Below are 56983 nucleotides of genomic sequence, written 5' to 3'. Positions count from 1 at the left end.
GCCTGCTGCTCGGTGCCGGTCTGCCCGCGCTGTTCGCGGTGGGGCTGCGTTGGTACGCCGATGGTTCGGGAACCGTGCACGAGGACGGCACCGTTTCCGCACCCAACCCAATTCTCAAGTATCTCGGCATGGTGCTCTTCGCCATCGTCGCGCTGGTCATCGTGACTGGCATCCTGTGGATCACCCGTCAGACGATCTACTACTACACCGACGTCAAGATCTTCCCGTTCGGCTACAAATAACCGAAAGCGAGACGCGCACCATGACCAACCAGTCAACATTCGAGTCCATCGTTTCGTGGGTTCGCAAGGGATATCCCGAAGGCATCGACCCGACCGAGTTTCCCCCGCTGCTCGCATTGCTGACCCGCGTCCTCGATGAGCAGGAGGTCACCACGGTGGCGCTAACTCTCGCTCGCGAATACGGCACTGACACCCCGTTGACCGAAGAACAGATCCATGACGCGATCACCCGGGTGACCGCGCAAGAGCCAAACGCCGAAGAAATCAACCAGGTGGCCAGCCGCCTCGCCGCAGCCGGTTGGCCTCTTACCACCGAGGTCACCGTCGGCTGACGCTTCGCACTTCCCCACCAGGAATCCCGTAGCGAAATCGCTGCGGGATTCCTGGTTTCTATACTCTTGCGATAAAGGAGGTACCGCATGGATCGCCCAACGTTCTTGAAGAGTGTCATCGACTGGCTGCGTGCCGGGTACCCCAACGGTGTGCCGCAGGGCGACTACATCCCCTTGGTCGCACTCCTACGACGTCAGCTCACCGAAGACGAGGTTCAGGACGTAGCCGTCTCGCTGATCAAGGAAGCGCGCCTGCCGTCCGATGAGATCTCCAAGATCGATGCCGGCGTCGAGATCACCAAGGTCACCGAGGATTTGCCGAACGATACCGATCTCAACCGGGTGCGCAAGGTTCTCGAAGGTGCCGGTTGGCCATTCGACGACCATCCGCTGGGACCACCGCCGAGTGAGTGACACTCACGCGCGTCGGTTAACCCCACTATCCATGCCGGCGGGCCCCGCGGTCCTCGACGTCGCCGACGAGCTCATCGCACTACTCGACGGCACCGCCGCCTACCTGCCGCTACCGCCCGAAACCGGCGATCCGACCGCCCTTCTCCTCAAAGAAGCACTCGGCGCCGACCAACCGATCGCCGACGATGCCGCACTTGTGATCGCGACGTCGGGCACCACCGGAGTTCCCAAAGGAGCGGTGCATACCGCCGCGACCCTGCGGGCGTCGGCGCGGGCAACGGCCAGGCGGCTCGGCGGGCCCGGCAACTGGCTGCTGGCGCTGCCGGCCCATCACATCGCGGGCTTGCAAGTACTGTTGCGCGCGTTGGCGGCGGGTCACCTGCCCGGGGTCCTCGACGTGTCAGCCGGATTCGATGTTGAAGAATTCATCGCGGCCGCTGATACTCTTCGGGGTCCGCGGCGGTATACCTCGTTAGTACCGACGCAACTATTAAAGGTCCTCGAATCACCCTCGGCGACAAAGGTTCTCAGCGAATTCGATGCGGTCCTCATCGGCGGTGCGGCGACTCCGCCGTCGCTGCGCCTACGAGCCGAGCAGGCAGGGGTACGCATCGTCGCGACCTATGGGATGAGCGAGACCGCGGGCGGCTGCGTCTACGACGGCATGCCGCTCGATGGGGTCAGAGTGCGGATCACTGAGTCTGGACGAGTCGCCCTCGGCGGGCCGACTGTCGCCCACGGCTACCGCAATCTGCCCGATCATCCGTCATTCGCGGAGACCGGCTGGTTTCTTACCGACGATCTCGGACGCGTCGACGACGGTGTGCTGTCGATCATCGGCCGAGCCGACGAGGCCATCAGCACCGGCGGGCTGACGGTCGTGCCGCAGGTGATCGAGGCCGTGCTCCTTGAAGACGCCGCCGTCGCACAATGCGCCGTCGTCGGAGTTCACGACGAACGGCTGGGTCAGCGGGTGGTCGCCGTGGTGGTCGCCGCTGGCGATGTCGAGCCGACACTCGATGCCCTGGCCGGTCGTGTCTCCGAGCAGTGTGATCGCTTCGCCGCACCGCGTGAGTTGTTTATCGTCGATGCGTTGCCGATGCGCGGTCCCGGCAAGGTCGATCGGCGGGCCCTGCGCGCTCAGCTGGAGGGCTGAGGTTCTGGCCGTACTCGCGCATGGAAGGATCGACGCGTGGCTTCGGTGAAACAGTGGATCGACGGTGCGCGACCCCGCACGCTCCCCAACGCGATAGCTCCGGTGGTGGCCGGAACAGGTGCGGCATTGCATCTTGCGGCCGACAGCGTCGGCGATCGTTTCATCGGCATCGAATGGTGGAAAGCTGCTCTGGCCCTTGCTGTTTCGCTCTCGCTGATCGTCGGCGTCAACTACGCCAACGACTACTCCGACGGCGTTCGCGGCACCGACGACGACCGCGTCGGGCCGATGCGACTCGTCGGCTCCGGTGCGGCGAGTCCGGGCGCGGTAAAAGCCGCGGCATTCGGATGCCTCGGCGTCGGCGCGGTGTGCGGGCTCGTGCTGGCGTTGGTCACCGCGTGGTGGTTGGTGTTGATCGGCGCGATCTGCATCGCGGGCGCGTGGTTCTACACCGGCGGCAAGAAGCCCTACGGCTACCTGGGATTCGGCGAGGTCGCGGTATTCCTGTTCTTCGGCCTGGTGGCTGTATGCGGAACGCAATATGTGCTCGTCGAGCGAGTCGACTGGGTTGGGGTGCTTACCGCGATCGCGGTGGGGTCGCTGTCGTCGGCGGTGTTGGTGGTCAATAACCTCCGCGACATCCCGACCGACACCGAGTCTGGCAAGATCACCGTCGCGGTACGACTCGGCGATGCCAAGACTCGGGTCTTGTTCACGACGCTGACGGTTGTGCCGTTTGTCGTATCGCTCGCGCTCGTCGCGGCGACGCCATGGGCACTGATCGGCTTGGTGGCCGCTCCCCTGGTCTACATCGCGAACAAGCCAGTTATCGGCGGAGCGAACGGTATGGGTTTAATCCCAACGTTGGGTGCGACCGGACAGGCGATGCTGGCGTGGTCGGTGTTGACTGCGGTTGGGCTGGCGGTCGGGTAGGGGGCGATAATGCTCTGAATTACCCTGACTTATAGGCATTGTGAAACACAATCGAACGTAATGACGGTTTGAGGCCATGAACTCAGGTGGTCGCCAAATGCGGGAAGCATTGTTGATCAGGCGCGTTGGCGTCGTGATGCCTGTTGTCGTGTTGTGTTCTCAAATTTCGGAGTCGTGTGATGGCACTTCTTCTGACCAACCACCGCAGTCGACGCGGTCACGGCACGCGTGGGCCAGTGCCGATCCCGCCACAGCGCTTGGCGCCTTCAAGTTCGGTGTGCGCGTTCCAGAGTGATCCCGTACGTCGGTGGGTGTTGCCAGGCCGGTGAGAGTGCCGTCTCGCGATCAGTTGGGTGGCCCACCTCCAGAGAGAACGCACCAAGCGCGCCGCCCTGCGACGCTCACCGCGATCTTCGTTGTCGCAAAAAGTGGGGACTGTGCAAATACGGAAAACATGCTTTACTTGCCTTACTTGATTCAATATTCGACATCCACATCTGGCTGCCGGATAAGCGCATGGGGGGTTCACAATGTTTCATCGGTTTGGGGGGATCGCTGCCACCATGGCAGCGGCGCTTCTCCTAGCGTCAGGGTTAGCGGCGACCGCGTCAGCCACTCCCGCACCGTTAGCATCGAAGCATGACCATCTGGTCACCGATGACGGGTGGAAGATTGATCTGCGTGCGTCGGAGTTGGTGGTCAACCCGATGTCGAATGTGGCCAACAGTTTCGCCTCCCGCGAAGGGTGGGTGTCCTCCCGGGTGAAAGGCACCATCACCGGCGCCGGTCGCGAAGACGTCCAATCAGCAATCCTCGAACAGGTTCTAGTGATCGGCTGCCAAGTCGACGTGTCCGACGGCGCCACCCTCGGCTTGGCGACCTCGATTGGGCCAAATGCCAGCGTCAACATCAGCGGCATACCCAGCCTCAGCGTCGGCGGAAGCGCCTCAGTCTCGCCCAGCGTCACCTCCAAACTCGCCCCCGGCAAGATCAGCGAATTCAGCCTCGGCAAAAAGACCCTCCAAACCGACCACGCCTCCATCAGAGCCAAACGCATCCGCGTCTCCGTCGACGGATGTGTAGGACCGACCACCGTGCGGGTAATCGCCCGATTCTCGGTGTCCACCAAAACCTCTGACGACACCACCACCGTCTACTCAGCCCGCATGTGGCTCTAAACCAAACCAGGGGGACAACAGAAAATGACACACTCAAGAGTCAGTAGACGCCGCCTAACTGGGCTGATCGCCCGTACGATTGCCGTCCTCGCCCTTGGCATTGCACTTGTTGCAGCCGTCGTGGCGCTACCCACCGCATCAGCGGAAACACCCGCCGAACGCTGCGCGCGGGAAACGAACACCTACAACTCCGCATGGAAACAATCATGGGTAGCCGCACACCCAGGCAAAACCATCTCCGATGCGCCCGCACCACCAGTGCCCTACACCTGCCACGACCCACAAACCACCACACCCACCACCCCCAGCACCGCACCACCCGCAACACTGCCTGGCACTACATCAGCAACACCCGGCCCCGGACCCAACATGGGAGTCCACGCCCCCACCGACATCCCCACCCCAGGCAAAACACCCATCGTCCGGGCACCTGGACGGGGTCCCTCAGTGCCGCCTGCTTCCTCGTCAGCAGCACTCACTCACCCCACATCGAAAAACGGCCGCGCCGCGATGCGACCGGATGGCGCGGCATTGATTCGCGACAAGCAAAGCACTCGGGGCAATACCTTGAGCCCAAATGGTGGCGACTGCCAAATACCGAATGGAAGGATGACGCCCGTTAGTCCGGGCATAACCAATCGCGCTCTAACCAACGCGTACGATATTAAGCAAGGTCAAGTGGGTGATTGCTGGCTCGTTTCTGCAATAAAAGGATTCGAACTCAGCCCCGCCGGTAGAGCTGGGTTGAAGAAGATGGTGACCCCCTCGGGGAACGGGTACGATGTCCGTCTTTCAGTGAATGGCGAGTGCCGCAAGATTCATGTCGATAAGGTCATCTCCGAAGGCGTCCGCAGTAACAATGGAGATCAGAATATAGCCTCAGTCATCGAGGCTGCAATGCTACAGTATAAAGGAGAGCGAATTTCTTGCGGCGATTTCGCCTTCAACTCCCAGTACGACATTACCAATCATAAAAGTAAGACAGTTAAGGGTTGGGAAATGATGAACGAACTTACCAGCGATCCAAATCGGACTAACGCTTCAATTGCTAACGGAACATCCATAGTCATCGAAACCACCGACAAGAAAGATTACAATCCAATCACCACTGCCATATCGACCCCAAGTGGAATCAGTCGCGGTCTCGACTTTCAGATCGTTCCACATCACGCATACACAGTGACCAACGTCCAGGCCGATGGAATATGGGTAGCAAATCCTTGGGGTAACGGAAGTTACACACACAACGGATCGATTGTTGATACTGGTGACCAATTCTGGATACCCAAAGACAAGATCCCCCTTTACTTCAATGATGCAGCGATCTCTGCACCAATTGGCGAGATGACATGCGTAAAATGAAATTCGGCCGCGTCTCGGCAATCCTCGCTGTTACAGCATTCTTATTAGTGGAAATATCCGCATGCGGAAACACCGATGATAGTGCACGTTCCTTCGATTTAGATACCGTGAAGTACCAGGTATCAAGATTAAAAATCGGCGATAAGCTCACGCTTTCCTCGGGATCAGCTAAAGGCGGCACGTTACACGTCAATAGTCTGTCAGCAGACGGTCGCGGTGCCGTAATTAGCGTGTCGTATCCCGGCGGGGACTTTATCTCAGCTCCGGTATATTCGGGGGAACCTTCGGGCTCAATACGCGGAGTAACCCTCGCGCTACAGTCACCGCCAGACGGCTCAGGTATCCTAAAGCTAGGAATTAATTTGACCATCTCCCCACCGCGTCTCTCGTTGGGAACTTCCAGGGCACCCATGATCAAAAAGGTTGTCAAGGTAAACATCGGTAATTCCGGAGCGCTAGAAGTGGGCCCGACTTCAATCCAAGCAACGAGATCCAACATCGCCAACGCGGTGGGGATCAGCTTGATAACAAAAACACGCGGCGCACCCTTGGAATGGTCCGGCCCGGCTCGAGTGGGTGACTCAATTTCTTTCAATAATGACTATAGAATTTCAATCAAAGACATTCATATCGTGAATTCTGAGCAAGACAAAGTCGGTGTCGTATATGGAACCACCAGTATCGCGTTCAGCTAACTATGGCCACGATTGCACGTCTTGGACCACTAATCGAGACCGGCGACCGCGGTTGGCCCGACGACATGACCACCGATAACAGCGGCTAAACCAAGTAGAAACGCCCCCCGCCAGCCGAGCCGGGTGTGTCGAGACCACGCAACCCGACGACGAAATGCTCGGCCGGCTAGTACCGGGCCGAGCATTTCGTCTACTGGGGCTATGCGGTCTGCGACAAAGATGTCTCGACGGCTGCCTTTAGCTCTTCGACGCTGGCAGTACCTGACTGCAACACAGCCAACGACGCCGGGTCTTCGATGGCGATAATGCCGAGCAGCAGATGCTCCGGACGGAGCCGATCATCGTCGGCCTCGCGAGCGATCTGAACCGCCGCCGCGAGCGCATCGCGTGCCGGCACGCTGAACCGCGGTCGATTGCCTCGACCACGCGGCCCCCGACGTCCACGACCCTGCGCCCAGGGCCCCTCGGGACCAAATGGACCTTCCGGGCCGAAGGGGCCGTCGGCTCCAAAAGGACCTTCGGGTCCGAATGGCCCCTCCGGACCAAATCGGCCTTCCGGACCTCCTGGATGTCCCGGGTGACCTGGATGTCCGCGATGTCCCCGACCGCGGCCACGGGGACCCCAGTCGCCGTCACCGCGCGGGCCGCAGTCCCGACCTCGGCCACGACCTCGGCCGCGTCCGCCACGGTCGCCGCGTTCTCCCCAGCCGAAGGCCAGGTCGTCGCCGAAGCGATCACTGACCGCTTCGCGAATCTTGTCGAGGTCAATGCCAATGCCGCGCAAGGCATTTCGATCTTCCTCATATCGCTCCTCGGCAGTCTTGTCCGCGGAGTCGTCGGGATGCCCGTCGTGATAGGTCTTTACGACCTCGCGGGCACCAGCCAATGTCAGGCCGTTCTCGCCAAGCAGGGCGAATAGCGGACTGCGGGCATTGCACAGCATGCCCAGTACGAGATGGTCTGCGCCGAGTCGTGGGTGCGACAGGTCGGCGGCTTCTTGTGTTGCGAAGGTCAGGATCATCTTGCCTTCGCGAGTGAGTCGGCCAAGCATGGTCGTTCTCCTGTTCTGCCCGGGGGTTAGCCCTGGGCGTCGCGTTGTGAATGTTTTTGGTGCACGGCCTGCCGACTGACTTGCAATACGTCGGCGATCGCCTGCCAACTCCAACCCTCAGCGCGGGCGCTGGCGACATGTACGTCTTCGAGTCGGTCGGCAAGTGTTCGCAGGGCGCGTACCGCGGCCAACCCCTCGTCGGGATCTTGGCTGGCGGCTGCGTTCTCGGTTTCATGCACAACGTCAGGTTATGTTGACACCGACAGTATGTCAAGAATAATTGACGAAGTTCCTCTAGCCGTGGCCAATCACGTCGTCGAGCAGGCGCAACGCGGGTACGGCCGCAGCGATCTCGGCCTGTCGCTCGGGCGGAAGTTTCGCCAGATACTCACCGACACCCCGGGCGTAGTCCGCACGACGTCGGGCAATGAACTCGTGGCCCTGCTCGGTGAGTTCGATGAGTGCCGCTCGCCCGTCGTCAGGATCGGGGCGCCGGGACACCAGTCCGTCGCGCTCCAACGTTCCGATCAACACCGTCATCGACGGCTGAGTAACCTTCTGCGCCGCGGCAAGCGCGGTGATCCGTCGCGGACCGCTATGCCGCAGCGTCGACAAAGTCGAGGTGGCGGTCATGCTGATCTCGCGCGGTTGATGACGCAACAGATTCGACAACAACGAATACAGTGCTTCGGCAACAGCTTCGGTGTCGAGATCGGCGGCGTCGAGCGGTTTGGCGGACATGCGCCGAGTGTATTCGCCCCGCGCCAGTGCCCCCTACTCCCAAAATTCTGGACATAACCCGGTGCGCAAGGGCAAGTTGCCCTCGGCCCAGAACTAAAATCCAGAATTTTGGGAGGGCGCGACGCCGGGCCGCTGACGACGACCTAACGCCGACGTCGGTCCGCCCCTAACGCCAACGACGCTAGAGCAGCGCCAAGATCTGTTTAACGATCTCGTCGATGTCGGCACCGGTTGTATCGACTGCCAAGTCCGGGTTCTGCGGCGTCTCGTACGGCGCATCCCACCCGGTGAGCCCGGTGAGCTCACCCGCTTTCGCTTTGGCATAGAGGCCCTTGGGATCTCGGCGCGCGCATTCCTCGACGGGAGTCGAGATGTGAATCTCGATGAACGGCAGCTCGGCGGCCTTGTTGAGAGTCCGGGCGATCTCCCGATCCGATTCCAGTGGCGAGACAAGCGATGCGATCGCGACAAGGCCGGAGTCGGCGAATAGCCGGGTCAGGTGACCAACGCGTCGCACGTTCTCGGCACGATCCCCCGGGGAGAACCCCAGGTCGTCGGAGAGCCCGTGCCGCACGTTATCGCCGTCGAGAAGGTAAGCGGCACGGCCGGATTCGACCAGAGCTCGCTCCAGCGCGACGGCAACCGTCGACTTTCCCGACGCCGGCAGCCCGGTGAGCCAGACCGTGGCACCACGCTGACCGACCGACGTCCACCGATGCCCGCGATCGAGCGACGACGGATGCCAGCGGATATCGGTGCGAACCCGTTCACCTGCCTTGACCACTCGCGCGGTGAGAATCGTTCCGGCACCGACGGTTTCATTCGAGTTCTCGTCGATGAGAATGAATGAACCGCCATCGCGATTGTCTCCGTAGGGATCGGCGACGACCACCGAACTGGTCCGCAGCGTCACAACGCCAATGTCGTTGAGCGCCAATTCAACTGGGTACTCATCGGAGTTCAGGGTTTCCGGGTCCAGTTTCGAAACCAACTCGCCGACGGTGCCGCGCACGGTGCGAGTCGTGTGTTTGACCGCGATCCGATCACCCGCCCGCAACGGAGTATCGGCGAACCAGCAGATCGTCGCCTCCAATTCGCGGGCCAGTACCGGGTGATGATCGAGCGAATCCTCACCCTCGGACGCCGCTCCACTGACCAGCACGTCCCCTCGTGCGACGTCGATGTCGTCGGCGAGTTCCACCGAAACCGACAGCGGCGCAACGGCTATGTCCCGTTCGGGATCCAGGGTGTCGAGTGCGGTGATCGTCGACGTTGAACCCGACGGCAGCGCGGTCACCGTGTCGCCGACACGCAACGTGCCAGCCGACAATCGCCCCGTGTAGCGCCGCCGTGTCGATGCATCCGGCCGCGACACCCACTGGATCGGCAATCGCAGATCCTCGGGAGTCGCTGCGGGAGCGGATAATTCGATACTCTCCAGATACTCCAGCAAAGTCGGTCCGGTGTACCACGGCGTATTCGGCGACCTGTGCACCACATTGTCGCCATCCTTGGCGGCTAGCGGAACGACCACCAGATCTTTAACGCCGAGCCGCTCGGCCAAGACCACTAGCTCCTGCTCGACTTCGCGTAGGCGATTCTCGTCATAATCGACCAGATCGATCTTATTGACCGCTGCCACAAGGTGTTTCACCCCGAGCAAAGACGCGATCCGGGTATGGCGGCGCGTCTGGCGCACCACCCCGGCCCGGGCGTCAACCAGCAAGACGGCCACATGCGCGTTCGACGCGCCGGTGAACATGTTGCGCGTGTACCGCTCATGGCCCGGGGTGTCGGCGAGAATATAGCTCCGCGTCGGGGTGGAAAAGAAGCGATAGGCGACGTCAATCGTGATGCCCTGCTCACGCTCGGCGCGTAATCCGTCCGACAGCGCGGCGAGATCAGGTACGCCCGCGGCATCGACCACCGACTCCAGGTGATCCGACGGCAGACTGTCGGTGTCGAACAGCAGGCGGCCAATGAGCGTGCTTTTGCCGTCGTCGACCGACCCGGCTGTCGCCAGCCGAAGGAGTTGGCGCGTCATCAGAAGTATCCTTCACGTTTGCGGTCTTCCATCGCGGCAGCCGACGTCCGGTCGTCGGCGCGAGTAGCCCCGCGCTCGGAAACCGTTGCCGCAGAAACTTCTTCAATCACTCCGGCCAGATCGGTCGCGCGCGACCGGACCGCTCCGGTGATTGTGAGATCACCGACGGTGCGGTACCGAATCCATTCACGTGCGACAAGCTCGTCGTCGCCGGGCGAGGTAAATTCCGAAGGGGTAAGCAGGATTCCGTCGCGTTCGAACACGTCGCGCTCGTGTGCGAAATAGATCGGCGGCAGTTCAAGCCCTTCGAGTTCGACATAGCGCCAGATATCCAGCTCGGTCCAATTCGACAGCGGGAATACCCGGACCTGCTCACCTCGACGGATCCGCCCGTTGTAGAGCGACCACGGTTCGGGTCGCTGCGCACGAGGATCCCACTGACCGAATTCGTCGCGGAAGCTCAGCACGCGTTCCTTGGCGCGGGCACGTTCCTCATCCCGTCGAGCACCACCGAACGCCGCGTCGAAGCCTCCCGCGTCCAGCGCGTCGAGCAATGTCCTGGTCTGCAACCGATTTCGCGACGCGTTGGGACCTCCTTCTTCGACAACGCGCCCATCGTCGATCGCGTCCTGCACCTTAGCGACGATCAGCTGGTGGCCGTGCGACGTGGTCCGACGATCACGGAACTCGATGACTTCGGGAAAGTTGTGCCCGGTATCGACATGCAGCACCGGGAAGGGAAGTTTCTGCCCGTCCCCAAAGGCCTTCTCCGCCAAGCGAAGCAGGACTATCGAGTCCTTGCCGGCGGAGAACAGCAGCACGGGCCGTTCCAATTCGGCGACTACTTCCCGGATGATGTGCACTGCCTCGGCTTCGAGGATACGCAACTCATCGACGTGAAACGGATCGGTGTGCGCATTAGCTGGCGCGGTCATACGAGTAACTCCTGCCCGTCGGCACTTTCTCGGAAACGCTCGACCCATTCGTCCGACCGCCGGTCCGCCTGCCGCTTCAGTGCCGGTGGTGGCACCTCGGTGTCCAGACCGATAGCGTCGAGAACCCGACCGAGAACGGCGGACGTATTGGCCGCCAGGTCGGCATAGGTCACCTCGACCGGCACGATCCCGTGGTCGGCGAAATAGGTTCGCCAGCCACGTTCCTGCTCCTGCAGCAGCCGCACCAGATGCGCGATGCCGCCCTGGTGGTACTGCGCGACGGCGTCGCCCGCGTGCGCTTTACCCTGCCAGGTATTGGTCTGTACCGCTCGCCAAAACGAAACCGCCTGTGAGACAACGTCTTCCCGCGTCACTTTGATGTAGAGCACATCGCCCACGATGTCGCCGAGCGCCGAATGGACATCACTCCCCCGACGATCGGTCAGCCCGGCGGCGCGGTCAACGATCAGCGGGATCTGATTCCACATGATCTTCCCGCCCCATACCCCGTTCTCGGTGCTGCCGTCACGCAAGATCCGGGCACGCCACTCATCGGCGGTCTCGGTAGTCGGCACCCCGGGCCGGTCGGGCGCGAGCAGGCCCAAAATCGATTTGTCATCGACGCCCACGAACCAATCACTCGGCTGCGGCGCGAGCGACGTCTCCGGTAAGTATTGGAAGAATTCTTGCGGATGGCCGGCGACGCCGGTGGACCGCAACGACTCCACCAGCAAGGTGGAGCCGCTGCGTTGCGAGGCGCAGACAAGATACGAGCGCGGGGACGCCCCAGATGACACTGGCATGGCGAAAATCCTAAGCGCGCCAGCGGTTTATCGCCCAGTTGTGCGGCCTTGGGAATCACACATCGCGTATTTATTGACAGCGCATCAGATCAGCTGTAGTCGTAGAAACCGCGACCACTCTTGCGACCAAGCAGTCCGGCCTCGACCATGCGGCGCAGGCGCGGTGGCGGCGCGTAGTGAGGTTCAGCGAACTCCGCGTAGAGAGATTCGGCCGCTGCCAGTGCGATATCCAGGCCAACGGTGTCGAGTAGCGTCAACGGTCCCATCGGATACCCGCAGCCACCCTTCATCGCCGCATCGATATCTTCCTTCGAGGCATAACCCGAATCGAGCATCCGGACCGCTTGGCACAGATACGGAATCAGCAGCGCGTTGACGATGAAGCCGGACTGATCGCCCGCCTGCACCGGGGTCTTGCCCAGGGTGCCGGCCACGTAGTCGGTCACCGCCGCCGCGGTCTCCGGGGCCGTCAGCAGCGTCGAGATGATCTCGACCAACGGCATCACCGGCACCGGGTTGAAGAAATGCACGCCGACCACCCGAGCCGGATTCTGCGTCGCCCCAGCGACTTTGATCACCGGGATCGACGAGGTATTGGTCGCCAGAATCGCCTCCGGCTTCACGATCGTGTCGAGTTTGCCGAAGATCTCGGCCTTGAGCGATTCAATCTCCGGAGCGGCCTCGATGACCAGGTCGCGGTCGGCGAATTCTTCGATATCCAGCGTCACCCGAACTCGCGCCACGGCGGCATCGGCGTCGGCCTGCGAAATCTTGCCCTTCGCCACACCGCGGGAGATCGACTTCGCGATGCGCTCGCTCGCCGCGTCGGCGAATTCCTGCTTGGTCTCCAGGACCAGCACCTCACTACCGGCCTTAGCGCATACCTCGGCGATACCGGCACCCATCGTGCCGCCACCAATTACTCCGATCAACTTCACAACAAGTCTCCAAACAATCGCCGAAACGCGATGTCTCAGCGGCATCGCGACGATCCCGAGTCTACTGGGCGCTTGTGGTCACACTCGCATCGACGTAGTCGCGGTCCGCCCCACGCGGCGAACGCGGAATCGTGTCGGCGCGCTCGGCCAATTTCGCGCGATAACTCGCCATAAATGCCTCGGCTCGCGCGGTTCCCTGCTCGTCAGAGGCGACAATATCGCCGGTCGCGGTACGCCAGCTATCGAGTCGTCTGGCCAATTCGGCCCGCACCTGGGCGTACACCGGATCGTCGGCGAGATTGTTCTGTTCGTCGGGATCGTCGGCCAGTGCATACAGCTCGACCGCTGGCCGCGGCCGGGTGTGCGCGTCGTCGAGGGCGCGCCCCGACTCGCTGTCAGCGATATCGAGCGGCAACTCCAGCGCGGCACGCGGCGCGAAGTTTTCGATATAGCTGTAGTGCTCGGTGCGCACGGCACGAATCGGATCGTAGGAGTCGTGGTAGTCCTTTTCGGTGAAGACCACCTCACGGACCGGTGTGTTCACTACCTCGCCAATCAGCACCGCGGCGTGCGAGAGGCCCTGAACCTGTGCGGGGATGTCGACGCCCAGCGCGTCGAGAATCGTCGGCACCAGGTCGACCCCGGAGAACAGGCCGTCGTAGGCACCCGGCGCGACGCGCAGGGATGTCGGCGGTCGCACGATGAAGGAGATGCCGGTACCGCGTGCGTACAACGTGGACTTCGCCCCCGGAAAGGCTTCCCCGTGGTCGGTGAAGAACACAATCCAGGTGTTTTCACCGAACCCGGTGGCATCGATGTGATCGACGAGACGTCCGGTCGCGGCATCAGCGACGTTGATCGAACTGTGGAACGACGCCAAATCACCTCGCACTTCGGGGGTATCGGGCAAATAGGACGGGACATCGAACGAATCGGGATCGCCGGGCGGGTAGCGATCAGCCGGATACGGCCGGTGAACCTCGAAGAAGCCGGCGTTGAGCAGGAAGGGCCGACCTTGTCCGGCGGCACGTTCGGCCGCCCGGGCGTCGAGCCATTCGACTGCGCGGTCGACCACGTAGTCGCAGTCCGAATCGGCGACATCGACGTCGTCGTAGCCGAGGGTGCCCGGCGCGGTCGACTCATGCTGCATCCCGATCAGCGAGGTACGCCAGCCGGCATCGCGCAGTATCGCGGGCAAGGTCTGCACACCGTCGCGATAGCCGAAGCCGTGGTGTGCCAGACCGACGATCCCGTTGTCATGCGGGTAGCGACCGGTTAGCAACGCACCGCGCGACGGCGAACACAACGGCGACGCCGCGTGCGCGTTGGCGAATAAAAAGCCTTGCGCGGCAAGTGCTTCCAGGTTAGGACTAACAGCACCCGACGCGCCGTACAGTTCGAGGTGACGTCCCAGATCATGCCAATGAACCAAGACGACGTTGTTGCCTGCGGGTGAACTCATCGGCGCTGGGCACTCCTCAAATAAACGATTACGCGCGAACGTAATACGCCGCGACGACCGCGGCCACGGGTTTTACTCATCACGATTGAAACCGGCCGGTTTCCCACATCGTCGAAAACGCGGCCGACGGTTCGGCCAGATCCAGGCCGGCGTTGGCGAGCCAGGCATCGTCGTAATAGGTGTCCGCGTACCGATCGCCGGAGTCGCATAGCAAAGTGACGACGCTGCCCGGTCGGCGCTGGGCGACCATTTCTCCGACGACGGTGAGGGCGCCCCACATATTGGTGCCCGTCGAGGCTCCGACCCTGCGCCCCAACACATCCGACGCCGCGCGCATCGCCGCTATCGAGGCGGCGTCGGGGACACCGATCATCCGGTCGATGACCTGTGAAACAAAAGAGGGCTCGACGCGCGGCCGGCCGATGCCCTCGATCCGCGAACCTTTGGTCCCGGTGATCTGACCATCGCCGGTCTCGTAGGCGGGTAAGAACACCGAATTCTCCGGATCGACGACGCATAACCACGACGGGTGGCGACGATAACGCAGATACCGGCCGAGAGTCGCCGACGTGCCACCGGTTCCGGCACCGACGACGATCCACGTGGGCACCGGATACTGTTCCTGCTCCAACTGGGCGAAGATCGATTCGGCGATGTTGTTGTTGCCGCGCCAGTCGGTCGCCCGTTCGGCCATCGTGAACTGATCGATGAAATGTCCACCCGTCTGTCGGGCGAGGTCGGCGGCGACAGCGTATACATCAGCGGGATTGTCGACGAAATGGCAACGGCCACCTTGTCTTTCGATCAGCGCCGTCTTAGAACGCGAGGTGCTCGACGACATCACCGCCACAAAGGGCACCCCGATCAGCTTCGCGAAATACGCTTCGGAAACGGCGGTCGATCCCGATGACGCCTCGATAACGGTGGTGCCTTCACTGATCCAGCCGTTGCATAACGCGTACAAGAACAGCGAACGAGCCAGGCGATGCTTCAACGAACCCGTCGGGTGGGTTGACTCGTCTTTCAGATATAGGTCGACGCCGACGGTGCGACCGCCGTCGTCAACCCAATGCGACCAATCCGGCAGCGGAAAACGCAACAGGTGGGTATCGGCGCTGCGCCGGGCATCGGCGTCGATAAGACGCACCGCGTTCTCCGACCAGCCGCGGTCGCGCCGGCGGTCGACGTCGGTCACTTGCTGCCGCGCAGCCGGGACTGCAACTCGTCGCGACGTTTCTGACGATCGGCATCGATGGCGGCCACCTGGGCATTCACGCGCAGACGCAGCGGTTTGAACAAGAACATTCCCAAGGGCAGGGCGATAAGAATGCCGAACATCGCGGCGACGATCACCGGAACTTCGACAAAGATCCTGCCGACAAAGAAGATCACGGTTGCGATGACAATCACCAGGGCGATCCGCGCGAGTGTGTACAGGACGAGCGAACCGATCATCGTCGCAACACTGGGGGCGGGCTCGTCTGAGACAGTTTTCGCGCTACTCACGGGTCCAGTCTACGTGTTCGCGCACGTCAGACCGCTTCGCCTAGGTAACAAGTACGGATCGTCCGTTTTTTACTGTTTCTTTACTTGTTACTGACTGTTCGAGTAACCAGGGGTGCAGCGTGTATTGCTTAATACGGTCGGTTCGGACAACAAGTGACCCACTTGCCGTTCGGACCGAACGGGAACATTAACCATTCACCGACCCAGAAGGGGCCCGCATCGTGACTATCGCCGACGCCGCCATCGCACCTGCCACCATCACACCCAAACTGGCCAGCCAGCACACGCTGACCCCCGGACAGGTCGCCTCGATGTTCAATGTCAATCCGAAGACTGTCGCGCGCTGGGCCAGTTCGGGCCTGCTGGGCTCCATCCGCACCCCCGGTGGACATCGCCGCTTCCGTGAGGCCGACGTCGTCGAACTTCTCAACCGTCGGGTCAACTGACCATTCCGATCGCCGCCTGACACAGCGCGGAACCTCACGCTTCCGGTTCACACTCACGTATCGTGGGTGTCACCGGAGGTCTTCGTATTGTGAAGATCCACGAGGAGGTTGCCGTGTATTTCGCACTGACATTCGTCGGACTCTGCGCCATCGCCTATCTGCTGTGGCGCGCGTTCGGCCCCGTCGCCAACGACGACCACTCGAGCCGATCAGCCGATTCTCGTCGAACCCCGCCCCCGATCGGTCCCGACGACGACCCTCAGTTCCTCTTTGAGCTGGACCGCCGCGAAAAGCGCGGAGACGACTCGGCGTAGAGGTATCCACCTACGAAGTTCGCTGGTGGCGGCATGTGGAAGCAATACACGGAGCGATGTCCGACCACTACGATATCCGCGTCAGTAACCGGCAGATCAGGGCCGTCGCCAACGAATACCGAGAGCCTCGCCGCACTCCCGCCGCCTACAGCCCAGCGTATGAATGCAGGCCCGAGACGACCAGGTTGATCGCGAACAGGTTGAAGACGAGGGTGGCGAAGGCTGCGACGTTGATCCACGCGGCCGCACGGCTGCGCCAACCCGCGGTTGCGCGGGCATGCAGATACGCGGCGTAAATCACCCAGGCGATGAACGACACCGTTTCCTTCGGGTCCCAGCCCCAATACCGGCCCCACGCCGACTCCGCCCAGATGGCACCGCAGATAACACCGAGCCCAAATAGCGGGAAGCCGAAGACCACGGCCTTATAGGCGACCCGGTCGAGGGCCTGCGCCGACGGGATATGGTCGACGATCCGCCTCAGGACGTTGCGGGTCGACGCCGAGTCGCTGCCTCCCCAACGCATCTTCGCCAGATACAGCAGGCTCGCGACGCCGGAAACCAGCAGGACACCCGAACTGATCGAGATGATCGACACGTGGATCGCCAGCCAATACGACTTCAGCGCCGGCACCACCGGAGCAGCCTGTGTGTAGAGCCATTTGCCGCCGATGAACATGAACAGCACCACCGGCAACAACACGAATGACAGCAGCGGACGATAGTCCGGCTTACGCAGCACGACGATGCCGGCGACCACGCAGGCCACACAGGTCAGCGAGATGAACTCGTACATATTGCCCCACGGCGCGCGATCGGTCGCGACACCGCGCAGCACAATCGACGCGATATGGGCCAGCGCGCCGACGATCACGACCGGGTACGCCATATCGCCGAGCCGGTCGCCGAATGTGCGGACCGGCGCCTGCTCGACCCGGCCCGGCGCGCGGTCATCGACTGTCGCCGATCCGCCCGACGCACCAACGCCGACCAGTTTCTTCACCGAGACGCCGGCGTCGACCACCTTGCGACTACGCGCGGTGGCCAGCGATACCAGGAACATGAACATCGCGAGCACGTAGATGGTGATCGCGGTGGTGTACAGCAGATCCGAATATCGGGACAGGTTCTCGTCGATATGCACGGTCACTTCACCCGACGCGATCTGGATCATCTCGGTGTTCATTCGTCCTGCACTCCTACCAGGTCGGCTGCCTGTTTCTCGAATCCCTCGCCCCAGCCGGCCTGATCCGTGCGGGCCAACCCGGCAATCTCTACTACAGTACGTCGTTGTTCGCCGTCGGCGGTAGTCACCGGTACCAGCCGCGCCCAGATCCGCCGACGTCGAATCAACAGCGAGACGACCAGTCCGGCAAGCATCGCGACCGCCGACACCAGTACCCAGGTCTGCGCCGGATCATGGGAAACCTGCACCGACACCCAGCGCCGGTAGCCGTCGAAGCTCACCTTGGTGCCATCGGGCAGTTCCGACGATTGCCCAACGCCCAGGTTCGCTTGAGCCTGCCGTTTCAACTGACCGTTGTGCATCATGATCGGATCCAGCGAGTACACATTCTGTGGTGCGCCGCTATCGAGTCCGGTGTTTCCCTTGTAGATCCGGATCGCGACGTATGGATTCTTGGCGACCGGCGACGACGACATCAGCAGTGTGCCATCGAACGACGCTGTCGGCGCGAACAGTCCTTCGAGCGCGATCTGATTCTGGTTGCGAATCTTCTGGTCGGGGTACATGCCGCCCGGGGTATCGAATCGCACCGCTCCCGACGACAGCATCGTCGTCATCTGATCGGGGATGAAAGGTACTGTCTGCGTTCGTTTCTCGCCGTTGGGAAAGGTCACCGTGAAGGTCGGCGCGTAACCGTTGCCGAGCACGTACACACGATCACCGGCCAGCCGCAGTGGCTCGTTCACTCGTACGGTCGAGTCATTCCACGACGACGGATCCGCGCTGAGGTCTTCGGTGTGCGCGACCTTCGCGGTGTACATATCGGGCTGACCGTTGGGCAGGAAGGTCGCGGTGAAGTCGTCGATGCGAATACAGAAGGGCGCCAAGTCCGTTCCGTCGACCATGCTGCCGCCACGGAAGGAGTCGTATACCGCGGTCGAGGTATTGCACAATCCCTGATCACCATCGGCTACCAGCGAACGCGTCCCCTCGTAGCCGTACAACTTGCCGACCGCGATGGACACCAGCAATGCGAGTAACGCGAAGTGAAATACGAGGTTGCCGAACTCGCGCAGATAGCCCTTCTCGGCAGACACCTCGACCACGCCGTCCGGATGAGCCTTGGTGGCTTCGCGGACCACCACCTCGCGGCGCCAGCCACGCAGATTGACATTGATCCGCTCGGCGATCTGCTCGGGAGCGCCATCGACTTCGAATATGCGATGTCGAGGCATGCGGGACAAATTGCGCGGCGCGGCAACGGGTTTGGCCCGCAGCGCCTGAAAATGTTCGATGAGACGGGGGGTCAGGCAGCCGACGAGTGAGACGAATAGCAACACGTAGATCGCGGTGAACCACGCACTCGCGAAAACATCGAACAGTTGCAGGCGATCCATCAGCTCGCCGAGCCGGCCATGCGCGTCGATATAGCTTTGGGTCTTCTGCTCGTTGAGCGGACGCTGCGGCAACAACGCACCGGGGATCGCGGCCAGTGCCAACAGGAACAGCAGCGCCAGCGCGGTACGCATCGAGGTCAGCGACCGCCAGAGATTACGCAGCGGCCAGAGCACATACCGCTTGCCCCAATGCGGCGCGGTGATATTCGTACTCAAACCGGTAACTCCGTGTCAGTGATGAAAGCGTCACGCACCCACATGATGAACTGGTCCCACATACCGGTGATCAGCGCGACGCCGACCGCCACGAGCATCACTCCGCCGAATACTTGGATGGCACGCGCATGCCGACGCAGCCAGCCAAGCGAACGAAGCGCCCAGGCCGACGAGAAAGCAAGGATCACAAAGGGAATGCCGAGACCAAGGCAGTAGGCCATGATCAGCACGATTCCCTTGGCCGCGGTTGCGCCCTCGGTTCCACTCGCCGTCGCGATGACCGCGGCCAGCGTCGGACCGAGGCACGGCGTCCAGCCGAGCGCGAAAACAGCGCCGAGCAGCGGCGCCCCGACGACGTTGGAGATGCGGCGCGGCGCGAACCGATGCTCGCGCTGCATGATCGGCACCAATCCGACAAAAACGAGGCCCATCAAAATGGTGACCACGCCGCCGATACGTTGCAGCAGTTCACGATTCACGATGAAGGTGGTGGTGATGCCGAGTACGGTCGCGGTCGCCAGCACGAAGACCACGGTGAACCCGAGCACGAAGAGCAGTGCGGCGCCGGCAACCCTGGTCCGCCCCTTGGACTTTGGCTCGTCAACGGTAACGGCGGGCGCCTCGGCGCCAACGACGCCGGCCAGATAGGACAGGTACCCCGGCACCAGCGGCACAACGCATGGCGACGCGAAGGACAGCAGGCCGGCGAGCGCACACGCGGCCATCGCGAGCAGCAATGGTCCCGACGTCACCGTGTTGGCGAAGGTTTCACCAATACTCATGGCGTATCCGGTTCGGCGACAAGCTTATTGACCGCCGCCCGCAGTTCTTCGCCCGACACAGTCCGTAAATACACCACCGCGGGACGGTGTTTCTTGTCCAGCACAACCGTCGTCGGCACCACCGACGTCGGCGTGGTCAGCGCCGCCAGCGTGGCGCCCGGATAGTCGTAGAGCGACGGATAGGTGATTTTCCGGTCGGTGACGAAATCCTTCGCCGACGATCGGTCGTCGCGAAAGTTGATGCCTAAGAACGCGACCCCGGCGTCCTTCGTTTGCGCGTAAACACGCTGGAGAGCGTCGGCCTCGCCGCGGCACGGACCACACCATGATCCCCACACGTTGATCACGACCGCTTTGCCCGCGAAGTCGTCGAGGGTGACCCGCTTGTCGGTGAACAAGTCTTTGCCCGCCACCGGTGCGACCGGCTTGCGGTCGGCGGCATCGTAGGTAATTACGGTCTTGCCCCCCGGCGATACGAACTGGAAAGTATCCCCTTGTGCGACAGCGTCTTTGCCGGTGGAACAGCTAGTAGCGAGCACCACGACGACGGCTGCGAGCGCGACAAGTACCAGCGCACGCATCGCAAGGTGTTTAGGCAAAACCACGAGAAACGATCACGCCCCAACAGATAACGGGTCCGAGGTACCGGCCGGCTCGGAGTAGATGATGTCGATCAACGCGTCGTCGTCGTAGACGAGGCTGGTCAACGACGCAAGCGAGCACTGCCGACGACGCGGGTCATGCCACAGTCGTTTTCCTTCGAGGAATCGGCGCAGCGTGTACACCGGCAATTGATGCGATACGCATACCACTTCGTGGCCGCGCGCGGCGTCGCGCGCTTTCGTCGCCGCCGCGAGCATTCGGTGTGCGAGCTGGATATACGGCTCACCCCATGACGGTGTGAACGGGTCGCGCAGTTTGCCCCAGTGCCGCGGTTTGGAGAGCGCGCCGTCGCCGACCGACACACGCAGGCCCTCGAAGACATTGTCGGCCTCGATGAGGTCGTCGTTGGTCACGATCTCCAGACCGTGTGCCGACGCGATCGGAGTCGCCGTCTCCTGTGCCCGCTGCAGCGGTGATGCGAAAACCGCGGCGATGTCGTGGTCGGCAAGCAGATCGGCAACGCTCTGCGCCTGCCCGCGCCCGAGGTCGGAGAGGCGGAATCCAGGCAGTCGCCCGTAGAGGATTTGGTCCGGATTGAACACTTCGCCGTGCCGCATCATGTGCACAATGGTCGTCGTCACTGGTCATCCCCCTGGTTGGCGGCGGCCGCGGCCCGCGCTGCGACCGGTAAAGCGGTGGCGAGTGTCTCGAATGCGGCGTCGTCGAGTGCGGCCGAGACGAACCATGCCTCGAAAGCACTCGGCGGCGGGTACACCCCGGCATCGAGCAATGCGTGGAAGAACGGTGCGAAACGCCAGGTCTGCGTTGCTTTAACGCCGGCATAGTCACGAATCTGCTGCTCGGGCTCGTCGGTGAAGAAGACGCTGAACAGGTTCCCGGCGTACTGCACGCGATGGCTGACGCCGACGGTGGTCAGCGCTTCGCCGATCATCGACCCGATCCGCTCGGCGTTGCGGTCGAGGGTCAGGTAGGTATCGGCGTCGGCGTGGCGCAACGTCGCCAGTCCGGCGGCGACCGCGACCGGGTTGCCCGAGAGCGTGCCGGCCTGATAGACCGGACCGGTTGGAGCTAACGACGCCATCACATCGGCCCGGCCACCGAAAGCCGCGGCGGGCAATCCGCCACTCATCACCTTGCCGAAGGTATAAAGGTCGCCGCTGACTCCTTCGAGGCCGAACCAGCCGGCCGGGCTCACCCGGAAGCCGGTCATCACTTCGTCGATGATTAACAGCGAACCGTCCCGGGCGGTTACCTCGCGCAGCGCGGCATTGAAGCCGACGTCGGGCGCGATGGCACCCATATTGCCCGCGGCCGCCTCGGTGATCACCGCGGCGATCTCGCCACTGTGTTCCTCGAATACCTCGGTGACGGCCGCAATGTCGTTGTAGGGCAACACGATTGTGTCGTGGGCGGCCGCTCCGGTGACTCCCGGCGACGTCGGCAAACCGAGTGTCGCCACGCCCGACCCGGCATCGGCGAGCAATGCGTCGACGTGACCGTGGTAGCAACCGGAGAATTTGATGATCTTGGATCGGCCGGTGAAGCCGCGGGCCAGGCGTACCGCTGACATGGTGGCTTCGGTGCCCGAGTTGACCAGCCGAACACATTCGACCGGGTCGACACGCGCGATGATTTCTTCGGCCAACTCAATCTCGGCCTCGGTCGGAGCGCCGAAGGACAGGCCAGTCGATGCCGCACGCTGCACCGCCTCGACGACCGCGGGATGGGCATGGCCCAGGATCATCGGCCCCCACGAGCTGACCAGATCCACGTAGCGATTGCCATCGGCATCGAGGAGTTCACAACCGCGCGCCGACGTGATGAACCGAGGCGTTCCGCCAACCGCGGAGAAGGCTCGGACCGGAGAATTCACCCCGCCCGGAATAGCCGCTGCGGCGCGAGTGAAAAGTTCTGCGGATCGCTCGGTCGCGGGGGCGGGGTGGGTCACGGCCTCCAGTGTTCCAAATCAAGCTGCCAAGGCCCAATTCGGACTGGTCAACGCCCCAGCATTCGGAGTGTCGCGGCCGCCAGCGCCTGCTGCCCGGCGGCGTTGGGATGCAGCGTAACGGTAGTCGTGGCCCCGACCATCGGCTCGATCCATCGGGTTTGTGGCGCTGCACACGCGTCATGCCCCGACGACGCGGCGGCCATGCTCACATAGGTCGATCCCGTCTGTCGGGCCGCACGCTGCACCACGGTGTTGAGTGTTTGCTGCACCTCACGCAGGTAGGGCACGTCACCCGCGGCGATCCGCATCGTCGGGTAGCAACCGCCGGTGGCCGGTAGCAGCCACGGGTACCCGACGATGACTACCCGGGCCGATGGCGCTTTGGCCCGCACCGCGGTAAGCGTCTTTGTCAGTGCCGGCGCGGTCGTGGAAGTGAGGTAGTCGGTGAATCTGGATCCGTACCGTTCGCGGCATGGCGCACCGGACGGATCGGCTGCCGCGAGGTCCGAACAACTGGTGACGGCCGTACCGAACGTGCCGCCGTCGTTGCCGCCGAGAGTCATCGTGACGAGTTTGGTCGCCGGTCCCACGGCGTCGAGTTGCGGCGGAATACCCGGGTACTGCTCGGCGTACAGGTCCTTGGTCGCCGCCCCGGCACAGCTGACGTCAAGATACGTTGGATATTGCGATTTCCGTTGTGCGGCAATGATTTCCCCGAAGTTTCGCTGCGACCGCAGGCATTGCACGTCGGAGTCTTCGACCAACGGCCGCACCCCCGAACCGGCCGCGTAACTGTCGCCGAGATGGACATAACTCGGTGAGGGTGGCGTCGATGTCGAAGGTGCCGTCGCGGTCGACGAGGACGGTTGACCGGGCTCCGAGGTCGCACACCCGGCTACGACGACCGCGAGGGTGGCGAGTATCACCAACTGACATCTGCGCATGTTCCCGACGGTACCGAGGTGACGATCAGATACGCGAGAACATGCAAACCCCTCTTGACATGTGCCCATTTCTCCAATCGCCACGACGACACCGCTCAATTGGACGCAGCGCGAACCCCGAAAGGTTCTCTCGATCTGAACTTTTCCTGGCGGGGTCACACCCTGGCCGCGTCCCGTTTGCGTACCGTAAGAGCCATGGCCGCATCCGCAGATTCCGCAGGACCTTCGACCACCATCTCCCCCGACGAGACTCCCGTCCCCGACGACACCGTTATCGAGGACGGTCTTCGCGCCGCGCTCGATGGCCGCTGGCGGGCTACCCGGGAAGACTTGCGCGCCGGGCTCGACCGCGCCGACCTGCTCCCCGACCCATCCCGCACGCTCGCCGAAGCGCGCACCAACATCCTGGCGGAAATGCGCGAACTGTCGTCATTGAATTTCGCCGCCGCCGGATTCCGCACCGAACACGGCGGTACCGGCGATGTCGGGGCATCGATCTCGGCGATCGAAATGCTCGGCTACGCGGATTTGTCGCTGATGGTGAAATCCGGTGTGCAGTGGGGCCTCTTCGGTGGGGCCGTCGAGAATCTTGGCACCAAACGCCATCACGATCGTTATGTCGCCGACCTGATCAGTCTGGACCTGCTCGGTTGTTTCGCGATGACCGAGACCGGGCACGGCTCCAATGTCCAAGCGCTGGAGACAACGGCAACCTACGACGCGGCGGCCCGCGAATTCGTCATCCACTCGCCTACGCCATCGGCTCGTAAGGATTACATCGGCGGCGCGGCCGAACATGCCCGGGTCGCAGCGGTTTTCGCTCAGTTGATCACCGGCGGACCGGGCGAGGAACCAACGGGCCACGGTGTGCATTGCTTCATCGTGCCGATTCGTGACGAAAACGGAGCCGATCTACCAGGCGTCACCACCGGCGACTGCGGCTACAAGGGCGGCCTGAGCGCCGTCGACAACGGCCGCATCAGTTTCGATCAGGTGCGGATCCCGGCGGAGAATCTACTCAACAAATACGGCGACGTCGCAGCCGACGGCACCTACTCCTCACCTATCGAGAACATCAACCGACGGTTCTTCACCATGTTGGGGACGTTGATCCGCGGCCGAGTGAGCGTCGGCGCGACGGGCGGCGCCGCGGGCCGCAAGGCCCTGACGCTGGCGACGCGATATGCCTTGCTGCGCAAGCAATTCGACGCGCCGGGCGAAGAAGACGAGATAACTATTCTCGACTACCGCGCCCATCAGCGTAAACTGCTTCCGCTAATCGCGAAGTCGTACGCCATCACCTTCGCGCAGAACGACCTCACCTCCGAACTGCACGACGTGCAGACCGCCGACCTGTCAATCGCCGAACTGACCGACGAGGACGCCGAACGTCAACGGCATCTGGAAGGCTGGGCGGCGGGCCTCAAGGCGTATGCCACCTGGCACGCGAGCCATGCCATCAACGTCAGCCGGGAAGCATGCGGCGGTGCGGGCTATTTGGACGAGAATCAACTCCCGATCATTCGCGGCGACATCGACGTCTTCACCACATTCGAAGGCGACAACACGGTCCTGACCCAGCTCGTCGGCAAAGAGTTGCTGTCCGCGTACAGCGACGATGTACGCGGCCTCAACGCGGGCGGCTGGGTGCGGTTCGTGGCAGGGATGGCACGCGACGTCGTCGCGGAGAAAACCGCTGTGCGACAGGTGATTCAGACGATTCTCGACAACTCCGACGAGGAGACCGAGGATTCCGCGCTGAGCGAGCGTGCGACGCAGATCCGGTTGTTCCGCAACCGCGAAGACCACCTGCTGAGGACCTGCGCGCAACGTCTACGTCGGGCGACCGAGGACGACGCCGATCCCTTCGAAGTGTTCAACAACGCCCAGGACCACCTACTCAAGGTCGGGCAGGCGCATGTGGAACGTATCGTGTTGGAATCCTTCATCTCTGGTATCGCCGAATGCGATTCGCGTTCTGCCGCAGAGGTTTTGGACAAGGTCTGCGATCTGTTCGTCTACTCGGCGCTGGAAGCCGACCTGTCGTGGTTCCTGATGCACCGTCACGTATCGGTGGAACGGGCCAAGGCGATCCGGCGCGGCGTCAACGACCTATGCGAGGATCTGCGTCCGCATGCGCGCACCCTGGTCGATGCCTTCGGAATTCCCGAGGCGCTGCTGCGGGCGCCGATGTTGGAGCACGGGTAGGCGATCGGAACTCGCGGCACTCGCAAACCCGACCCGCGCGGACATTCCCGACCACGAAACCGGGTCGGGAATGTCGCCGCGAGTGGGGTTTGCGGATGGGGCGGGGCTACAGGCCCATCTTCACGGCCTGCCAGGCCTGGGTGAGTTCTGACCGGAAGCGGTCACCGTCACGTGCCCAGGCCTGAGCGACCTTGCCGCTCTCCAGCTTCACGCCAATACCTTTGCGACGTCGGGGCACACCGGATAGCTCACCGAGGGCCGGCGCGGACTCCCAGTCCTTGTGCTCGGTCGCGTTGTTCTCCGGGTAGATCTTGGCGATGTCGTCGAGGTTCATGGTCTTGGTTCCCTGCCGCAGGGTCCGCTCGGTCAGGTGCACGCTGGTGTGCTGCCGAGCGGCGTACACCTGAAGCAACGAGAATCCGGTCAGCACGACGAAGAAGATGCCGAGCACCAACCAGTGCACCTGACCCGGCCCGCTGATCTCCATTCCGAGCACCACACCCACCAATACCGGCCCGATCAGGACCACCCACCAGCTACCGCCCGATTCGTAGAACAGGGTCTCGCCGGCGTCGACCGGGGTGTCGTCCGCCGCATCTTCGGTCGTATCGTCGGTCGGCTCCGGTTCCAGGTCGTCGTCGGCGGGATCGGTCACTTCTTGCCGTCCTGTTCGGCGAACCATGCCTCGGACTCGGGTCGGTAAGCCAGCAGCGAACCGAACAATCCCAGCAATGCGATGACCAGCGGCACCGCGAAAATCGGGCTGTGCGAGAGCAGCGCCGCCATCAACAGGAGCACCACGACGACCAAGGTGGTGACCGCGAGCGACGACCGCACCCGCAGGTCGTGTGCGATGGCCAGTTTGCGCGCCGCGAAGCAATACCCGACACCGACCGCGACCTCCAACGCACCGACACCAATCGCCGACACGGCGCCATACCTCACGGCGGTCACGATGATTGTCACCAGCCCGACCGCGACCAACAACGCACCCGATGTCAGCCAGAGTCGCAGTGCCCAGAGCACCTGCGGAGGTCGAGTCAATTCCTGCTCACCGGTCACCGGGCTAGTCCTCCTGAGGCTTCGTCACCGCGGCGGGCGGTGGTGGGGCGGTCGGCGGGTGTATTGGCCCGCGCGGCATCGCCGCGAACGCTTTGGACTGTTGACGGTACAACGCCATATCCGCACACCACTTTTCGGTATCGCGACGTAGCAGCGCGACGAGCGCCCCGCCCGCGGCGACTCCAGCGATGATCAGCGGCACCCCGACCCAGGTCGGTTCGACTCCGAAGACCGTGATGTCCAGAATCGTCGTCACGACCACGTACAGGCTGGCACCGGCGGTAACCATCCGGGCCCAGTTATAGCCCTGCCGCGCGAACCACATCACCGTCAGTGATATTCCGCCGACGATGATGGCGCTGACGACCAACATAGCGATCAGCGCCCACGTCGACGACAGAGAGCGTATGAGTTCCGTGTTCGCTTCCGAATTGCCGTTCAGCGGATTGGTTAACTGGCCGTCAGCGTTCGACTTCACTGTCTGGAACAGCCCGCAACTGGCGACTATTCGACCGACGATCACTACCAACCACAACTCGAGGGCAATCGCCATCGACTCGACGAGTTTGGGCCGCACCGGCGGCTCGCTAGGTGGTGGAACCAAGCCTCCCGGAGGTGGCGTCCACGACGGCCCTGGCGCCGACGGGTACTGCGGTGAAGACATAGCCACCAGCGTAATGCAGGGCGGGTGCGGGGTCAGCGCAGCCAGCCGGCTACTTCGGTCGCCCAGTAGGTCAGCACAATCGACGCGCCCGCCCGCCGAATGGAGGTCAGCGACTCCAGGATCGCCGCGTCACGGTCGATCCACCCGCGCTCGGCGGCGGCGGTGATCATCGAGTACTCACCGCTGATCTGATACGCGGCGACGGGCACATCGGCAACCTCGGCGACATCGCGCAGGATGTCGAGGTAGCTCATGGCCGGTTTGACCATCACGATGTCGGCCCCCTCGGCGAGGTCGAGCGACAGTTCCCGCAATGCCTCGGTGCGGTTGGCCGAATCCTGCTGATAGGTCCGACGATCCCCCGTCAACGACGAACCCACGGCCTCGCGGAACGGGCCGTAGAACGCCGACGCGTACTTGGCGGTGTAGGCGAGAATCGCGGTGTCGATGAAGCCTTCGGCGTCGAGGGCCGCGCGAATGGCGCCGACCTGACCGTCCATCATTCCGCTGGGCCCCAACATATGTGCACCCGCGCGAGCCTGCGCCAACGACATCGACACGTAACGCTCCAGCGTCGCGTCATTGTCGACAACGCCCGACGCCGACACCACACCGCAGTGGCCGTGATCGGTGAACTCGTCAAGGCAGGTGTCTGCCATCAACACGGTGGAATCACCTAAATCGTTGCGTAGCAACGACAATGCTCGATTGAGGACACCATTGGGATCGTCGGCACCCGAGCCGACGGCATCCTTATCACCCGACGTCGGCACACCGAAAAGCATCAAACCGCCCACGCCGGCATCGACCGCTTCGGCCGCCGCACGACGTAGCGAGTCTTCGGTGTGCTGCACGACGCCCGGCATCGACGAGATCGGAACCGGGGCGTCGATACCGTCGGCGACGAACATCGGCAACACCAGTTCACTTGGTGCCAACCGTGTTTCGGCCACCAAGCGACGAACCGCGGCGGTCGAACGTAACCGTCGGGGCCGGATGATCGGCTTGCCCGTCACCGCAGGACCTACGACCGCGACCGACGCGACTTCTTACGCGGGGGAGGCAGCGCACCTTCGGCGCGCAGCCGAGCCGCATGTGCCGCAAGGGCTTCCACCAGATCGGGCACCGACGCGGTCTCCGGACGCACGTCGACGCGCAATCCGAATTCCGTTGCGGTTTCGGCGGTTTTCGGTCCGATACACGCGACGATGGTGCGCGCGTGCGGCTTTCCCGCGATGCCGACGAGGTTGCGGACCGTCGAGGACGAGGTGAAGCAGACGGCGTCGAATCCACCGGTCTTGATCATCTCGCGAGTCTCGGCCGGTGGCGGCGCGGCGCGGACGGTGCGGTAGGCGGTGACGTCGTCGATCTCCCAGCCGCGCTCACGCAGCCCCTCCGACAAGGTTTCGGTTGCGATGTCGGCGCGCGGCAACAGCACCCGATTGACCGGGTCGAAGACCTCGTCGTAGGGCGGGAAGTCTTCGAGCAGGCCGAGTGAGGACTGCTCACCCGACGGCACCAGTTCGGGATTGATACCGAAGGAGCGCACCTTATCGGCGGTGGATTCGCCGACGCAGGCGATCTTCACACCGGAGAACGCACGGGCGTCGAGACCGAATTCGGCGAACTTCTCCCAGACCGCGCGCACCGCGTTGGTCGAGGTGAAGACGACCCACTGGTACCGGCCGTCGACCAACCCCTTGACCGCGCGTTCCATCTGCGCGGGCGAACGCGGCGGCTCGACGGCGATCGTCGGGACTTCCTTGGGGATGGCTCCGTGGGTGATCAGACGTTCACTCATGTCGGCCGCCTGGTCCTTGGTGCGCGGCACCAGCACGGTCCAGCCGTAGAGGGCCCGTGATTCCCACCAGGACAGCTTGCTGCGCTGTCCGACGACCTTGCCGACGGTCAGCACCATCGGGCCGGAGATCGCGTTGCCCTGCTCGTTCAGCGTGGCCAGCGTCGCTTCGATGGTGCGCTGGCTGCAGGTGGTGCCGTTGATGGTGATCGCGACCGGTGTTTGCGGGGCCAACCCGTGCTCGGTCAATGCGCTCGCGGTCTCGGCCAAATGGCCCGACGTCGCGTGCAGCACCAGTGGTCCCGGCGCCGCGGCCAATGCGGCCCAGTCGACCTCGCCGCGCACGTCGGCAACGGTGTAACCCGAGCCGAGCGGCATACCCGCGTAACTCGGCACGACCGCACCGGCTGGCAGGCCGGGCAGTACCTCGAACACGATCGAGGTGCGGGCCACCGCGGTGACTTCCGCCAGCACCGAATTGGTGGTCAGTGGATCGCCCGCGACGACGCGCACGACATCGTCACCGGCCTTCGCTGCGGCGACCAAAGTCTTGGCAACCTCGGCGGGATCTCCCAACGCCGGGTGCACGGTGTAGGCGGGTTCTTCGATCGGCTCGGTCTCGGCCCCTTCGACGGCCTCGTCCTTGCTCGGTTCGGCCTTCCGGGAACTGCGACGAGACTCGGTCGGATCGGGCCGATAGGCCGCTCCGATCAGCTCGACGACGGGCGCTGGCACGTCTGGGTCGATGAATGCCGTAGTCGCGTGTGCGATGACGTCACGCGCCCGCACAGTCAGCAACTCCCGATCCCCCGGCCCCGCACCTACGAACAGAATCCGTCCCGGTGTGGCCTTCTTCGTCCGGCTCATGAGTCGCACTCTCCTGCCCCGTGGCGGGGCTACCGTATCCGCTACCTGTCGCCGTAGAGCTCTCCGGCTCCCAGCTCAAGTAATTCCGCGGCAAGCGCCTCACCCAGTTGTCTCGGCTGATCGACCGGTCCCACCCGCGAGGCCCGGATCAGGTCTGATCCGTCCTCCGCCGCGACCGCCGCGCGTAGCGACAGTTCGGTGAAAACGCGTCCATCGTCGTCGAGTGACTCGACCACCTCGGCGAGCGCTCCGATCGGAGCGGTACATCCGGCTTCGAGAGCCGCGAGCACCGCACGTTCGGCATCGATCGCCGCCCTGGTGGACGGGTCGTCCAACGTGGTGAGAATACTCACCAGTTGGGCATCGTCTCCGCGGCACTCCACCGCAAGTGCGCCCTGCGCCGGTGCCGGTAGTAGCACTACCGGGTCGAACGCTTCGGCGACCTCATCGGTCCGCCCGATCCGCTCCAAACCGGCCCTGGCAATCACGACTGCGTCGAGTTCACCGCTGGCGACTTTGCCCAACCGAGAATCAAGGTTGCCTCTTAGGGGGCGGATTTCCAAACCGAGACCCAATGCTCTAAGCTGTGCCGCCCGTCGCGGGGCCGACGTCCCGACGGTAGCGCCCGGAAGCAGCTCACCGAGCACCTTGTTACCCGCGCTGACCAGCGCGTCTCTGGGATCTGCCCGGGGTGGGACGGCCGCGATAACCAGGTCGGGTTCAGGCGTGGTTGGCAAATCTTTGTACGAGTGCACCGCGACGTCGACTTCGTCGTTTCGCAGCGCGACGCGAATGGCGGTGGTGAACACGCCGACCCCGATTTCGGCGACCGGCGCGGCCGATTCGTCGCCCGCGGTCTTGATGATCACCAGCTCGGCCGGATGGCCGGCGTCGGTCAAAGCTTTGGCGATGGTTCCGGCCTGCGTGGTCGCCAGCAGCGATCCACGCGTTCCGATGCGAATCACTTCTCGCCGCTTCCCTTCGTAGTTGCCCTACTCCCCGAGGGAGCGCTCGAAACAGATTCCGCCGCACCGGGTTTCAGCTCGAATAGCTCACGCAGCGCTTCGGCGTAGTGGTCGCCGTTCGGCGTGGACGCCAATTGTTTGACACGCACCGTCGGAGCGTGAAGCAGTTTGTCGACGACGCGCCGGACTGCCCGGGCGACCTCGTCGCGCTGCGGATCGTCGAGGTCGGGCAGCCGCGAATTGAGGCGCAGGATTTCGGCTTCGACGACGTCGGCGGCCCGTTGACGTAGTGCGGCGACGGTCGGCGTGACCTCGGCTTGCCGTTGGCTCGTCAGGTAGTCGGCCAATTCGTCGGCGACGATGGTTCGCGCTGCCTCGGTGTCTTTGTGCGCGGCCTGCGTCTCGGCGTCGCCGCGTAGCGACTCGATGTCGACGAGGTGGACGCCGGGCAGCCGTGCGGCAGCCGGGTCGATGTTACGCGGCAGACCAAGGTCGCAAAGGATGAGCGGCGTCGACTTGGTTCGACGAGCGAGCGCTTTATGGACGTCGCCCACGCCGACGACCGAACCGATCGATCCCGAACATGTCACCACGACGTCGGCGTCGGACATCGCTTCGGTAAGACCGTCGAGGCCGACGGCGTGCGTCTCGATGCCGTGGTTGGTGCGGACGTTGTCGGCCAGATGCGAGGCCTTGGCGACGGTGCGGTTTACGACGGTGAGGTCGTTAACGCCTTCACGGGCCAGATTGGCCGCGGCGAGGCCGCCCATCGCACCGGCACCGAGCACGACGGCCGAGCCGTAATCCGACCCGGCGATCAGCTTGCCGCGATGTAGCGCGACGGATACGACCGAGGCACCCGCGCGGTCGATGCCGGTCTCCGAGTGCACTCGCTTACCGACCCGCAGGGCCTGCTGAGCTAATTCGTGCAGTACGCGGCCGGCACTCTTGTTCGAGTCGGCGCTGCTGTAGGCGTTGCGAATCTGGCCGAGGATCTGCTGCTCACCGACGACGAGCGAGTCGAGACCGGCGGCAACGGTGAACAGGTGCTCGGCGGCGGCCTCGGAGTACCGCACATAGGCGTGGGTGGTCATGTCGTTGATGGTCATGCCGGAGTGCTCGCCTAACACCTCGCCGACCGCTTCGAGTGCGGGGTGGAACGCATCGACGACCGCGTAAACCTCGACGCGGTTGCAGGTGGACACCACCATCGCCTCGGAGACCGCTCGGGCGGCAAGCAGTTTGTCCACGATCTTCGGTCGATCGTGGTCCGAAATAGCAAGCCGTTCGAGCACGTCAACCGGTGCGCTGCGATGCGACACACCGAACAACAAAACACTCACGACGTCATCGTCTCCCTGTATTCAGCCGGCGTTGGGGCGGTCGTGTGGCCAGCAGCGCCAGCCGCGTGCTTCGCCTGAAAAGACAACACCTGCAACTCCAAGGCTAGATCAACCTGACGGACCGCCACGCCGGGAGTGTCATGTTGGATCACCAGAGTTGTGGCGGTCACATTAAGTATTTGGCGTACTCCCGCGGCGATGAAGGCGTCACACGCCTCCTGAGCCCGGTCATCGCTCGTCGCGATCACCCCGATATCCCAGCCGCCCGACGTCGGAATGGCGTGCAACGGCTCGATAATCGGGCCATCGTCGGCGAGTGTGCGCCCGATGAGTTCGGGATCGTCGTCGAAGAGTGCGGTGACGGTGAACCCCCGGCCGATGCCGGTATGCGCGAGCAACGCATGGCCCAGCCGACTTGCCCCGGCCAGCGCCACGTTGTGCGTGTCGTCGGTATGCAGCGCCATCGCGACGCGCGCGATGAGTTTGCTCACGTCGTAGCCGACGCCGCGTACCCCATTGGCGCCGACGTAGGACAGGTCTTTACGCAGAATCGCCGGATTGACGCCCGCAGCCGTCGAGAGTTGCTGGCTGGAAGTGACCGCGACCCCACGCTGGTTATAGGTGCGCAGCACGTGCAAATACAACGCCAGACGAGCAACCGCCGGCCCGGGGATCCGGGTCGGTACGGTGTCGTCGGACAGTGCGGTCATTGCAGGCGAGAATATCCGAGCTTGTGAATTCGTTCACTAGCGGGGTCAGCGGTGCTCTAGCCCAGGTCCGCGCGCAGGCGCGGCTCGTCGATCTCCCAATAACTGTGCTCGACGTCGTCGAGTAGGAGTACCGGCAGCCGGTCTCCATATTCCGCTCGAAGAGTTTTGTCCCCGTTCGACGCGGCGTCGTCGACGTCGATCTCGGTGAACTCACGGCCAACGTCGGAGCAAATCCTGGCCAGGGTCTCGCGCGCAGTGACGCAGGACGCACAACCGGTGCGGGTCAACAGGACGATCATCACGGTAATACTCTGCCATTCCGATTAGGCTGGTGTCGCCGACATCGCGGCCGGACGCCCGGCCGCCATCCGCTGCCATTGGAGGTCACCCACGTGTCTGACGATCCCCGCTCAACCGATGGCGATGCCACTCCCGATGCCATCCCCGAAGCGGAGGGGTCGGACTGGGAGACTCACGCCGCGGCCGTTGAGCCGAGCGCCATACACGGCGACGACGTCGACGATGACGCCGACCTTGACGAAATTGATTCAGCCACAATGGTTTCGGGTATCCCCGTCGATGAGCTGGGTCTCGACGACGCGAACCGCGTCGCCGCCTGGCTGGCGTCGCGCGCGTCGGCCGCTGGTGGTCGTTTCCGCCAGACCGCGGCCGAGTTGCGGCAGTCCCTCGCCGGTGAGGCGAGTGCGCGGGCGGCCTTCGAGAACCTGCGAGAGCGACGTCGGGTCGCTGCCGCGCTAGCCGAAGCACGCACCCCCGAACAACTGGCCGTCGACAAACTTCTCGACGACGATGATATCGCGCCTCCAGTCCCCGTCGACCTGACCGCAGCGGCGTTCTTCGACGTCGACAACACGCTGGTGCAAGGCGCCTCGATCGTGCATTTCGCACGTGGACTGGCCGCGCATAAGTACTTCTCCTACAACGACATCATGCAATTCGCGTGGACCCAGGCGAAGTTCCGGATCACCGGCCGGGAGAACGCCGACGACGTCGCCGAGGGACGCGAGAAAGCACTGTCATTCATCGCCGGCCGGCCGACCAGTGAACTCGTCGAGCTGGGCGAGGAAATCTACGACGACTTCATCGCCGACAAGATCTGGGCCGGCACTCGCGCGCTGACTCAGAAACATCTCGATGCCGGGCAGCAAGTGTGGTTGGTCACCGCGACACCGCTCGAATTGGCGCAGACCATCGCGACCCGGCTCGGACTGACCGGGGCATTGGGCACCGTCGCGGAGAGCGTCGATGGTGTGTTTACCGGGCGACTGGTCGGCGACATTCTGCACGGGCCGGGTAAGGCCCACGCGGTACGTTCACTGGCGATCCGCGAAGGGCTAAACCTTAAGCGCTGCACCGCATATTCCGACTCGCATAACGATGTGCCGATGCTGTCGCTGGTCGGCACCGCCATTGCCATCAACCCCGATTCGGACCTGAAAGACGTCGCGAAGGTCCGGGGCTGGGAGGTCTACGACTTCCGCACCGCGCGCAAAGCAGCCAAATACGGTGTGCGGTCGGCTGTTGTGCTGGGCGCTGCCGGAGCCGCGACGAGCGGTATCGTCGCGGCGACACGGCATTTCCGGGGAAAATAGTTCTGGAGTCTGCGGTGTGGGCGACGTCGAGGGTGCGGTTCCCTCGGCGAGGCTGACGATGCAGACTGCAGTCGGCGTCAAACATGAAGCCGCACAATGTAATTCGACCTGATTGCGGGGTCTCGATACACCTCGTCGCTAGCGCTCCTCGGCACTCGACCAGCGCGGTGAAGGTGCAGCGCTGGAACTGGCTAACGTGCACTCGACCAGCGGTGTGAAGGTGCGACGCTAGAACTTGCCTACGTCCGCTCGACCAGCGGTGAATGTTGCGACCAGCGAGAAACTAGCCGAAGTAGACGCTTCCGCGGCGGCTCAGCATCCGGAATAGTGTCTGCTGAATCTCTTCGCGCACATGGTCGGTCAGATCGAAGACGACCATCGGGTCATCGGCAGCTGACTCGTCGTAGGAGTCGGTCTCGATCGGCTTACCGAAGTGGATATGCCACTTCGACGGCAGCGGAATCAGACCGAGCGGACCGAACCACGGGAACAATGGCGTGACCGGAAGATACGGCAGCCCAAGGATTTTCGCGATCGGTTTGAGATCGCTGATCATCGGATAGATTTCCTCGGACCCGACGATGGATACCGGCACGATCGGCACCGCGGTACGTAATGCGGTGGTGACAAATCCGCCACGACCAAACCGCTGCAGCTTATAGCGATCCTTGTACAACTTGCCGATGCCCTTGTAACCCTCGGGCCAAACCGCGGTCAGCTCACCGGCACGCAGCAGGCGCTCCGCGTCGCTGTTGCACGCCAACGTGGCGCCGATCTTGCGGGCCAATTCGCCGACGCCTGGCGTCTCAAAAGCCATGTCCGCGGCCAGAACTCGCAGATGCCGACCGTCGGGGTGGTTGTCGTGTACGGCAAGCGAGGTCATCAGCGCATCGACGGGGATCGCGCCGGCATGGTTGGCCACGAGAAGCGCGCCGCCCTCGGTCGGCAGGTTCTCGATGCCGGTTACCTCGACCCGGAACCACTTCTCGTATACCTGACGAATCGCCGGGAAAAACACCGAGTCGGTGAAATGCGGATCGAAGCCGAAGTCGTCGACGTCGTATTCACCGGTCATCCGCTCGCGGATGAAACTCGCCGTCGCGGTCAGCGAATCGGCGACCGCCCCGCGCAACCCGCCGAAGCTGAACAGCGGGCTCGATTTGCTCGGATCGATCTGATCGACACGTAGCGGCGCGCGGTCGTGTTGCAGGTCGGCGTTGATCGGCGTCACTTCGGCGGGCGGCTTGCCAAATCCGTCAGTGTTGGGGTGACCGACGCCCGACGATCCGAGTCCGCCGTCGCGTACCTGAACGCCTCGCGATGGTTCGCGGGTCACACCGGCCTGCTGCGATGGATGCCGGCGTTTAACCTTGTCTCGGCCCGCATCACGGCCGCCGACTGAACGACCGGCAGGCCCCGATCCCGGCGTCGCATAAAGCTGAATCACCTTCGCGGTGCGTGCATCCGAAGCCCCGCTACCGGCCATGGTGTGCACCTCTAAATTCCCAGGTTGTGATGGCGTATCGCCTGAACAACGATCTGATTACGTCTGCCGAAGAGTCTACGGTGCCGCTCCGACCGGCGCAGCGGGGTACCGGTCATATTCACAAATCTCTTACATTCTGGTCAGGCTCAAACCAGCTGATGCGCGGCCGAGATCACCGAGCGTTCGATGTCGCTCCACGTACTCGGGGCGATCACCGGCTTGCCCGCGCCGCGTTCGATGAAGTCGTCCACGGTCGCCGACGTCGTGTACTTCGGCGCGAAACCCAATTCGCAACGCATTCGCGTGGTGTCCAGAACGCGGCCGTGGGTCAGCCAATCGGTTTGGCTGGATCGCAATTTGACCGACCGGACATCCTGAAGGGCCGCCGACACCGGCGCGAGCAACCCTCTGGGCACCGGCAATTCGATATGCCCGGCACGACGAATGGCCTGCGACAGGCTGATGACGCCGTCGCCGGCAATGTTGAATGTTCCGGCCTTACCGGCCAGCGTCGCGTGTTCCAGCGCGGCGAGCGCGTCTTCTTCGTGCAGGAACTGCATCCGCGGGGAGAACCCGATAACCGTCGGCACCACCGGCAACGACAGGTAGGAGCCCATTCTGGTTCGGATTCGCGGACCGAGCATCGCCTGGTAGCGAACGATCGTCACGTCGATGTCGGAGCGGCGCCGGGACAATCCACGGCAGTAGCCCTCGATGTCGAGCAGGTCGCGGCCGTAACCCGACGGCTCGCGGCGCGGGGCATCCCCCTCGGTGAAATGCGAGGGATCCTTGCTGCTCGCGCCGTAGACCATCGCCGTCGACCGCAGGATGAGGCGTTTGACCGATGGGCTGCGCTGACAGGCCGCGACGACCTGCATCGCGCCCACGACGTTGAACTCCTTGATCGCAGCCGAGTGCGGGGCATCGTCCATGATCGACGTCGACGCGTGGACCACGGTGTCGACGTCGTAGTTGGCGATGGCCTTGGCGATGGTCGGGCGGCGAATATCCAGACGCACGAATTCCGCGCGGCCCATTCGACGTAACAGCGCCTTGGTGGGAATACGCGAATCAACGGCGACGATGGTCTCGATCGCCGGATTGGCGGCCAGCCGCGCGACCAGGTAACCGCCGAGGAATGTCGATGCGCCGGTGACCAGAACCGAACGCGGCGGCATCGGAGTCGCGGTCGAAGTATCAGTCATGACTCAACTCACTCATTGGTCTACGGTAGCCAGATAAGCGAGAACCCGCCCGGCATCGAGTGGGCGGGTTCTTTCACCAGAGCACGCGCGAGGACATGCCTACTTACCGAGTTTGCGACGCTGCACTCGGGTACGACGAAGCAGTTTGCGGTGCTTCTTCTTCGACATGCGCTTGCGACGCTTCTTGATCACTGAACCCATTGGGGCGCTTCCTAACCGATTGTTACTAAGACTCAAGGTGACCGTCGGGACGTGATCCCGGCCGGTCGAGGCTAACCACGCCAGCTTACCGGCCCGGTCCCCCGACGACGAAATCGGGATTGCTCACCGACCCACACAGGACACAACAACTCCCCCGTGTGTGCGCTCACGCACGGGGGAGCCGACGATTCGACTATGCGTCCACCGAACTAGCCGACGTCGAAGTAGGACGTCTCCAGGTATTCGTGGACCGCTTTCGCGTGTACGCGGAAGGAACGACCGACGCGCACGGCAGGCAATTCGCCGCTGTGCACCAGCCGGTACACGGTCATCTTCGAAACGCGCATTAACGATGCGACTTCGGCCACGGTGAGGAATTGCGTGCCGTTGGCAGCATTGCTCACTGTGCCGCTTCTGTCTCCAGACTTCTCTGCAGCCATGAAACCGATACCTCTTTCGAGCACGCGTCGCGGCCGCAGGCTTCCCCTCCTGCGGACATCAGACACGCACGTGCTTCTTGCAGCTTAGCGTGGCAGATGTGAATAAAGCGACGTGAGTGGTCAGTTTTTCGGCATGACCCCAAACTCACCGTCGAGGGCAGCACGCCTACCTGCGGCAACGCAGAAGTACGTCACCCGATATCAATCCGGGCACGAGTTAGTTATTGGCGCTCGAACCCTCAACGTCAACTCGACGGCTATTGGCGGCACTGGCCGCCGCGCAGGCACGAGTTGCCTGGTAGAAGGCATGTCGATAGCCGTTCGCCTCGAATTCGCGGATGGCCTCGGCAGTGGTGCCACCCGGTGAGGTGACAGCGGCGCGCAGGTCGACCGGTGAAAGTCCCGACTCCGACAACAACAAGCCCGCGCCACGAATCGTCTGCACCGCGAGTTCGGACGCCTGCACACGGGTCAGGCCCAAGCCGACGCCAGCGTCGATCATCGCCTCGGCCATCAGGAAGACGTAGGCGGGTCCCGAACCAGAAATCGCGGTCGCCGCATCCATCAACTTCTCCGGCAGCACGGTCACCTTGCCGACCGCACTGAGCAATGCGGTCACCTTCGCGACCTGTTCATCGCTGACATAGCGGCCCGCGGACAGTGCGCACATCGCCTCATTGACCAGCATCGGAGTATTAGGCATCACCCGGATTACCGGCGAACCGGCCGGCAGAGCGGCCTCGTATACCGACGTCGGCAGACCGGCGACCAAGGTGACCGTGATGCGCTCGTTGTCGCCGTCGTCATCGGCACGACCGATCTCGCGCAGTACCCCTTCGACCGCGTCGGGTTTGACGGCGATCACGACGATGCTCGCCGACTCGGCTGCCGCGCGAGGCTCGGCCACCAGAACGCCGTATTCCTGCGCGATCTCGTCGGCGCGCTCGGACACCTTCTCCGAAACCACCAGGTCCTTCACCGGTTTCCCGGAGGAAATCAGGCCGGCGAGTAGTGCCTCGCCGATCTTTCCGCCGCCGATGATTGCAACGCGTTCGGTCATTGATGAGCCTTTCACTGCGAATGAAGTCGTGTGTACCCCGGCGGCGCCCTCAGCCATTCGGGATGAGCGCGAGCTGGCGGGACTGTGCGACGACCGTACCTGCCGAGTCGATGACTAGGTGGTCCTCTTCGAACATGCCGCGCCCGACCTCAGTCGACGACGACTGGTACCGCAACCAGCCCGGCGCGGGATGCCTGCGCAGATAGGTGCTCAGTTGCACCGTCGGCGCCCAGCCGAATAAACCGAGATTCATCACGACCGGCGGCGAGATATCGCAGATGAGGGTCGTGAAATCGAGGTCGGGCTCGGCGTCTTTCGGCCGTGCCCAGCCGCGGAACACCGGGTCGGCCCGCTCACCGCGTACCGCGGCGAACGACTCCCGGTCGAGCGCGACGTCGAGTGCCGCGGACAGGTGCATGATGTCGGCCATCGGCGTGTCGCCAACGTGCAGGCTGTCGGCCGGCGGCTCGGCCGGCAGGTCGTGCAGGCCGGTCCGCGTCGAGAAATGGGTGTCGCCGGAGTCGAGCCGGCCCAGAACGACCGAGTTGGTCACCATCGTCCGATCGTTCTGCACGACGTCGACGTCGATGACCGACACGGTTCGGCCGGTCTTCCGTACCCGGGTCGCCAAGGTGACCTCGGCGGGGTCGGGTGCGCTGAGATAGTTGCTGGTCACCGCCAGCGGATGGATGTCGTCGACGTCGGGCATGACGTCGACGAGAGCCAACGCGGCAGCCCGCGCGGAGACCATCTGCAATGATCCACCGTGGACTTTCGGCCCGATAGTGAATGCGGCGTCGATGGTCGTGGTGAAGGTCGATGTGCCTTCAGCGGAGTCCAACCGGGAGAAATCGAGTAACGAAGACAGCAGCGTCGCCACCGGCCCTACCTTTTCGTGCCAGGCGCCGGTTCCCGGCGCAGGTGTGTACGGGCGAAGTCCAACGACCGTGCCAACATCTCCGCACGCTCCGGTTTGGTCCGGGCCGAACTCGTCGTCACTTCGAGCACAACCGCACCGTCGAAGTCACTTTCGGCGATACGCCGACAGACTTCGACGCACGGCTGGCCGCCGTCGCCCGGGATGAGGTGTTCGTCGGTGGCAGCACCGTGACCGTCGGTCAGATGTAGATGCTGCAGGCCGTCGGCCATCCGGCCGAGCATCGCGAGGGCGTCGGCACCCGCGGTCGCGGTATGCGAAAGGTCGAGCGTGTAGTTGTCGTAACCGTCGTCGGTTGGATCGATCGACTTGCCGAACGCCGATGCGCTGGCTCCCGGACCGCCGCCGCGCGCATTGAGCCGCTTGATCGAACGGTCCCCCGCCCCGAATAGGCGGTCGGCTCGCATCGGAAACATATTCTCGACGGCGACGGCGATACCGCTGTCGGATTCGAGCTCGCCGACCAGGTCGTCGAAGGCCGCGACGTAGTTCCGCTGCCATCGAAACGGTGGATGCACGACGACGGTCGGCGCGCCCAGATCTTCGGCCGCGGCAACCGATTTCGCCAATTTCACCATCGGGTCGCGACCCCACACGCGCTGGGAGATGAGCAGACACGGCGCGTGTACCGACAGCACCGGAACTTGATACCGCTGCGAGAGATATTCGACGTGGGAGATGTCTTGACTGACCGGCTCGCCCCACACCATCAATTCGACGCCGTCGTAGCCGAGTTCGGCTGCGTAGGCAAAGGCGGCTTCGGTGTTTTGCGGGTAAACCGAGGCCGTCGACAGCCCGATGGGGATCTCTGAGCGAGGTGTCACGTAGAAGATGATGCCAGCAATACCAGCGGACCGATCGTCACGATCAGCCCAACACCCAACGCGAGCAATGTGCTAACGAGATCATGCCTGCGCCGCACGACGTGTACCAACGTCACAATGCCGAAGATCACAACCGCGGCCAGCACCAGCGCGAAGATTACGCTCCACTTCCACAGCTCGGTGAATCCCCAGAACAACCCGGCTCCGATGGCCAACCCGACGACGCATTGACCAATCAGCAACAGCCACTGAACCAGCGGCGAATGTTTGCTGTTGAGCGGCGCCTCGTCCGGGATCGGACCGGCTTCGGTGTCGTCGGTGATCGCCTTGCGCAGCGAAGTGCGAATGTTATGCGCGGGCTCTTCTGGCTCAGGCTCAGCCGGTGCCGACGATGGGGTAATCGCCGGCTCGGTGAAACTCTTCGACGGGGTGATCGCCGGCGTCACCGACGGCGTCACGCTGCGCACGACACTGATTTCCTGTGTGTCGTCAGTCGCCAGCTCAGGTGCCTCGGGCGTCGATGGCGCGGGTTGTTTCGGCTGGTCGGTTACCGGCGTGCGCGCGACGACATGCGGCGTAATCGCTGGACCGCTGTCAGCATCGGCATCAACCGGTGCGGGCGCTGACCGTCGAACGCTCGGCACGATCGCGGGACCCGGCTCCGATGCGGCGACGCTGGGCCGGATCGCCGGGATCTGATCATTCGACGCATCGGATTCTGGTTCGACGACAGCCAGTGTATCCGCCGCCGGTTCGGTGTCGGCGGATTTCTTCTTCCGCCCGAACAGCCCACGTTTGGCCTTCTTCGGCTTTTCTGACTTCGCCTTCGCCGGCTTGGCCTTCTTGCCGGTGGCCGCGGGTTCACCGGTCTCGTAGTCGGCGAAATTGCGGTACGCCTCGAAGTCGAGGTCGTCGTCATCGGGTGCGTTCTCGTCGACAACCGGAATGATCCCGGTGATCGCGGTGGCATTGAAATCTCGCGTCTGGGGCGAATCAACCTGCGGCGAATTGGTCTGCGGCGAAGCGGGCGCGGGCACCTCGGAAGCGGGCAGATCGAGTGCGGGCGAATCGACGACCGGCGTTACATCTGTCTGGGCGTCGGCCGGATTCGACGTCTGCGGGCGTGGTGGGACCGGCGGCATACCGCTGGCGGTACGCGCGGCCCCCGACGTCGGAGCCGGCGCCGACGAACGAGGAAATGCCGATTCACCAGGTGAGACATAGGGGGACGACGACCGCGGCTGCGAACTCGTCGGCTCTGGGCCGGTGATCTTGGGGATCTCGCCAGTGATTTCGGCGACCGAAATCGACCCGTCACGCCCGACCCGACGACGACCCGAGCCGGTTCGCCCCGACGTCGTTGACGTGGTCTCCTCGTCCCCGGCTTCCCGACGACTGCGCGCCAAGAGCTCCGAGACTGAGATCGGTCGTGATTCTGGATCCTGCGCCATCAAGCTGTGTCTCCATTCACTACTACTAGGCGATCCGGTGGTTGTTGATCGAGCCGCCGCAAGATCACACCCTCACGCAGCGCCCATGGACAGATTTCCAGTGTATCTATTTCAAGAGCGCGCATTGCGGCCTCGGCAACCAACGCGCCGGCAACGAGTTGCCCAGCTCGATCGGAGCTGACACCTTCCAGGTCGGCGCGATCGGCCCGGGTCATCCGCGAGATAAACGCGATCAGCTGCCGCAATCCGCTCGTGGTGAGTTGGCGTTTCACCCGCGGGCCAGCACTCGACGGAGCCGCACCGGTCAGCCGGGCGAGGCTGCGGAAGGTCTTCGACGATCCGACCGCGAGGTCGGGGCGACCGGCCTCGGCTAATTCTTTGGCGGCGGGCTTGAGTTCGGCGTCGAGCCAATCACGCAACACCGCGATCCGACGACGGTCGGGCGGGTCACCGGGTAACCACTCCCGAGTCAGCCGTCCAGCGCCCAGCGGCAAGCTCAACGCGACGTCGGGTTCCTCGTCGACGCCGTTCGACATCTCCAGCGAGCCGCCGCCGATGTCGAGGGCCAGGATGCGCCCGGCGCTCCACCCGTACCAACGGCGCACCGCGAGCGAGGTGATCCGCGCTTCGTCGGTGCCGGTGAGTACTTCCACGTCTACGCCGGTTTCTTTGGCGACCGCGGCCAGTACGGCACCGCTGTTGGTCGCGTCGCGTACCGCCGACGTGGCGAAGGCGGTCACCTCTTCACACCCGGATGTACGCGCGATATGCGTGAATTCGCCGACCGATTCCACCAGGCGGCTCGCGGCCGCGTCGGAGAGTCTGCCGTTGGTATCGATGTGCTCGGCCAGCCGTAGAACCGATTTGGTTGAGGACATCGGCGTTGGGTGTCCGCCGCGGTGAGCGTCGACAACCAACAGATGTACCGTGTTGCTGCCCACATCGAGCACTCCAATACGCACGACTATGAACTTAGTGCGTGATGGCAATCTCGCGTAACGCGGTATACGAATCGGCCCGCCGTCGCGCTGAGTTTGGCTAGCCGGTCTACCGTTGTGTACGTGCAGTCGCCCGCGCATACCCCTACTGACCTGCCCGCTCCCGAAGTCGACCTCGACTTTCCGCGAGAGTGGTACGAATTCGCCGATCCGGCTAACGCCGACCATATGATCCGCGCCGACCTCACCTGGCTGCTCTCGCACTGGACCTGCGTCTTTGGCACGCCGGCCTGTCAGGGCATCCTCGATGGCCGCGACGACGACGGTTGCTGCAGTCACGGCGCGTATCTGTCCGACAAAGACGACCGCAAGCGCCTCGCGCACGGTGTCGCCCAGTTGACCCCCGACGACTGGCAATTCTACGAAAAGGGCAGCGGCACAAACCCGGTCGGCAAACGCGGCTACCTCACCGAGGACGAGCTGGACGACGAACCAGCCCTGAAAACGCGTAAGCACAAGGGCGCGTGCATATTCCTGAACCGGCCCGGCTTCGCGGCCGGCGCGGGCTGCGCACTGCATTCGATGGCGTTGCGTAAGGGGATCGAACCGCTCACCGTGAAACCCGATGTGTGCTGGCAACTTCCGATGCGCCGCGAGCAATCCTGGGTCGAGCGACCGGACGGCACCGAAGTCCTACAGACGACGATCACCGAATACGACCGGCGCGGCTGGGGCGAGGGCGGCCATGATCTCAAGTGGTACTGCTCAGGTTCACCGGATGCGCATGTCGGAGCCAAACAGGTCTGGGAATCGTATGGACCGGAACTGACCGAACTACTCGGCGCTCCGGCCTACGACGTCCTGGCACAGGCATGCCGTCGCCGAAATGGGTTGGGACTCATAGCGGTTCATCCGGCTACTGCGGCGGCTCGCAGCCATTCGAGTGTCGACGGTAAATACGAAGTGCTCACCGAGGAGACGTAATGACGTCGACCAGCCCGCTTATCACCGTCGAGACCAGGCCTGTCGACGACGCCGGCGCCCGCACATGTCTCGCCTCCTACATCGCTGAACTGCGCCAACGGTTTCCGGGCGGCTTCGACACGAATGTGTCGCCAACCGATCTGACGCCGCCGCAGGGCATGCTGTTCGTCGCGCATGTCGACGACGAGGCGCGCGGCATCGTGGGGGTACGTTTCATCGACGACGACTCCGCCGAGATCAAGCGCATGTGGGTAGATCCACGAGCGCGCGGCATCGGCCTCGCCCGCCGATTACTCAGTGCCGCAGAGGATTACGTCGCCGCGTCGGGACGCACGTCAGTTCTGCTCGACACCCACGCGAGCTTGACCGAGGCCATCGCGCTCTATCGATCCTCCGGCTATGCGCAGACCACCCCCTATAACGACAATCCCTACGCGGAGTTGTGGTTTCGCAAGACTTTGTGAGACCTGCGCCCGGCGACCTATCCCTCGAGTTTGTAACCGAGCCCGCGCACGGTTACCAGGTGTTTGGGGTTACCGGGGTCGGGTTCGATTTTCGACCGGAGCCGCTTGACGTGCACATCGAGCGTCTTGGTGTCGCCGACGTAGTCGGCGCCCCACACGCGGTCGATCAACTGGCCGCGCGTGAGCACCCGGCCGGCATTGCGCATGAGATATTCGAGGAGGTCAAATTCCTTGAGCGGCAACGTAATCGACTGTCCGTGGACCGCGACGGTATGGCGCTCCACATCCATCCGGACCGGGCCGGCGTCGAGGACTCCGATAGTCAGGTCATCCTCAAATCCGGCGTCGGCGCCGCGTCGCAAGACCGCACGGATACGCGCGATCAGCTCCCGGGCCGAATACGGCTTGGTGACGTAATCGTCGGCGCCGAGTTCCAGGCCAACCACTTTGTCGATTTCGGTATCGCGCGCGGTCACCATGATTACCGGCACCGCTGAGCGCTGACGCAACGCCTTGCACACCTCCGTGCCGGACATTCCCGGCAACATCAGATCGAGCAGCACGATGTCGGGGTTGACGCGGTCGAAGACGGTCAGCGCTTGCGCGCCGTCATTGACGATGCTTGCTTCAAATCCCTCCTTGCGGAGCAGGAAGGCCAGCGGATCGGCCAATGATTCCTCATCTTCGACGATCAGAACGTGGGTCACCGAGTGAGTTCCTTTGTTTGTACGTTGGTTGCCCCGGACCGGCGTTCGACGTCGGCCTCCGTCTCGGAGTTTTCCGGGCCGCCGGCAGTTCCGGCGAGGTCTTGCGGCACCGACAACGTGAATGTCGACCCGGTGCCGGGTTTACTCCACAACGAGATCGTGCCGTCGTGGTTCGCGGCCACATGTTTGACGATGGCCAGACCGAGTCCCGTGCCGCCGGTGACGCGCGAGCGCGCCTTGTCGACGCGGAAGAATCGTTCGAAGACGCGTTGCTGATCGGCAGGGGCGATGCCGATACCGCGATCGGTCACCGCGATCGCGACCACCGGCCGCCCGTCGATGACGGTAACCCGCCGGCTGACCGAGACCGTGGTCTTCTGCGACGAGTAGGCAATCGCATTCGCGATCAGATTGTTCAGCGCGGTGAGCAGCAACATCCGGTCACCGACGACGCTGAGTTCGGACGGTTCATCGACCGAGAGTGTGATGTCCACGGCCTCGGCGCTGATCTGCGCATTGGCGACGGCATCGGAGATCAGGGTGTCGACATCGACGGATTCGAAAGCCGATGTCTCGCCACCCTGCAGTCGCGACAGGGCGATCAGCTCGGTGACCATATTGCCCAACCGCGTTGCCTCGGCGCCCACCCGGCGGCCGAAATGCGTAACCGTCTCGGGGTCGTCCGCCGACTCCAACAGCGCTTCGGTCAGCAGCCCGATCGCACCGACCGGTGTCTTGAGCTCATGCGACACATTCGCGACAAAATCGCGTCGCGTCGCTTCGACCCGAAGATTCTCCGAGTCATCCGAGCCGTAGACCACGGCATAGCGTTCTTTGTTCTGCTCCACCAACCGAACCAGGCAGCGCACCGCTTCCACCGGCCGCCCGGGAGCCCGACCGGTCGCCACGAATCCGCCGCTCATCAGCGGAGGCGTGAACTCGAGTCGAGCATCCTCACCGGTGTGCACAACGTGCTCGGCGTACTCCCAGACGTCATCGGCGAGTAAATGATCATTGACCAGGCCGAGTTCGACCGCACGGTCGTTATGCAGCACCACATCCCGATACTCGTCGACCACGGCGACGGCCGTCTCCGACTCCGCGACGATGAGATTGAGCATCGCCGCTCGCGTCATCCGGCCATCCGGGGTCTCGGTAACGATCGCGTCCGAGCCGGGGCAGATCAGCGCCGTACTCGGGGTTACCGCGGGTGCTTGGGCAGCGGTGGAATACGTCGCGGAAGGCGGAGTAGCCGACAATTCCTCGACGGCTGGTGTCGAATCACCACGCGAGCGGCCGAACACCACCCACCCGATGAACACACCAAACAACAAAGCCGGTGCGATCGCCGCAATTACCCAAGCAACGGTCACAAATTCAGCTTACGACGTGTTGAACGCCAGATCGCGCCGGGAGCAACGTTGTTCGGTGACTGTTCACGAACTGTTCGACCATATTCGACGTCCGGCGAGGGAAATCCTGGTACCTATTTGACCAGGTCGCGCGGGTCAACGCCCGCTATTGCGGGACGGGGACGGCTAGGTCGGCGTATTCGGGATGACGCTTGATGTAACTCCGTACATAGGTACACACCGGGACGATCCGCTTACCCGACGCACGCACGTCGTCGAGGACATATTTCACGAGTTGCCCGGCGATGCCTTGTCCGGCATAACGCTCCGGCACGACGGTGTGCGTCAATACGATCTGCTCGACCTCCGCGACATAGTCGACGTAGCCGACCCGCTCGGTCGGCAGGCCGTCCTCGTCAAGAAGATATGCCTCGTACCGTTCTTGACCTGGCGAATGTTTGAACTGCAAAGTCCCGATCTCTGCCATGTATTCCACAGTAGCGCGCGTCACAGTGCGACTGCCATGTCAATGGAGTAAGACCAATCGCCGATGCGCCACCCACCAGATCCGCGGGGCTATTTGCCGCCCTGCGCGGCAACCGCCGCTGCCCCGGCCGCTGCGGCCTCGGGGTCGAGGTATGTACCACCGGGGTTGAGCGGCTTCAGGTTGTCGTCGAGGTTGTACGCCAGGGGGTTGCCGGTCGGGATGTTCAGCTCGGCGATGTCGGCGTCGGAAATGTTGTCGAGATATTTCACCAACGCTCGCAACGAATTGCCGTGGGCGGCGATGAGAACGGTCTTACCCGCGCGCAGATCGGCGGCGATATCGGACTCGAAGTACGGAATAAGCCGTGTCACAACATCTTTGAGGCATTCAGTGAGCGGGACCGCGGGGAGGTCCGCGTAGCGCGGATCATTGGTCTGGCTGTACTCGTCAGCCGGATCGATGGCTGGCGGCGGAGTGTCGTAGCTACGACGCCACAGCATGAACTGTTCATCGCCGTATTTCTGCTTGGTCTCGGCTTTATTGAGTCCCTGGAGGGCACCGTAGTGGCGCTCGTTGAGCCGCCAGTCGCGCACGACGGGGATCCAGTGCCGATCAGCGGCATCCAACGCGATTTGCGCGGTGGAGATCGCACGACGCAGCAGCGATGTGTAAAGAACGTCGGGCAGGAGGTCATGTTCGACCAGTAGTTCGCCGCCGCGTACCGCTTCGGCCTTCCCCTTTTCGGTCAGCGCGACGTCCACCCAGCCGGTGAACTGATTCGACGCGTTCCATTCGCTTTCGCCGTGCCGCATGAGGATCAAGGTGCCGTTGCTCATGGCCAGTAGTTTCTCATAATTCGATTTGCTTGCCGCGCCCACTGCCGTCCGACGACGCCAGCGCCCAGATCGTCAGATACGCTAATCCGAAGAAACAAGCCACCGCCACCGCGACGCCGGTCGACTGGACATGCGCGAATGGCGACCTCACCCAGTCCATCGTCTGTGCGACAACCGAATTCGGCCGGGTCACCAGATCCCACGAATTCCACCGCTGAAAGCGCCCTATCACCACGCCGACCGCACACAGTCCAACCGATACGACCACGGTGCCCCAGCCCGCGACCGGCCCGAATTCCCGTGCCACCCGTCGATGTACCAACAACATCGACACCACCCCGAGGATGATCCCGGTCCATGCGGCGAATCCGTACTGCAGCACATGCCGCCACAGGTCATAGCCCTCACGCAGGTGGACGAGGTCGGTGACCAGGTAGGGCGAATTCGGCAGAAATGCCAACCAGCCCAAGCCAAGTGGAATCAGCCAACCGCGCGAGCGGACCGTCGCGAATCCGACCGCGAAGAATATCGGTATCCAGGCGAGGAAAAGATTCCAAATGAGAAATCGGCTCGGGTAATACAGCGGCGTCGCGGGATCGGTGATCCCCAGGACGACAGTCAGCGCAGTGGTCGCCAGCAGCGACAAACCCAGAACCGCTCGGTGAATGGTCATCCGACCAAGTGTGCCCTACTGCTGGAACTGTCCCCATCACGAGCGCGGCCGGCGATATAGCGCCTACTCCCGTGAGGGGGACAGTTCCAGCAGATCAGTTCCCTACTTGCGCAGATCCTTGCGCAGGATCTTGCCCGATGCCGACTTGGGAATCGCTTCGATGAACTCGACGATACGAACCTTCTTGTGCGGTGCCACTTTCTCGGCGACGAAGCCGATGACCTCGTCGGCGGTCAGTTCCGCACCGGGCTGTGCCACGACGAACGCCTTGGGCACCTCCTCGCCATCGGCGTCGTTCGCACCGATCACGGCGGCATCGGCGATCTTCGGATTGGTCAGCAGTAGCGCTTCCAATTCGGCCGGCGGCACCTGGTAGCCCTTGTACTTGATCAGCTCTTTGAGCCGGTCGACGATGAACACGCAGCCGGTCGGATCGACCTGCGCGAGGTCACCGGTATGCAGGTAGCCGTCGGCGTCGATGGTGTCCGCGGTCGCCTGGTCATTTCCCAGGTAACCGAGCATCACGTTGGGGCCCTTGACCCACAACTCGCCGGGCTCGGACAGTCCCTCGGTCGGTAACGCCAAATCTTCGCCGGTCGCCGGATCTACGACCTTGTTCTCAGTATTCGGAATGGCCCAGCCGGTCGACGACAGTGGCGGCTCCGGCAACCCGAGCACCGACATGTCATGCGGAATGAGGTGACTGACCGGCGAGAGTTCACTCATGCCGTAGCCCTGCAGCATATGCAGGTCGAGTCGCTTGGCGACGGCCTTGCCGAGTTCGTCGTCGAGCGGTGCGGCGCCCGACATCATCACCGTCAGCGACGACAGATCGTAATTGTCGATGACGGGGTGCTTCGCCAGCGCGACAGCGACCGGCGGCGCGATGTAGGCATTGGTGACCTTGAAGTTTTGGATATTCTCCAAGAATTCGACAAGGTCGAACCGCGGCATGATGACGAGGCTGGCCCGCGCTCGCAGCGCCGCGTTGAGCAGGACCGTCATGCCGTAAATATGAAAGAACGGCAGCACCGCGATGATCACGTCGTCGGGCTTCATCCCTTGCAGCTCACGGATCTGCGCGACGTTGGCAACCAAGTTGGTATGACTGAGCATCACACCTTTGGGGTTGCCGGTGGTACCCGAGCTATACGGCAATGCCGCGATATGCGTGGCCGGGTCGAAATCCACTTGCGGCGCAGGATGATTGGGTCCCAGCAGATCGGCCGCATTGGGGTGTCCGGACGCTGCCAGCCCCTCACCGTCGAGGACGATCAGGTTCTCGTCGGCGATGCCGACCTCTTTGGCAGCTTCGGCGGCCTGTGCGTACATCGGCGAAATCGTCACCAGCGCAATGGCTTTGGAGTCACGCAGCTGTTTGGCGATCTCGTTGGCGGTGAACAGCGCGTTGATCGTGGTCGCCGACGCCCCGGCACGCAGGATGCCGTGGAACACGGTGGCGAACGCCGGGATGTTCGGCGAGAGCAGCCCCACCACGTCGCCGACGCCAATCCCCTTGGCCGCCAACGCTCCTGCGGCGGCATCGATCTGGCCGATCAATTGCCGGTAGGTGGTCTTGCCGCCGCCGTCGCCAGCTTTCGGGTCGATCAGCGCGACGCGATCGAGATCACCCTCCGCGATATTGCCGAACAGGTACTCGTAGACACTGACGTTGGGAATCTCGACGTCGGGATAGGGACTGCGAAAACTCATGACACCTCCAGTTGACTGCAGCGATCCTATCAATACTCGTTAGGAGAGTCAGATCACGATCGGTACATTTCTGGCACCGGCTCACCCTTCGCCGGCATCGTTTCCTTGTCGATGAGGTGCTCGAACGCCTTCAAGTTATGCAGCGGCTCCCCCCGCGACGACCGCCACGCCCACTCGCGGCGAATCGAAGTATGAAAACCCAACTCCAGCAACGGATTGAAGTCTCCGTCGGCCGCTTCCAGGACCTGGCCCAGCACGCGGTCGATCTCGTCCGCGGTCAACGCATCCTCGGATATCTGCCCAACCAGGTAGATGTCACCGACGTTGTCGATCGTGTAGGCCACCCCGTAGAGCCGACGGTTGCGTTTGAGCAAGTAGCGGAACACGCCCTCGAAATTCTCGTCGGCATGCCGACAGACGAACGCTTCGACGCGCACGCCATGCACACCCGCGGTTAGCAAAACGGTTGTCTTGAGCTTTCGCTCGCCGGGGAGTTCGAGCACGACGTGGTCGGCTTTGCCGTCACCCGATCCTTTTCGCGCGTAGTCGATCCCCCGGTCATCGAGGATCATTACGAGATTTTCGATAGTCGACGCCATAACAGTTGTCTCCCAATCAGTTTCGCGGGTTTACCTCACACGCTGGCCCGCGTGAGCCGACGCCGTAGCCAACGTCGGCGACTGCGCTCAGTCCCATGCGCGGCGGCAAAACTGCGCATCGCACTGGCGTAGCTGTCCAACAATTGATCCGCGGTGTGATCCCACGAGAACTGTTGCGCATGCTTATGAGCAGCGTGCCCCATCTCGGCACGTTCAGCCGGCTGGTCGAGCAACTTCTCCAGCGCGTTGGTCCAATCCCCGATCGCATGGCCAGCGACCAGGACCCCGGTACGGCCATTGTCGACGGCTACGCCCAATCCGCCGACGTCGGCCGCGATCACCGGGATCCCACACGCCTGAGCCTCGATTGCCACCAGGCCGAAACTTTCCGAATAACTCGGCACCGCAACAACATCCGAGGCGCGGTAGACATTGGTCAGCGCCGACGGTGGTTGCGGCGGCAAGAAGGTCACGGCGTCGGCGATACCCAACTGGGCAGCGAGGTCGATAAGCGCGGTCGGCTTCTCCAAACCACTGCCCGACGGCCCGCCGACGACAAGCACGCGTAACTTCGGTCGCTCACCACGACCCGCGGCCGCGATGATCGGCGCGGCAGCCGACAGCAGCACATCGGGCGCCTTGAGCGGTTGGATACGTCCGACGAAGGTCACCACGGTCTCGTCCGCCGCGATACCCAACGCGGCCCGCGCGGCTTCGCGCGATCCCGGCGAATAGCAATCCAGGTCGGCTCCCGGAGTCACGACGTCGATTCGCGACGGATCCGCGTGGTACAGCGAAACAAGTTGCGACGCTTCGGTTTCCGTGTTGGCAACCAACCGATCGGCCTCGTCGATGACCTGCTGCTCACCGATTACCCGAAGCATCGGTTCGGCGGTATCGCCCTCCGCTAGGGACGCGTTCTTCACCGCGGCCAGGGTGTGAGCGGTATGCACCAGCGGCACTCCCCACCGATCGCGGACCAGCCAACCGACCTGGCCGGACAGCCAATAATGCGAATGTACGAGGTCGTAATATCCGGGACGCTGGGTGGCCTCGGCTCGCTGCACACCGGCGGCGAACGCACAGAGTTGGGCGGGAAGGTCTCGCTTGTCGAGTCCTTCATACGGCCCGGCCGCGATATTGCGCACCAGCACACCGGGCTGCGGATATTCGATCGGCGGCTGCGTCGACGACGTCGCGCGGGTGAAGATCTCCACCTCGATGCCATGTTTGGCCAGCCGCTGCGCGGTCTGGGCGACATACACGTTCAGCCCACCCGCATCGCCCATCCCCGGCTGCGCCAACGGTGAGGTGTGCACCGAGATCAGCGCGACGCGACGCGGTCGGGCGGGAAGGGACATGGGTCCAGAGTAGCCACGCTCCACGCGCGCTAATCATGGCGTCGGCGCCACGCTTGACACTTTCATCAAAGTGTCTCACTATCCATACATGACCTTAGATCTGTCGCACGATGCCGGCTACACCCTCCGGTCCGCGCAGACCTGGCGCGATCCGTTTCCGATGTATGCGAATCTGCGTGCACACGATCCAATCCATCATGTCGACGGCAACGATGATTCCGACGATTTCTGGGTGCTCACCCGGCACGCGGATGTCCTCGCCGCGGCCGATGACCCGGCAACTTTTTCCTCGGCGCAGGGCCTGACCGTGGTCCGCGGCGAGATTGAAGCGATCGGCATGGCCGACAATCCCCCGATGGTCATGCTCGACCCGCCCAAGCACACGCAATTCCGCAAACTCGTCGCTCGTGGATTCACCCCGCGACAGGTCAGCGAGATCGAACCCAAGGTGCGCGAATTCGTCGTGACGCGCCTATCGGCCCTCGATTCCGACGGACCCGCCGACATCGTCGGGGAACTCTTCAAACCACTACCGTCTATGGTGGTTGCGCATTATCTTGGTGTGCCAGAAGAGGATTGGGGACGATTCGACGGCTGGACCCAATCCATCGTCGGCGCGACGTCGGGTACCGGCGGCCTTGCCGACGCCATCGGTACCGCCGGTGAGGCGACGATGGAACTACTCGCCTACTTCGGCGAACTCGTCGCGTTTCGTAAAGACAATCCGGGCGAGGACACCGTGTCCCAGCTCGTCTCCGCGGGCCTTGCCGACGATCCCGCCGACCCATCGGGCATGTTGTCCATCTTGGCGTTCACCTTCACGATGGTCGCCGGCGGCAACGACACCACCACCGGCATGCTCGGCGGCAGCGTCGACCTGCTGCATCGATATCCGCAGCAGCGGCAACTCCTGCTCGACGATCCCGACCTCCTCGGCGGTGCGATCGACGAACTCCTCCGGCTGACCTCACCCGTCCAGGGGCTCGCCCGCACTACCACCCGCGACGTCGTCTACCCCGACACTCCAGCGGGGCCGGTCACCATCCCCGCCGACAGCAAAGTGCTGCTCTGTTACGGCTCGGCGAATCGTGATCCGGACTGGTTCGGCGACGACGCCGAACACCTCGACGTCACCCGACGTCCGCGAAACATCATGACCTTCAGCCACGGCAACCACCATTGTCTCGGAGCAGCCGCCGCCCGGATGCAGGCGCGCGTCGCGTTGACCGAGGTACTGGCCCGATTTCCGTATTTCGCCGTCGACTCCGATTCGATCGAATGGGCGGACGGCAACTATGTTCGACGCCCGCTGTACGTGCCGTTCTACCCCAACGGAAAGCGATGACCTCCACAGAGCGATCGGACTGGCTCGCGGGCGAGCGCGCCGAACTCGCGGCCGGCCGCATCCTCGATATCGCCGAACGGCTATTCGTCGACGACGGCGTCAATGCCGTGACCATGCGGCAGGTAGCCACCGCCGTCGGCTGTTCGCGGGCAACGCTGTATCGCTACTTCCCCAGCCGCGAAGCATTGCAGCTCGCGTATGTCGACCGCGTCTCGCGGCAGGTCGCACGCCAAGTCGCCGACGCGGTCGGCGAGGCGGTCGGCGACGAGCGAGTCATCGTCGCAATCACCACAGCACTGGCCGGGGTGCGCGCGAATCCGGCATTGCTCGCCTGGTTCACCCCCGATGCTGCGGGTACCGCAACCGACCTCGCGCTTATCTCACCAGCGGTCGAGCACCTAGTCGCCGACTTCCTCGGCGGATCGTCGAGCACACCGAACGGTCATCTACGTGCTCAATGGCTGGTCCGGGTGATTGTCTCGCTGCTGACAAGTCCCGGTGAATCTCCGGCAGCTGAAGAACAACTGCTCCGCGCTTTCGTGTTGCCCGTGCTCTAAACCGCTCAATTTTCGCGTCGCGCCGAACTCGTCTACAGTTGTCGGTAACGATTTTCATTTGCGACAACGATGGAGACACAGTGCGACGCACCCTGGTGGCGATCACCGCGATCCTGGCTTCGACGACCCTCGCCCTGACCGCGTGCGGTGGTGGCGACTCGACGTCGAACGGCGAACCGACCATCGTGACGTCGACCGACGTGTGGGGTTCGGTGGCTTCGGCCATCGCTGGCGACCACGCGGCGGTGACCACCCTGTTCAACACACCGGGCGCCGATCCCCACGAATTCGAACCGTCGCCGAGCGATACCGCCAAGGTCGCCGACGCAGGCATCGTTCTACTCAATGGCGGACATTACGACCAGTACCTGGAATCGGCCCCCAAGGCCGACGACGCCACGGTGATCAACGCCTTCGAGCAGTTGCCCGAGTCGGTACGCGCCGTGAAGGAAGGCGAGGTGAATGAACACGTCTTCTACAACCTCACCGTCGTGCGTACGGTAGCGGGCAAACTCGCCGAGGCGCTCGCCGCGAAGGATGCGAAGAATGCCGGCGCGTATCGCGCCAATGCGCAGAAATTCAACTCGAGTATCGACGGCCTGACGGCAAAACTCGCCGCGATCAAGAAGAGTCGGGGCGGTACCAAGGTGGCGCAGACCGAGCCCCTGGCCACCTACCTGCTCACCGACGCCGGGCTCGTCGACGCCGCGCCCGCCGGCTTCACCGCCGCCGTCGAAGAGGGGCAGTCACCGTCGGCAGCCGATCGCGCGACATTCGAGGACCTGTTGACCCGACACGAGGTCCACGCGCTGCTGTACAACACCCAGGCGGTGGATTCGGTGACCGAAGCGATCCTCGCCACCGCGCAGAAGACTAATGTTCCAGTCGTGAAACTCACCGAAACACTGCCCGACGGCACCACCGACTACGTCGCGTGGCAAACGGCGCAGATCGACGCCATCGCCAAAGCGGTCGGGGCGTGAGCTCAGCCCTCTCCGTAGTCCGGATTCGCAACGGCCACTTGGCCTTTGGATCGCGGACGTTGTGGCGTGAACTCGACCTGGACATCGCGCCCGGTGAGTTCATCGCTGTCTTGGGGCCCAACGGCTCGGGTAAGACCTCGTTTCTACGGACCTTGCTACGTCAGCTTCGGCTGACCGGCGGCGAGCTCGACGTCGCCGAACCTATCGGTTATATCCCCCAGCAGCACGCCGACGACTCCGATCCGATGGCCATCCGTGGCCGGGATTTGGTCGGCTTCGGGGTCGACGGCAGCGCTTGGGGAATCGGCTGGCGCGGTCGGGCCCGCCGTCGAAAATTAGTCGACAACGCACTCGCCGAAGTGGGCGCGCGTCATTTCGCCGACGCCCCGCTTGGCCTGCTTTCGGGTGGCGAGCAGCAACGGCTACGCGTGGCGCAGGCATTGACACGCGATCCCGCGTTGTTGTTATGCGACGAACCGTTGTCGAGTTTGGACCCCGCCAATCAGCAGCTGGTGGTCGAGTTGATTGATGCTCGACGCCGCTCGGCTAACACCGCGGTGGTTTTCGTGACCCATGAGATCAATCCGATCCTCCCGTATGTCGACCGGGTGCTGTACCTCGTGGGCGGTGCGGCCGGCGAGGACGGCGCGTCGTCGGGCCGATTTATGGTCGGTCCGCCCGACGAAGTGATGACCAGCGAGACGCTCTCGGCGCTCTACGGTCGTGACATTGAGGTTGTGCGCGTGAAGGATCGGTTGCTGGTGATCGGCGGCGAGGACTCGCATCACTGCGACGACCTGACCGGCGAACCGCTGACCGGACATAATCAGGCGACCCTACTGCGCACCACGCATCGGGCTGAACTCCGATGACGCTGGCAGCGGCGCAGATGAGCCAGTTCGGCAATTTCGAACAGACGATGGATCTTCTCTCCCGCGATTTTGTGCAGCAGGCACTGCTCGCCATCGCGCTACTCGGCTTGCTCGGCGGCATCCTTGGACCGATCATCGTGGCTCGGCAAATGTCGTTCGCGGTACACGGCGTGAGCGAATTGTCGATCACGGGCGCGGCGGCCGCTTTGTTCATCGGAGTGAGCGTCAACGTCGGCGGGGTGATCGGCGCGGTGATCGCCGCGGCCGTCTTTGGCTTCCTGGGAAACCGTGCGCGCGAACGAGATTCGGTCATCGGCGTCGTCATGGCCTTTGGCTTGGGCCTGGCCGTGCTATTTATGACGCTCTATGGACGGACCGGCACCGGATTCGCACTGCTGACCGGGCAGGTCGTCAGCGTCGGGACCGCCGGACTGACCGCTATCTCGATTACCACCGTCGTCGTATTGATCGGCATGGCAATCATCTACCGCCCCTTGCTTTTTGCCAGCTCAGATCCGCGGGTCGCGCAGGCGGCGGGGGTTCCGATGCAGACACTGTCGATGGTCTTCGCGGTATTGATGGGACTGGCCTGCGCACAAGGTGTCCAGATCATCGGTGCGTTGTTGGTG

Annotated in this window: 62 protein-coding genes (1 of these 62 cut by a window edge); 19 read left to right on the top strand and 43 right to left on the bottom strand. The window is 63.3% G+C overall.

What is annotated here, in order from left to right; all coding sequences use genetic code 11:
- The 8 genes from GOEFS_RS07230 to GOEFS_RS23205 form a co-directional block, all read left to right on the top strand.
- Positions 1-242, top strand: partial view of a hypothetical protein gene (locus GOEFS_RS07230; RefSeq protein WP_007317243.1) — the 3' portion only. The gene continues 40 nt to the left of window position 1, outside the view; 242 of the gene's 282 nt are visible here — the last part of the coding sequence; the start codon falls outside the window, past its left edge; its stop codon occupies positions 240-242.
- 20 nt (positions 243-262) lie between these two features.
- The gene (locus tag GOEFS_RS07225; protein ID WP_007317242.1) at positions 263-574 is read left to right on the top strand and encodes a DUF3349 domain-containing protein; all 312 of its coding nucleotides are present in this window, start codon (positions 263-265) and stop codon (positions 572-574) included.
- A gap of 87 nt (positions 575-661) precedes the next feature.
- Positions 662-988, top strand: coding sequence for a DUF3349 domain-containing protein (locus tag GOEFS_RS07220; protein WP_007317241.1), 327 nt, complete (start codon positions 662-664; stop codon positions 986-988).
- Positions 989-1019: 31 nt separating this feature from the next.
- Positions 1020-2144: an o-succinylbenzoate--CoA ligase gene (menE, locus tag GOEFS_RS07215; RefSeq protein ID WP_007317240.1), complete on the top strand. Its 1125-nt coding sequence runs from the start codon at positions 1020-1022 to the stop codon at positions 2142-2144.
- A 36-nt stretch (positions 2145-2180) separates the two neighbouring features.
- Entirely contained in the window at positions 2181-3077 is an 897-nt protein-coding gene (locus GOEFS_RS07210; RefSeq protein WP_007317239.1) for a 1,4-dihydroxy-2-naphthoate polyprenyltransferase, read from the top strand.
- A 563-nt stretch (positions 3078-3640) separates the two neighbouring features.
- Complete coding sequence (locus tag GOEFS_RS07205; protein WP_138917926.1) at positions 3641-4255, top strand: MspA family porin; 615 nt, start codon at positions 3641-3643, stop codon at positions 4253-4255.
- A gap of 447 nt (positions 4256-4702) precedes the next feature.
- A complete protein-coding gene (locus GOEFS_RS22805; protein ID WP_170323138.1) occupies positions 4703-5617 on the top strand; it encodes a C2 family cysteine protease in 915 nt (304 codons plus the stop codon).
- Entirely contained in the window at positions 5605-6312 is a 708-nt protein-coding gene (locus tag GOEFS_RS23205) for a hypothetical protein (RefSeq protein ID WP_138917925.1), read from the top strand. The genes GOEFS_RS22805 and GOEFS_RS23205 overlap by 13 nt, the downstream gene beginning before the upstream one ends.
- Before the next feature lie 199 nt (positions 6313-6511).
- Here the strand turns inward: GOEFS_RS23205 and GOEFS_RS07190 are convergent, their stop codons facing one another.
- The 10 genes from GOEFS_RS07190 to GOEFS_RS07145 all read right to left on the bottom strand — a co-directional run bounded on the left by GOEFS_RS07190 (position 6512) and on the right by GOEFS_RS07145 (position 15792).
- Positions 6512-7363 (bottom strand): Clp protease N-terminal domain-containing protein, encoded by an 852-nt coding sequence (locus GOEFS_RS07190; RefSeq protein ID WP_007317236.1) that lies wholly within the window; start codon positions 7361-7363, stop codon positions 6512-6514.
- A gap of 26 nt (positions 7364-7389) precedes the next feature.
- A complete protein-coding gene (locus GOEFS_RS07185; RefSeq protein WP_007317235.1) occupies positions 7390-7602 on the bottom strand; it encodes a hypothetical protein in 213 nt (70 codons plus the stop codon).
- 55 nt (positions 7603-7657) lie between these two features.
- A complete protein-coding gene (locus GOEFS_RS07180) occupies positions 7658-8104 on the bottom strand; it encodes a MarR family winged helix-turn-helix transcriptional regulator (protein WP_007317234.1) in 447 nt (148 codons plus the stop codon).
- Positions 8105-8285: 181 nt separating this feature from the next.
- Positions 8286-10148 carry an adenylyl-sulfate kinase gene (gene cysC, locus GOEFS_RS07175; RefSeq protein WP_007317233.1) on the bottom strand — a complete coding sequence of 621 codons (1863 nt, stop codon included), beginning with the start codon at positions 10146-10148 and terminating at the stop codon, positions 8286-8288.
- On the bottom strand, positions 10148-11083 hold the full coding sequence (gene cysD, locus GOEFS_RS07170) for a sulfate adenylyltransferase subunit CysD (protein ID WP_007317232.1): 936 nt from the start codon (positions 11081-11083) through the stop codon (positions 10148-10150). Before cysD ends, cysC begins: the two co-directional genes overlap by 1 nt.
- Positions 11080-11886: a Stf0 family sulfotransferase gene (locus tag GOEFS_RS07165; protein ID WP_007317231.1), complete on the bottom strand. Its 807-nt coding sequence runs from the start codon at positions 11884-11886 to the stop codon at positions 11080-11082. The genes cysD and GOEFS_RS07165 overlap by 4 nt, the downstream gene beginning before the upstream one ends.
- Before the next feature lie 89 nt (positions 11887-11975).
- Complete coding sequence (locus GOEFS_RS07160) at positions 11976-12824, bottom strand: 3-hydroxybutyryl-CoA dehydrogenase (protein ID WP_007317230.1); 849 nt, start codon at positions 12822-12824, stop codon at positions 11976-11978.
- A 61-nt stretch (positions 12825-12885) separates the two neighbouring features.
- Complete coding sequence (locus GOEFS_RS07155; RefSeq protein ID WP_007317229.1) at positions 12886-14286, bottom strand: sulfatase family protein; 1401 nt, start codon at positions 14284-14286, stop codon at positions 12886-12888.
- A gap of 79 nt (positions 14287-14365) precedes the next feature.
- Entirely contained in the window at positions 14366-15481 is a 1116-nt protein-coding gene (gene cds1, locus GOEFS_RS07150) for an L-cysteine desulfhydrase Cds1 (protein ID WP_007317228.1), read from the bottom strand.
- A complete protein-coding gene (locus GOEFS_RS07145) occupies positions 15478-15792 on the bottom strand; it encodes a DUF4229 domain-containing protein (protein WP_007317227.1) in 315 nt (104 codons plus the stop codon). Before GOEFS_RS07145 ends, cds1 begins: the two co-directional genes overlap by 4 nt.
- A gap of 221 nt (positions 15793-16013) precedes the next feature.
- Here GOEFS_RS07145 and GOEFS_RS07140 point away from each other — a divergent pair, with 221 nt between their 5' ends.
- Entirely contained in the window at positions 16014-16238 is a 225-nt protein-coding gene (locus GOEFS_RS07140) for a BldC family transcriptional regulator (RefSeq protein ID WP_007317226.1), read from the top strand.
- A gap of 62 nt (positions 16239-16300) precedes the next feature.
- Positions 16301-16552: a hypothetical protein gene (locus tag GOEFS_RS07135; RefSeq protein WP_306304942.1), complete on the top strand. Its 252-nt coding sequence runs from the start codon at positions 16301-16303 to the stop codon at positions 16550-16552.
- Between the two features lie 145 nt (positions 16553-16697).
- On the opposite strand, the gene ccsB is transcribed toward GOEFS_RS07135, so the two are convergent.
- Genes ccsB through GOEFS_RS07100 form a run of 7 tightly spaced genes read right to left on the bottom strand, consistent with a single transcriptional unit; the run spans position 16698 to position 23649 of the window.
- On the bottom strand, positions 16698-17738 hold the full coding sequence (gene ccsB, locus GOEFS_RS07130; RefSeq protein WP_007317224.1) for a c-type cytochrome biogenesis protein CcsB: 1041 nt from the start codon (positions 17736-17738) through the stop codon (positions 16698-16700).
- The gene (gene resB, locus GOEFS_RS07125; RefSeq protein ID WP_007317223.1) at positions 17735-19351 is read right to left on the bottom strand and encodes a cytochrome c biogenesis protein ResB; all 1617 of its coding nucleotides are present in this window, start codon (positions 19349-19351) and stop codon (positions 17735-17737) included. The genes ccsB and resB overlap by 4 nt, the downstream gene beginning before the upstream one ends.
- Entirely contained in the window at positions 19348-20133 is a 786-nt protein-coding gene (locus GOEFS_RS07120; protein WP_007317222.1) for a cytochrome c biogenesis CcdA family protein, read from the bottom strand. Before GOEFS_RS07120 ends, resB begins: the two co-directional genes overlap by 4 nt.
- Positions 20130-20714, bottom strand: a complete 585-nt coding sequence (locus GOEFS_RS07115) for a TlpA family protein disulfide reductase (protein WP_040524674.1) — start codon at positions 20712-20714, stop codon at positions 20130-20132. Before GOEFS_RS07115 ends, GOEFS_RS07120 begins: the two co-directional genes overlap by 4 nt.
- Before the next feature lie 33 nt (positions 20715-20747).
- Positions 20748-21356 carry a histidine phosphatase family protein gene (locus GOEFS_RS07110; protein ID WP_040524686.1) on the bottom strand — a complete coding sequence of 203 codons (609 nt, stop codon included), beginning with the start codon at positions 21354-21356 and terminating at the stop codon, positions 20748-20750.
- Positions 21357-21373: 17 nt separating this feature from the next.
- On the bottom strand, positions 21374-22705 hold the full coding sequence (gene hemL / locus GOEFS_RS07105) for a glutamate-1-semialdehyde 2,1-aminomutase (protein ID WP_007317219.1): 1332 nt from the start codon (positions 22703-22705) through the stop codon (positions 21374-21376).
- A gap of 47 nt (positions 22706-22752) precedes the next feature.
- On the bottom strand, positions 22753-23649 hold the full coding sequence (locus tag GOEFS_RS07100) for an SGNH/GDSL hydrolase family protein (RefSeq protein WP_040524684.1): 897 nt from the start codon (positions 23647-23649) through the stop codon (positions 22753-22755).
- A gap of 195 nt (positions 23650-23844) precedes the next feature.
- Here GOEFS_RS07100 and GOEFS_RS07095 point away from each other — a divergent pair, with 195 nt between their 5' ends.
- On the top strand, positions 23845-25857 hold the full coding sequence (locus tag GOEFS_RS07095; RefSeq protein ID WP_138917924.1) for an acyl-CoA dehydrogenase family protein: 2013 nt from the start codon (positions 23845-23847) through the stop codon (positions 25855-25857).
- A 106-nt stretch (positions 25858-25963) separates the two neighbouring features.
- On the opposite strand, the gene mce1N is transcribed toward GOEFS_RS07095, so the two are convergent.
- From mce1N to GOEFS_RS07050, 9 genes are read right to left on the bottom strand one after another with little or no spacing between them, the layout of a single operon-like run.
- Complete coding sequence (gene mce1N, locus GOEFS_RS07090) at positions 25964-26512, bottom strand: transport-regulating membrane protein Mce1N (protein ID WP_007317216.1); 549 nt, start codon at positions 26510-26512, stop codon at positions 25964-25966.
- Positions 26509-26919, bottom strand: a complete 411-nt coding sequence (locus GOEFS_RS07085; protein WP_007317215.1) for a hypothetical protein — start codon at positions 26917-26919, stop codon at positions 26509-26511. The genes mce1N and GOEFS_RS07085 overlap by 4 nt, the downstream gene beginning before the upstream one ends.
- A gap of 4 nt (positions 26920-26923) precedes the next feature.
- Complete coding sequence (locus tag GOEFS_RS07080; protein WP_138917923.1) at positions 26924-27583, bottom strand: hypothetical protein; 660 nt, start codon at positions 27581-27583, stop codon at positions 26924-26926.
- A 32-nt stretch (positions 27584-27615) separates the two neighbouring features.
- Positions 27616-28599: a porphobilinogen synthase gene (gene hemB / locus GOEFS_RS07075; protein WP_007317213.1), complete on the bottom strand. Its 984-nt coding sequence runs from the start codon at positions 28597-28599 to the stop codon at positions 27616-27618.
- Between the two features lie 8 nt (positions 28600-28607).
- Positions 28608-30248, bottom strand: a complete 1641-nt coding sequence (locus GOEFS_RS07070; RefSeq protein WP_007317212.1) for a bifunctional uroporphyrinogen-III C-methyltransferase/uroporphyrinogen-III synthase — start codon at positions 30246-30248, stop codon at positions 28608-28610.
- Between the two features lie 41 nt (positions 30249-30289).
- On the bottom strand, positions 30290-31213 hold the full coding sequence (gene hemC, locus GOEFS_RS07065) for a hydroxymethylbilane synthase (RefSeq protein WP_007317211.1): 924 nt from the start codon (positions 31211-31213) through the stop codon (positions 30290-30292).
- Complete coding sequence (locus GOEFS_RS07060; protein WP_007317210.1) at positions 31210-32556, bottom strand: glutamyl-tRNA reductase; 1347 nt, start codon at positions 32554-32556, stop codon at positions 31210-31212. The genes hemC and GOEFS_RS07060 overlap by 4 nt, the downstream gene beginning before the upstream one ends.
- Complete coding sequence (locus tag GOEFS_RS07055; RefSeq protein ID WP_007317209.1) at positions 32553-33266, bottom strand: redox-sensing transcriptional repressor Rex; 714 nt, start codon at positions 33264-33266, stop codon at positions 32553-32555. The genes GOEFS_RS07060 and GOEFS_RS07055 overlap by 4 nt, the downstream gene beginning before the upstream one ends.
- 56 nt (positions 33267-33322) lie before the next feature.
- Positions 33323-33565, bottom strand: a complete 243-nt coding sequence (locus tag GOEFS_RS07050; protein ID WP_007317208.1) for a glutaredoxin family protein — start codon at positions 33563-33565, stop codon at positions 33323-33325.
- A 93-nt stretch (positions 33566-33658) separates the two neighbouring features.
- Here GOEFS_RS07050 and GOEFS_RS07045 point away from each other — a divergent pair, with 93 nt between their 5' ends.
- A complete protein-coding gene (locus tag GOEFS_RS07045; protein WP_007317207.1) occupies positions 33659-34879 on the top strand; it encodes an HAD family hydrolase in 1221 nt (406 codons plus the stop codon).
- Positions 34880-35162: 283 nt separating this feature from the next.
- Here the strand turns inward: GOEFS_RS07045 and GOEFS_RS07040 are convergent, their stop codons facing one another.
- The 9 genes from GOEFS_RS07040 to GOEFS_RS07005 all read right to left on the bottom strand — a co-directional run bounded on the left by GOEFS_RS07040 (position 35163) and on the right by GOEFS_RS07005 (position 43445).
- Positions 35163-36365: a lysophospholipid acyltransferase family protein gene (locus GOEFS_RS07040; RefSeq protein ID WP_040524671.1), complete on the bottom strand. Its 1203-nt coding sequence runs from the start codon at positions 36363-36365 to the stop codon at positions 35163-35165.
- A gap of 146 nt (positions 36366-36511) precedes the next feature.
- The gene (locus GOEFS_RS07035) at positions 36512-37570 is read right to left on the bottom strand and encodes an NAD-dependent epimerase/dehydratase family protein (protein WP_007317205.1); all 1059 of its coding nucleotides are present in this window, start codon (positions 37568-37570) and stop codon (positions 36512-36514) included.
- A 99-nt stretch (positions 37571-37669) separates the two neighbouring features.
- The gene (locus GOEFS_RS22800) at positions 37670-37771 is read right to left on the bottom strand and encodes a 30S ribosomal protein bS22 (protein ID WP_003402602.1); all 102 of its coding nucleotides are present in this window, start codon (positions 37769-37771) and stop codon (positions 37670-37672) included.
- Between the two features lie 209 nt (positions 37772-37980).
- On the bottom strand, positions 37981-38211 hold the full coding sequence (locus tag GOEFS_RS07030; RefSeq protein WP_007317204.1) for a helix-turn-helix domain-containing protein: 231 nt from the start codon (positions 38209-38211) through the stop codon (positions 37981-37983).
- Between the two features lie 217 nt (positions 38212-38428).
- Positions 38429-39271 (bottom strand): pyrroline-5-carboxylate reductase, encoded by an 843-nt coding sequence (gene proC, locus GOEFS_RS07025; protein ID WP_007317203.1) that lies wholly within the window; start codon positions 39269-39271, stop codon positions 38429-38431.
- 49 nt (positions 39272-39320) lie between these two features.
- Positions 39321-40151: a thioesterase family protein gene (locus GOEFS_RS07020; RefSeq protein WP_007317202.1), complete on the bottom strand. Its 831-nt coding sequence runs from the start codon at positions 40149-40151 to the stop codon at positions 39321-39323.
- A 5-nt stretch (positions 40152-40156) separates the two neighbouring features.
- Positions 40157-41032, bottom strand: coding sequence for a sugar phosphate isomerase/epimerase family protein (locus GOEFS_RS07015; protein WP_007317201.1), 876 nt, complete (start codon positions 41030-41032; stop codon positions 40157-40159).
- Positions 41029-42483, bottom strand: a complete 1455-nt coding sequence (locus GOEFS_RS07010; protein ID WP_007317200.1) for an Rv0497 family membrane protein — start codon at positions 42481-42483, stop codon at positions 41029-41031. Before GOEFS_RS07010 ends, GOEFS_RS07015 begins: the two co-directional genes overlap by 4 nt.
- Positions 42483-43445, bottom strand: a complete 963-nt coding sequence (locus tag GOEFS_RS07005; protein ID WP_170323136.1) for a Ppx/GppA family phosphatase — start codon at positions 43443-43445, stop codon at positions 42483-42485. The genes GOEFS_RS07010 and GOEFS_RS07005 overlap by 1 nt, the downstream gene beginning before the upstream one ends.
- Positions 43446-43538: 93 nt before the next feature.
- Here GOEFS_RS07005 and GOEFS_RS07000 point away from each other — a divergent pair, with 93 nt between their 5' ends.
- A complete protein-coding gene (locus tag GOEFS_RS07000) occupies positions 43539-44405 on the top strand; it encodes a DUF3109 family protein (RefSeq protein WP_007317198.1) in 867 nt (288 codons plus the stop codon).
- On the top strand, positions 44405-44869 hold the full coding sequence (locus GOEFS_RS06995; RefSeq protein WP_007317197.1) for a GNAT family N-acetyltransferase: 465 nt from the start codon (positions 44405-44407) through the stop codon (positions 44867-44869). The genes GOEFS_RS07000 and GOEFS_RS06995 overlap by 1 nt, the downstream gene beginning before the upstream one ends.
- A 17-nt stretch (positions 44870-44886) precedes the next feature.
- Here the strand turns inward: GOEFS_RS06995 and GOEFS_RS06990 are convergent, their stop codons facing one another.
- The 8 genes from GOEFS_RS06990 to mshA form a co-directional block, all read right to left on the bottom strand.
- Positions 44887-45576 carry a winged helix-turn-helix domain-containing protein gene (locus GOEFS_RS06990; protein ID WP_007317196.1) on the bottom strand — a complete coding sequence of 230 codons (690 nt, stop codon included), beginning with the start codon at positions 45574-45576 and terminating at the stop codon, positions 44887-44889.
- Positions 45573-46949, bottom strand: coding sequence for a sensor histidine kinase (locus GOEFS_RS06985; RefSeq protein WP_007317195.1), 1377 nt, complete (start codon positions 46947-46949; stop codon positions 45573-45575). Before GOEFS_RS06985 ends, GOEFS_RS06990 begins: the two co-directional genes overlap by 4 nt.
- Positions 46950-47094: 145 nt before the next feature.
- A complete protein-coding gene (locus GOEFS_RS06980) occupies positions 47095-47415 on the bottom strand; it encodes a GNAT family N-acetyltransferase (RefSeq protein WP_040524679.1) in 321 nt (106 codons plus the stop codon).
- 89 nt (positions 47416-47504) lie between these two features.
- Positions 47505-48251, bottom strand: coding sequence for a phosphoglyceromutase (locus GOEFS_RS06975; protein ID WP_040524670.1), 747 nt, complete (start codon positions 48249-48251; stop codon positions 47505-47507).
- A 13-nt stretch (positions 48252-48264) separates the two neighbouring features.
- The gene (locus GOEFS_RS06970) at positions 48265-48924 is read right to left on the bottom strand and encodes a DUF1361 domain-containing protein (RefSeq protein WP_007317192.1); all 660 of its coding nucleotides are present in this window, start codon (positions 48922-48924) and stop codon (positions 48265-48267) included.
- Between the two features lie 102 nt (positions 48925-49026).
- Entirely contained in the window at positions 49027-50637 is a 1611-nt protein-coding gene (locus GOEFS_RS06965) for an AMP-binding protein (RefSeq protein WP_007317191.1), read from the bottom strand.
- 53 nt (positions 50638-50690) lie between these two features.
- Positions 50691-51236 carry a type III secretion system chaperone family protein gene (locus tag GOEFS_RS06960; RefSeq protein ID WP_007317190.1) on the bottom strand — a complete coding sequence of 182 codons (546 nt, stop codon included), beginning with the start codon at positions 51234-51236 and terminating at the stop codon, positions 50691-50693.
- Positions 51237-51271: 35 nt separating this feature from the next.
- On the bottom strand, positions 51272-52597 hold the full coding sequence (gene mshA / locus GOEFS_RS06955; protein WP_040524669.1) for a D-inositol-3-phosphate glycosyltransferase: 1326 nt from the start codon (positions 52595-52597) through the stop codon (positions 51272-51274).
- Positions 52598-52685: 88 nt separating this feature from the next.
- On the opposite strand from mshA, the gene GOEFS_RS06950 reads away from it, so the two are divergent.
- The 5 genes from GOEFS_RS06950 to GOEFS_RS06930 form a co-directional block, all read left to right on the top strand.
- Complete coding sequence (locus GOEFS_RS06950) at positions 52686-53942, top strand: cytochrome P450 (RefSeq protein ID WP_007317188.1); 1257 nt, start codon at positions 52686-52688, stop codon at positions 53940-53942.
- Complete coding sequence (locus GOEFS_RS06945; protein ID WP_007317187.1) at positions 53939-54499, top strand: TetR/AcrR family transcriptional regulator; 561 nt, start codon at positions 53939-53941, stop codon at positions 54497-54499. The genes GOEFS_RS06950 and GOEFS_RS06945 overlap by 4 nt, the downstream gene beginning before the upstream one ends.
- Before the next feature lie 80 nt (positions 54500-54579).
- Positions 54580-55482, top strand: a complete 903-nt coding sequence (locus tag GOEFS_RS06940; protein WP_007317186.1) for a metal ABC transporter solute-binding protein, Zn/Mn family — start codon at positions 54580-54582, stop codon at positions 55480-55482.
- Positions 55479-56354 carry a metal ABC transporter ATP-binding protein gene (locus GOEFS_RS06935; protein ID WP_007317185.1) on the top strand — a complete coding sequence of 292 codons (876 nt, stop codon included), beginning with the start codon at positions 55479-55481 and terminating at the stop codon, positions 56352-56354. Before GOEFS_RS06940 ends, GOEFS_RS06935 begins: the two co-directional genes overlap by 4 nt.
- Positions 56351-56983, top strand: a 633-nt coding sequence (locus tag GOEFS_RS06930) for a metal ABC transporter permease (protein WP_007317184.1), incomplete at its 3' end; no start/stop codon positions are given. The genes GOEFS_RS06935 and GOEFS_RS06930, both read left to right, overlap by 4 nt.

Source organism: Gordonia effusa NBRC 100432, from assembly GCF_000241305.1.
Classification (GTDB): Bacteria; Actinomycetota; Actinomycetes; order Mycobacteriales; family Mycobacteriaceae; genus Gordonia; species Gordonia effusa.
This window is presented reverse-complemented; position numbering and strand designations above follow the sequence as displayed.

Bases quoted from the DNA above. Each gene is read 5' to 3' on its own strand.
- proC (WP_007317203.1), bottom strand. From the start codon at position 39,271: ATGACCGAACGCGTTGCAATCATCGGCGGCGGAAAGATCGGCGAGGCA.
- GOEFS_RS07190 (WP_007317236.1), bottom strand. From the start codon at position 7,363: ATGCTTGGCCGACTCACTCGCGAAGGCAAGATGATCCTGACCTTCGCA.
- GOEFS_RS06950 (WP_007317188.1), top strand. From the start codon at position 52,686: ATGACCTTAGATCTGTCGCACGATGCCGGCTACACCCTCCGGTCCGCG.
- mshA (WP_040524669.1), bottom strand. From the start codon at position 52,597: ATGTCCCTTCCCGCCCGACCGCGTCGCGTCGCGCTGATCTCGGTGCAC.
- GOEFS_RS07035 (WP_007317205.1), bottom strand. From the start codon at position 37,570: ATGACTGATACTTCGACCGCGACTCCGATGCCGCCGCGTTCGGTTCTG.
- GOEFS_RS07040 (WP_040524671.1), bottom strand. From the start codon at position 36,365: ATGGCCGGTAGCGGGGCTTCGGATGCACGCACCGCGAAGGTGATTCAG.
- GOEFS_RS06960 (WP_007317190.1), bottom strand. From the start codon at position 51,236: ATGGCGTCGACTATCGAAAATCTCGTAATGATCCTCGATGACCGGGGG.
- GOEFS_RS07120 (WP_007317222.1), bottom strand. From the start codon at position 20,133: ATGAGTATTGGTGAAACCTTCGCCAACACGGTGACGTCGGGACCATTG.
- GOEFS_RS07070 (WP_007317212.1), bottom strand. From the start codon at position 30,248: ATGAGCCGGACGAAGAAGGCCACACCGGGACGGATTCTGTTCGTAGGT.
- cysC (WP_007317233.1), bottom strand. From the start codon at position 10,148: ATGACGCGCCAACTCCTTCGGCTGGCGACAGCCGGGTCGGTCGACGAC.
- GOEFS_RS07100 (WP_040524684.1), bottom strand. From the start codon at position 23,649: ATGCGCAGATGTCAGTTGGTGATACTCGCCACCCTCGCGGTCGTCGTA.
- menE (WP_007317240.1), top strand. From the start codon at position 1,020: ATGCCGGCGGGCCCCGCGGTCCTCGACGTCGCCGACGAGCTCATCGCA.
- GOEFS_RS07115 (WP_040524674.1), bottom strand. From the start codon at position 20,714: ATGCGTGCGCTGGTACTTGTCGCGCTCGCAGCCGTCGTCGTGGTGCTC.
- ccsB (WP_007317224.1), bottom strand. From the start codon at position 17,738: ATGAACACCGAGATGATCCAGATCGCGTCGGGTGAAGTGACCGTGCAT.
- GOEFS_RS07080 (WP_138917923.1), bottom strand. From the start codon at position 27,583: ATGTCTTCACCGCAGTACCCGTCGGCGCCAGGGCCGTCGTGGACGCCA.
- GOEFS_RS07155 (WP_007317229.1), bottom strand. From the start codon at position 14,286: ATGAGTTCACCCGCAGGCAACAACGTCGTCTTGGTTCATTGGCATGAT.
- GOEFS_RS07180 (WP_007317234.1), bottom strand. From the start codon at position 8,104: ATGTCCGCCAAACCGCTCGACGCCGCCGATCTCGACACCGAAGCTGTT.
- GOEFS_RS06980 (WP_040524679.1), bottom strand. From the start codon at position 47,415: ATGGCAGAGATCGGGACTTTGCAGTTCAAACATTCGCCAGGTCAAGAA.
- GOEFS_RS07110 (WP_040524686.1), bottom strand. From the start codon at position 21,356: ATGATGCGGCACGGCGAAGTGTTCAATCCGGACCAAATCCTCTACGGG.
- GOEFS_RS23205 (WP_138917925.1), top strand. From the start codon at position 5,605: ATGCGTAAAATGAAATTCGGCCGCGTCTCGGCAATCCTCGCTGTTACA.
- GOEFS_RS06945 (WP_007317187.1), top strand. From the start codon at position 53,939: ATGACCTCCACAGAGCGATCGGACTGGCTCGCGGGCGAGCGCGCCGAA.
- GOEFS_RS22800 (WP_003402602.1), bottom strand. From the start codon at position 37,771: ATGGGTTCAGTGATCAAGAAGCGTCGCAAGCGCATGTCGAAGAAGAAG.
- GOEFS_RS07095 (WP_138917924.1), top strand. From the start codon at position 23,845: ATGGCCGCATCCGCAGATTCCGCAGGACCTTCGACCACCATCTCCCCC.
- GOEFS_RS07030 (WP_007317204.1), bottom strand. From the start codon at position 38,211: ATGGCTGCAGAGAAGTCTGGAGACAGAAGCGGCACAGTGAGCAATGCT.
- GOEFS_RS07050 (WP_007317208.1), bottom strand. From the start codon at position 33,565: ATGATCGTCCTGTTGACCCGCACCGGTTGTGCGTCCTGCGTCACTGCG.
- GOEFS_RS07205 (WP_138917926.1), top strand. From the start codon at position 3,641: ATGGCAGCGGCGCTTCTCCTAGCGTCAGGGTTAGCGGCGACCGCGTCA.
- cysD (WP_007317232.1), bottom strand. From the start codon at position 11,083: ATGACCGCGCCAGCTAATGCGCACACCGATCCGTTTCACGTCGATGAG.
- GOEFS_RS06970 (WP_007317192.1), bottom strand. From the start codon at position 48,924: ATGACCATTCACCGAGCGGTTCTGGGTTTGTCGCTGCTGGCGACCACT.
- GOEFS_RS07010 (WP_007317200.1), bottom strand. From the start codon at position 42,483: ATGGCGCAGGATCCAGAATCACGACCGATCTCAGTCTCGGAGCTCTTG.
- GOEFS_RS06965 (WP_007317191.1), bottom strand. From the start codon at position 50,637: ATGAGTTTTCGCAGTCCCTATCCCGACGTCGAGATTCCCAACGTCAGT.
- GOEFS_RS07055 (WP_007317209.1), bottom strand. From the start codon at position 33,266: ATGACCGCACTGTCCGACGACACCGTACCGACCCGGATCCCCGGGCCG.
- GOEFS_RS07165 (WP_007317231.1), bottom strand. From the start codon at position 11,886: ATGCCAGTGTCATCTGGGGCGTCCCCGCGCTCGTATCTTGTCTGCGCC.
- GOEFS_RS07220 (WP_007317241.1), top strand. From the start codon at position 662: ATGGATCGCCCAACGTTCTTGAAGAGTGTCATCGACTGGCTGCGTGCC.
- GOEFS_RS06995 (WP_007317197.1), top strand. From the start codon at position 44,405: ATGACGTCGACCAGCCCGCTTATCACCGTCGAGACCAGGCCTGTCGAC.
- GOEFS_RS06975 (WP_040524670.1), bottom strand. From the start codon at position 48,251: ATGAGCAACGGCACCTTGATCCTCATGCGGCACGGCGAAAGCGAATGG.
- GOEFS_RS07225 (WP_007317242.1), top strand. From the start codon at position 263: ATGACCAACCAGTCAACATTCGAGTCCATCGTTTCGTGGGTTCGCAAG.